Here is a 55,341-nt window from a genome sequence, read left to right as displayed (position 1 = left end):
CAAGACGCCGCCGCAATTGACAAGGAAGGGGCCCCGGAGAACGGCGTCGCCCCGGCCGGCGGGATCCGGCCGATCCGTTCAGGTCATTCCGGGGCCGCGCACTCGGGTCGGCGCTTCGCGCCGCCCGAGCACAGGCTCCGCGCCGAACCCGGACTCCAGCCGGGACTTTGGAGGTCGTCGCTGGATTCCGGGTTCGCGGCTTCGCCGCGCCCCGGACCGACAGCGAACCGAGCAGCCGGAACCGGTATCAGACCACCGTAGTCGTGCCGGTGTCGAGGCCGGTCGGGCTCGACGGGGCGAGCTTGGCCTCCAGGGCGGCGAGGCGGGCCTTGAGCACCTCGTTCTCCTCGCGGGCGAGGCGGGCCATCTCCTTGACCGCCTCGAACTCCTCGCGCTGCACGATGTCCATGTCGCGCAGGATGCGCTCGGCCTGGGCCTTGATCAGCGTCTCCGCCTCGCGGCGCACGCCCTGGGCGACGCCGGCCGCGTCGTTCATCATTCGGGCCATCTCGTCGAAGAACCGGCTGGTCGTCTGGGCCATCGTTATGTCGTCTCCGGAACGCATGATCGGCAATGGGAGTCGGTCGCGCCAGACAATGGCGATCGCGGTGCAGCGACGCAAGCGCCGCGCGGCCCGACCGGCGGCCCGCACACCCCGGCCGGCGCCCCCGCTTGACGGGCGGCGGCCGCCGCCCCATCACCCGAACCGCCGGGCGCACCCGCCTGTTCCGCCCCGGCGGACCGGTCCGCCCGCCGCCCGGTCCGCCAGCGGACCCGTTCCGTCCGCGGACCCGTTCCGCCCGAGAGACTGCCGATGCCCCTTGCCGTCCTGGAGTTCCCGCGGATCGACCCGGTGCTGGTCAGCCTCGGCCCGCTGGCGATCCGCTGGTACGCCCTCGCCTACATCGTCGGAATCCTGCTCGGCTGGGTCTATGCCCGGGCGCTGATCCGCAACGACCGGCTGTGGGGCGGACCGGCGCCCCTCACGGTCGTCGACTTCGACGACTTCGTCGTCTGGGTGACGCTCGGCATCATCCTGGGCGGCCGCACCGGCTACGTGCTGTTCTACAATTTCGACCTGTTCCTCGCCGACCCGCTGAAGATCGTGAAGCTGTGGGAGGGCGGCATGTCCTTCCACGGCGGCTTCCTCGGCTGCGTTGCCGCCGTGGTGCTGTTCGCCCGCTCGCGCGGCCTGTCGATCCCCACCGTCGGGGACCTCACCTGCGCCGTGGCGCCGATCGGCATCCTCCTCGGCCGCCTCGCCAACTTCATCAATGGCGAGCTGTGGGGCCGGCCGGCGCCGGACGTGCCCTGGGCCATGGTGTTCCCGGGCGCCGGCCCTTGGCCGCGGCATCCGAGCCAGCTCTACGAGGCGGGGCTGGAAGGGCTCGCGCTGTTCGTCGTGCTGGCGATCGCGGTGCGGGCTGGTGCCCTCAAGCGGCCCGGCCTCGTGGTCGGCCTGTTCGCCTGCTTCTATGCGGTGGCGCGCTCGTTCTGCGAGTTCTTCCGCGAGCCCGACCCGCAGCTCGGCTTCCTGTGGGGCGGCCTGACCATGGGGATGCTGCTGTCGATCCCGCTGTTCCTGGCCGGCGTCGGCTTCATCGTCGCGGCGCTGCGGCGGCCGCCGCTCGGGGGCGCCGCGCCGGCGACGCCCGCCGAGGCCGCGTGACTCCGGTGCCGTCCCCGCTCGCCGCCCTCCTGCGCGAGACGATCCGCACCGGCGGGCCCCTGCCCCTCGCCGACTGGATGGCGCTCTGCCTCGGCCATCCCGCGCACGGCTACTACGTCACCCGCGATCCGCTCGGCCGCGCCGGCGACTTCGTGACGGCCCCCGAGATCAGCCAGATGTTCGGCGAGCTCTTGGGGCTGTGGGCCGCCGCCGTCTGGCAGCAGATGGGGATGCCGGGCACGGTCCGGCTGGTCGAACTCGGCCCCGGCCGCGGCACCATGATGGCCGACATGCTGCGCGCGGCCCGGGTCGTCCCGGCGTTCCGCCCGGCCCTGTCGGTGCACCTGGTCGAGACCGGCCCGGTGCTCGCGGCGCTCCAGCGCGAGCGGCTGGCCGCCGCCGGCGTGCCGGTCGCCTGGCATCGCGACCTCTCCGAGGTGCCGGACGGCCCGGCGATCGTGCTCGCCAACGAATTCTTCGACGCCCTGCCGGTCCATCAGGCCGTGAAGACGCGCCACGGCTGGTGCGAGCGGACCGTGACGCTCGGCCCCGACGACACCTTCGCCTGGGCCACCGGCCCGGCCGACCCGGCGCTGGCCGCGCGGGTTCCGGAGTTCTGGCGGGTGGCCCCGTCCGGCTCGGTGTTCGAGTGGCGGGACGAGGCGCCGGTCACGGCGCTGGCCCGCCGGGTCGCCCGCGGCGGCGCCGCGCTGGTGATCGACTACGGCCATGTCGACCAGGGGCTCGGCGAGACCCTGCAGGCGCTCGCCGGCCACGCCTTCGCCGACCCGCTCGCCGCCCCCGGCGAGGCCGACCTCACCGCGCACGTGGATTTCGTCGCCTTCGGCCGGGCGGCGGCCGCCGCCGGAGCGGCCGTGCACGGCCCGGTGACCCAGGCGGCCTTCCTGAAGAGCCTCGGCATCGAGGCCCGGGCGGCGGCCCTGACCGCGAAGAACCCGGATCGCGCCGCCGAGATCGCCACGGCGCTCGCCCGCCTCACCGACACCCGCACGAAGACCGGGATGGGCACGCTGTTCAAGGCGATCGGCCTCGCCGATCCCGCCCTCGGCCCCCTGCCCGGACTGGAGACCGCGCCATGATGGTGACCGCCCGCTCGCTCTCGGCCCTGCCCGGCATCCGCCACGCCTTCTTCACCCGCGAGGGCGGCGTCTCCGAGGGGCTCTATGCGAGCCTCAACGCCGGCTTCGGCTCCGGCGACGACCAGGCCCGGGTCGCCGAGAACCGCGCCCGCATGGCGGCGGCGGTCGGCGTGCCGGCGGAGAACCTGCTCAGCGCCATCCAGATCCACTCGGCCGACGTGATCGTCGCCGAGACGCCGTGGACGGCCGCGCAGCGCCCGAAGCTCGACGCCATCGTCACCCGTACCCCGGGCCTCGCCGTCTGCGCCTCGACGGCCGACTGCGGGCCGGTGCTGTTCGCCGACCCGGAGGCCCGGGTGGTCGGGGCGGCGCATGCCGGCTGGCGCGGCGCGCTCGCCGGCGTGACGGATTCGACCATCGCGGCGATGGAGACGCTCGGCGCCGACCGCAGCCGGATCGTCGCCGCCATCGGCCCGATGATCCGCCAGCCGAGCTACGAGGTCGGCCCCGAGGTGAAGGCCCTGTTCGTCGCCCAGGACCCGGCCAACGCCCGCTTCTTCGCCCCCGGCCGGGAGGATCGCGAGATGCTGGACGTCGCCGGCTACATCGCGGCGCGGCTCGCCGCCGCCGGCCTGCGCCACATCGAGGACGTCGGCCTCTGCACCTATGCGGACGAGGCGCGCTTCTACTCCTATCGCCGCACCACCCACCGCGGCGAGCCCGACTACGGCCGCCACGTCAACGCCATCGCCCTGATGGGATGAGGCGGAGGCGGGATCGCAAGCGCCGAGGCTTGCCGACCCCGGGTCGTCCCGGTGCGGCGCGCCAGCGCGGGCGACGACCATCGAAAGGTTGTGCTGCCGCAGGCGCGCGCCGAGGACGAGCTTCGAAATCCCCCCGGCTGGACCCCCGCCGCAATTACGGTTAAGGATCCCTTACCGACCGAGGCGGGGGTACCGCCCGACCGGCCCGCTCGACCGGGCCACGGCAGCACGGGGCTCGATTTCGCATGCAGGGTCTACCGACGCGGCGCCTCGCGACGTCGCCGGCACGACAGGGTGGCCGCGGCCGGATCGGCGCGATCCTGCTGGCGCTCGGCTGCGCCGCCTGCACCCAGACCGCCGGGCAGACGCCCGGCCCGGTCGCCGCCGCCCGCACGCCGACCGTCGCCTTCGAGTCGATCGACGGCCCGCCGGAGAGCGTCTTCAACCATATGGTGCAGTCGCTGACGAGCGAGGCGCAGGCCCGCCAGCTCGCCGTCGTGTCGCGCCAGACGCCGGCGCACTACCGCGTGCGCGTCTACACGGCGACCATCGTGGCGCCGAAGAAGTCGGTGGTGAGCTGGGTGTGGGACGTCTACGACGCCGACCAGCGCCGCGTCTTCCGGTTGTCCGGCGAGGAACCGGTGAGCGGCGCCGGCAGCACCACCTGGGCGGCCGCCGACGAGCAGGTGATTCGCCGCATGGCGTCGAGCGGCATGGAGCGGCTGGCCGGCTTCATGGCGGCGCCGCGCACCGCGCCGGCGCCCGCCGCGGCGCCCTCCGGCACGCCGGCCCCTGCGCCGGACGCGACCCCGCCGGCCGACGGAAGCATGGCGGTCGCCGCCTACGACGCCAGCACGCCCTGAGCCGGCAAGCCCCGTCCGACCGCGCCGCGGCGCGTCTTTCCGGCGGTCGAATCTAGTCCGCGCGGACGTATCCGGACGAGTCCCGGGACGGGCAAAAACCCGCGGGACAACAAAACCGTCGTATTGCACCGGGCCCGACCGCCTTGTATTCAGGCGCCGCCGGACAGGTTAGTCGCTCGCGTGGGCGTTCGGGAGGTCGGGAATGCCTGGCAAGAATGGAGCGATCAAACTCGTCGCTGGCAACTCCAATCCGCGGCTCGCCGAGGCGATTGCCGCGTATCTGAAGACGCCGCTGACGCGCGCCGTCGTCCGCCGCTTCGCGGACATGGAGATCTTCGTCGAGATTCTGGAGAACGTGCGCGGCGCCGACGTGTTCGTCATCCAGGCGACCTCGTTCCCGACGAACGATCACCTGATGGAACTGCTGATCATCATGGATGCGCTCAAGCGCGCCTCGGCGCGGCGCATCACGGCGGTGATGCCGTATTTCGGCTACGCCCGGCAGGACCGCAAGCCCGGGCCCCGCACGCCGATCTCGGCCAAGCTGGTCGCCAACCTGATCACGCGCGCCGGCGCCGACCGCGTGCTGACCGTCGACCTGCACGCCGGCCAGTTGCAGGGCTTCTTCGACATCCCGACCGACAATCTCTACGCCTCGCCCGTGATGGTGCGCGACATCAAGGAGCGCTTCGAGCTCTCCAAGCTCGCGGTGGTGTCGCCCGACGTCGGCGGCGTGGTGCGGGCGCGCGGGCTCGCCAAGCGCATCAACGCGCCGCTGGCCATCATCGACAAGCGGCGCGAGCGCGCCGGCGAGTCCGAGGTGATGAACGTCATCGGCGACGTTGAGGGCCGCACCTGCATCCTGGTCGACGACATCGTCGATTCCGGCGGCACGCTGGTGAACGCCGCCGACGCGCTGCTGGAAGGCGGCGCCGAGCGCGTCTACGCCTATATCAGCCACGGCGTGCTGTCGGGCGGCGCGGTCGCGCGCATCACCGCGTCGCGCCTCAAGGAGCTGGTGATCACCGACTCGATCCAGCCGACCGAGGCGGTGCGGGTCGCCGAGAACATCCGGGTGCTCTCCATCGCCACCCTGCTGGGCGAGGCGATCGGCCGGACCGCGGCCGAAGAGTCGGTGTCGAGCCTGTTCGACTGAACCGGCGGCCTGGGTCATTCCGGGGCGGCGCGCAGCGCCGAACCCGGAATCCAGCCGAGAACTCGGACGCTGTCGCTGGATTCCGGGTTCGCGGCTTCGCCGCGCCCCGGAACGACGGGAACTGATCACCCGGAAACAGCATTGCTCTGCCGTGTCGCCCTGGGTCCCCGCCTTCGCGGGGACGAGCGGACCATCGACGCTCCTCGCCCGGCTTTCCGAATCGAGAACGAATTCCCGCACCGGTCGCCCGGCTCGCGCCTCCTGATCACGTCTTCTGATCACGTCCGACTCACGTGGGCGGCGGCGGCCGCCGCGGCCGGCCGAACTACACGTTCCGGCTCCGATTCCGATCCGTTCCACTTTTGATTCAAAGCACCGGTCCCGGGCGCGCGACGTGAGTCAAACTGTCGCGGTGGACGGCGCGGTTCCCTGTGGACCGGAGCGGTCCGGTCGTTGCGCGATTCAGCGGAATGAACGAACCCTTGGACGCGGCCGGGACGTCGTCTCCGCGCCGCGCCGGCGCCTCCGCGCGAGGCCCGGAACCGCCGTCCGGACGGACGATCGTGATCCGCACGAATTCATCTGTGGGACCCGATTCCGTCCGACCGGGGTGCGCTCTATAGTCGATGGACCGAGTGATTCGGTGTTCGTGGAAGTCCCGGCGCTGCAGGCTTTCCTGGCAGGTGCGGGCGCTTCGGGCACCCGGCGCGTGCCGTCGTGTGGCGTCCGCGTTCGTGCGTTCGCTCCCGCGTCCGGCACTTGAGGGGTAGAAGCGGCATGTCGCTGATGGAGATCGAGAGCCCGCGGAACGCCAACCCGGTCGACATCGTCGAGCGGGTGGCCGCCGTCAACGACTGGTCCTTCGCACGCTCCAGCGAGGACGAGGTCACGCTGGTGATGGCCGGCAAGTGGACCGACTATCAGGTCTCGTTCACCTGGATGAGCGAGATCGAGGCGCTGCATCTCGCCTGCGCGTTCGACCTGAAGGTGCCCGAGCGCCGGCGCGCCGAGCTGCTCGAGCTGGTCACGATGATCAACGAGCAGCTCTGGGTCGGCCATTTCGACCTGTGGGCCAACGACGGGCTGGTGATGTTCCGCCACGCGCTGGTGCTGGCCGGCGGCGTCGAGGCGTCGGGAGCGCAATGCGAGTCGCTGCTCGCCACCGCCACCGAGGCGTGCGAGCGCTACTATCAGGCCTTCCAGTTCGTCATGTGGGCCGGCAAGCCGCCCCGCGAGGCGATGGAGGCCGTGATGTTCGAGACCCTCGGCGAGGCCTGAGGGCCGGCCGCGATTCATACGGCCGTCATTCCGGGGCGCGGCCCGCAGGGTCGCGAGCCCGGAATCCATGTCCCCGGTGCCGATGGCGCGCGAGACAGGGCGTATGGGTCCCGGGCTCGGCGCATCGAAGTCGGCTTCTGCCGTCTTCGGCACGCGACAAGACGGACCCCGGGCAGGCCCGGGATCCGGCGCGCCGCCCCGGGGGACGACGGCAGCGGGTTCGCAGCCGCCGAATGCTGCTATAAGACCGGCCGACCCGGTTCCCTGACCCCAGCCTCGGCCTGTCGCGCATGAACATCCTGCTTCTCGGCTCCGGCGGACGCGAGCACGCGCTCGCCTGGAAGATCGCGGCGAGCCCGCTCGTCGACCGCCTGTGGTGCGCGCCCGGCAATGCCGGCATCGCCCAGGAGGCCGACTGCGTCGCCCTCGACCTCGCCGACCATGCCGCCGTGATCGGCTTCTGCCGCGACAACGCCGTCGATCTCGTGGTGGTCGGCCCCGAGGCGCCGCTGGTCGCCGGCCTGGTCGACGACCTGACCGCGGCGGGCCTCGAGGCGTTCGGGCCGAGCGCCGCCGCGGCCCGCCTCGAGGGCTCCAAGGGCTTCACCAAGGCGCTGTGCCGGGCGAACGGGATTCCGACCGCCGCCTACGAGGTGTTCACGGACGCCGCGCCCGCCAAGGCCTGGATCCGCGAAAAGGGCGCGCCGATCGTGGTCAAGGCCGACGGGCTCGCCGCCGGCAAGGGCGTGGTGGTCGCCCAGACGGTCGGCGAGGCGGAGGCGGCGGTCGACCGCATGCTCGCCGGCGAGCTCGGCGCCGCCGGCGCCAGCGTGGTGATCGAGGAGTTCCTGGCCGGCGAGGAGGCGTCGTTCTTCGTCCTCTGCGACGGCGAGACCGCGCTGCCCCTCGCCTCGGCCCAGGACCACAAGCGCGCCTTCGACCTCGACGTCGGCCCCAACACCGGCGGCATGGGGGCCTACTCGCCCGCCCCGGTGATGACCGACGCGATCACGGCCCGCACCATGGACGAGATCGTCCGGCCGACCCTGAAGGCGATGGCGGCGATGGGCTGCCCCTACAAGGGCGTGCTGTTCGCCGGCCTGATGATCACGGCCGAGGGGCCGAAGCTGATCGAGTACAATGTCCGGTTCGGCGATCCCGAATGCCAGGTGCTGATGCTGCGGCTGATGTCGGATCTGGTGCCGGCGCTGCTCGCCACCTGCGACGGCCAGCTGAAGGACTTTTCGCTCCACTGGCACGACGACGCGGCCATCACGGTGGTGCTGGCCGCCAAGGGGTATCCCGGGGCCTACGAGAAGGGCACTGTGATCGAGGGCCTGCGCGACGCCATGGCGGTCGACGACGTCGAGATCTTCCATGCCGGCACGGCCGAGCAGGACGGGCGGATCGTCGCCGTCGGCGGCCGGGTGCTGAACGTCTGCGCCACCGGCCGGACGCTGGCCGAGGCGCGCGCCCACGCCTACACGGCGATCGCCGAGATCCGCTGGCCCGGCGGCTTCTGCCGCAGCGACATCGGCGCCAAGGGCCTCGCCCGGCGCGGCTGAGCCGGGGCTTCGACAGCGCGGCGCCGGCTCCTATATACTGCCCGGGATTGCAGCCCGCGGGAGCCGGAGATGGGCGTCGTCATCGACGATCCACAGACCGAGGCGAAGATCCGGGAGCTCGCCGCACGCACCGGCGAGACCCCCGAGCAGGCCGTCGCCCATGCCGTCGACGCACGACTGGCGCAGCTGCCGGCGAGTCGGGACGAGAAGGGGCGGGACGGCGACGTCACGGCACGCCGGGAGCGGATCAGGGAGACCCTCGCCTATTTCGACTCGCTGCCGAAGATCAACGAGCACCTGACCCCCGACGAGATCATCGGCTACGACGAGAACGGGTTGCCGACCTGATGGTTGTGGATACGTCCGCGCTGATGGCCATCCTGCTCGGCGAGGCCGAGCGACCCGTTTTCGAGACGATCATCCTGAGCGCCCCGGCCGCCGTCATGTCCGTCGTCGGAGTGGTCGAGACGACGATCGCCTTGTGCGGGAAGCGCCGGGACGCGGAGGCTGCACGGCTGGACGGGCTTCTGGCGGACTTTGGAATCGAGGTTTCGAGTGTCGACCCGGTCCAGGGGGCCTGGGCTCGGCAGGCATTCGTCCGCTACGGCCGGGGGCGTCATCCAGCAGCGCTGAATTTCGGCGATTGCTTCTCCTACGCGCTCGCGAAGTCGCTCGACATCCCGCTCCTCTTCAAGGGCGACGACTTCTCCAGAACCGACATCGTCCCGGCCTGGCGCCCCTGACCACGATCCCCGCAGTGGAGTATCGCATGTCCGATCTCGCCGACCTCTATCCCGGCTTCGAGTCGCACTGGATCGACACCAGCGCCGGCAAGCTGTTCGCCCGCTCCGGCGGCAGCGGGCCGCCGCTCCTGATGCTGCACGGCTATCCGCAGTCGAACGTCATCTGGCACAAGGTGGCGCCGGCGCTGGCCAGGCATTTCCGCCTGATCCTGCCGGACCTGCCGGGCTACGGCTGGTCGGCGGCGCCGCGCTCGGGGCCGGATCACGCGCCCTACACCAAGCGCGCCATGGCGGCCGCCATGATCGACCTGATGGAGGCGCTCGGCCACGCCCGCTTCTCGCTCGTCGGCCACGACCGCGGCGGCCGCGTCGGCTACCGGCTCGCCCTCGACCATCCGGGGCGGCTGGAGAAGCTCGCCGTGATCGACATCGTCCCGACCTGGGCGATGTGGCACAAGATGGACCAGACGCTCGCCTACAAGGTCTGGCACTGGACCTATCTCGCCCTGCCGGCGCCGTTCCCGGAGACCATGATCGGCAAGGATCCGGTCTACTATCTCGACTGGAAGATCGCGAGCTGGAGCGGCACCAAGGATCTCACCCCGTTCGACCCGCGCGCGCTCGCCCACTACCGCGCCGCCTTCCAGGATCCCCTGCGCATCCACGCCACCTGCGAGGACTACCGGGCCGGCCACACCACCGACCTCGCCTTCGACGAGGCCGACCGCGCGGCGGGCAAGACGATCGACTGCCCGATGCTGGTGCTGTGGGGCGCCAAGGGCATCCCGAGCGAGAACGCGCCGCTCGTCACCTGGCGCGAATGGGCCGACGACGTGCGCGGCGGGCCGATCGACTCCGGCCACTTCCCCCAGGAGGAGAACCCGGCCGCCACCCAGCAGGCGCTGCTGGCGTTCCTGACGGGGGCGGCGTGAGCGGCCGCTTTGAAGCGCCGGACTCCCTGCCCCGTCATGGCCGGGCTCGTCCGATGGACACGACGGCCTCGTCGCCTCTCCCCGCGTGCGGGGAGAGGTCGGGGGGCGCGCCGCAGGCGCGAAGCCCGGGCGAGGGGGCGCCTCGTGGATACGGAAGCGCCCCCTCACCCGCCGCGCTCCGCGCGTCGACCTCTCCCCGCACGCGGGGAGAGGTGTACGGTGCTCCGCCATGAAATCCTTCGCGCTCGCGCTCGGGGCCGGCGGGGCGCGCGGGCTCGCCCATATCGCCGTGTTCGAGGCGCTGGACGAGCTCGGGGTCAAGCCGGTCGCCATCTCGGGCTCGTCGATCGGCGCCCTGATGGGCGCCGCCTACGCGGCCGGCATGAGCCCGCGGGCGCTGCGCCGGCACGTCATCGCCACGGTGCACGACCGCGCCGCCCTGATCGGCCGCCTGCTCGGCGCGCGCGCCGCCGGCTTCGCCTGGTCGAGCCTGCTGCGGGTGCCGTTCGGCCACAATCCGGTGCTGCTCGATCCCGACAAGTTCTGCGCCGCCTTCCTGCCCGAGGCGATCCCGGCCAGCTTCGCCGACCTGCGCATCCCGCTCCTGGTGGTCGCCGCCGACCTGTTCGGCCAGGACGAGGTGGTGTTCTCCGACGGGCCGCTGCGCCCGGCCATCGCCGCCTCGATGGCGATTCCCGGCCTGATGCGGCCGGTGGAGCACGACGGCCGCGTGCTGGTCGACGGCGCCGCCGTCGATCCCCTGCCCTTCACCCAGCTCGCCGGCCGCGCCGACGTGGTCGTCGCGGTCGACTGCTCCACGGCGCCGCGCGACAAGACCGCCGTGCCCGAGGCCTTCGACTCGGTTTCCGCCACCATCACGCTGATGGGCCATGCCCTGGTCGCCGAGAAGCTCAAGCGGGTCCGCCCCGACCTGCTGATCCGCCCCAATGTCGGGATCTTCCGCCTGCTCGACTTCCTGCAGGCCATCGCCATCATCCGGGCCGGCGAGGCCATCAAGGAGGAGATCAAGCGCGACCTCTCGGCGCTGCTGGAGGGGTGACGGCCGCCGCGCCCCTTGCGCAAATGTAGCAACGTTTCTACATTCCATCGCCAGACCGGACCGAGGAGGTGGCGATGCGCACCACCATGACGAGCCGCGAGTTCAACCAGAACACCAGCAAGGCCAAGAAGGCCGCCGAGAGGGGGCCGGTGTTCATCACCGATCGCGGACGGCCGGCCCTCGTGCTGCTGTCGATCGACGACTACGACCGGCTGCTCGGCCGGACCGAGCGTGTGATGAGCCTCGCGGAGGCTTTGGCCCAGTCCGGCGACGACGCCGGTTTCGACTTCGATCCGCCGAAGCTCCAAGGCTTCATGAAGCCCGTCGATTTCGATTGATGTATCTGCTCGACACCAACGTCGTGTCGGAGCTGAGGCGCCCGGACAAGGCTCATCCCTCGGTGGTGGCGTGGGCCGCGCAGGTCCCGACGCCGCAAGTCTTCCTGTCCGTCATTTCGATCCTGGAGATCGAGATCGGCGCTTCGAGGCTCGCGCGAAAGGACGCCGTCCAGGGCAGAGTGCTCCGCAGATGGATCGACGAGACGGTCATGCCACGCTTCGCCGACCGGATTCTGCCGATCGACACCCGGGTCGCGCAGCGATGCGCCGCCCTGCATGGTCCCGATCCGCGGCCCGAGCGGGATGCCTTCATCGCGGCAACGGCCCTGGTTCACGGGCTGATCGTCGTGACCCGCAACACCCGGGATTTCGAGCCGCTGGAGGTCGACGTGCTGAACCCGTGGCGCCTCGAAGGGGCTCCGTGACGCTCACCGCCGCTCCCGAAAGAACCCCCGCAACAGCGCCGCCGCCTCGGTCTCGCCGATGCCGGAATAGACCTCGGGGCGGTGGTGGCAGGTCGGCGAGGCGTAGTACCGCACGCCGCTCTCCACGGCCCCGCCCTTGGGGTCGGTGGCGCCATAGTACAATCGCCGGAGGCGGGCGAAGGAGATCGCCGCCGCGCACATCGGGCACGGCTCCAGCGTGACGTAGAGGTCGCAGTCGGGCAGCCGCTCGCTGCCGAGCGCCGCGCAGGCGGCCCGGATCGCCAGCAGCTCGGCATGGGCGGTCGGGTCGCGATCGCGGAGGGTGCGGTTGTGGCCGCGCGCCACCACGGCACCGTCGCGCACGATCACGCAGCCGATCGGCACCTCGCCGGCGTCCTGCGCCGCCCGTGCCTCGCCGAGCGCCAGATCCATGAAAGACGTCAAAGGCTCGTTCCGCCGCGCGAACTCTGCTATCAGGCTCGCTCCTTATCCAAGATCGAGACCATGCCGGACAAGCCCGAAGATACCGCGCACGACACCGCGCCCGCGCAGCGCCCCGCCCCGCCCGACGGCGAGCGCATCGCCAAGGTGATGGCGCGCGCCGGCCTGTGCTCGCGCCGCGACGCGGAGGCGTGGATCGAGGCCGGCCGCGTCGCCGTCAACGGCACGGTCATCTCTTCGCCCGCCCTCGACGTCACCGCGAAGGACCGCATCACGGTCGACGGCGAGCCCCTGCCGGCCGCCGAGCGCACCCGGCTGTTCCTCTACTACAAGCCGGTCGGGCTGGTGACGACGAGCTTCGACCCCGAGGGCCGCCCGACCATCTTCGACGCGCTGCCCGAGGATCTGCCGCGGCTGATCAGCGTCGGCCGCCTCGACATCGCCACCGAGGGCCTGCTGCTGCTCACCAACGACGGCGGCCTCGCCCGCCAGCTCGAGCTGCCGGCGACCGGCTGGCTGCGCCGCTACCGGGTGCGGGCGCACGGCTCGGTCGACCAGGCCCAGCTCGACCGGCTGAAGAACGGCCTCGAGGTCGAGGGCATCCAGTACGGCCCGATCGAGGCGACCCTCGACCGCGCCCAGGGCGCCAATGTCTGGCTCACCATCGGCATCCGCGAGGGCAAGAACCGCGAGGTGCGCAACGTCCTCGACACGCTCGGCCTGCAGGTGAACCGACTGATCCGCGTCTCCTACGGCCCGTTCCAGCTCGGCGAGCTGATGGACGGCGACATCGAGGAGGTGAAGACCCGGGTGCTGCGCGAGCAGCTCGGCGAGCGCCTCGCCCAGGAGGCCGGCTGCGACTTCTCCGGCCCGCTGACGCCGCGCGCGCCCACCGAGGAGCAGCGGCGCGAGCGCGCCGAGCGCGGCGCCCGCGGCACGCCCGCCGTTCGCGGCGCGCCGGCCGGCCGCGGCGCGCCGGTCCGCGGCGCCCGCGACATGCGCGACCGCGACGACCGGGGCAGCCGCGGCCGCTTCGACGCCGGCGGGGACAAGCCGCGCTTCCGCCGCCGCGACCGCGACGAGGTCCTGGAGCCGCCGGTCGGCCGGCCGCGCCGCGGCAACGCCTGGCGCTCGGAGGATTCGCCGCTGCGCACCCACTACAAGGGCGAGCGCAGCGAGACCGGCAAGCCGTCGCGCGAGGAACCGGCCGGGCCGAAGCGGGCCGGCCTGCTGACCGACCGCAAGGGCCGCCGCGTGCTGGTCGAGCGCTTCGGCGAGGCCAAGACGGAGGAGGCGATGCCGGCCAGAAAGCCGTTCCGCGGCAAGCCGGCCGGCGCCCGCGCCGCCGGCGGCCCGCGGGCCGCCGCCGGACGGCCGTACCGCGAGCGCAGCAGCGACGAGCGGCCGCGCCGCGACCGCGCCGAGGGCGACCGCCCCTATCGGGCGCGCCCCGAAGGCGACCGGCCGTTCCGTGAGCGGCCGGCCGGCGACCGTCCGTTCCGCAAGCGCCCCGAAGGGGACCGCCCGCAGGGGGACCGGCCGTTCCGCAAGCGGCCCGAAGGCGACCGGCCCCAGGGCGAGCGGCCGTTCCGCGCCCGCGCCGAGGGGGATCGTCCGTTCCGCAAGCGCCCCGAAGGTGACCGGCCGCAGGGCGACCGGCCGTTCCGGGCCCGCGCCGAGGGCGACCGGCCGTTCCGCGAGCGGCCGGCCGGCGATCGGCCCCAGGGCGAGCGTCCGTTCCGCGCCCGCGCCGAGGGCGATCGCCCGTTCCGCAAGCGGCCCGAAGGCGACCGGCCGCAGGGCGACCGGCCGTTCCGGGCCCGCACCGAGGGCGACCGGCCGTTCCGCAAGCGGCCCGAGGGTGATCGGCCCCAGGGCGACCGTCCGTTCCGCGCCCGCGCCGAGGGCGACCGCCCGTTCCGCAAGCGCTCCGAAGGCGATCGACCGCAGGGCGACCGGCCGTTCCGGGCCCGCACCGAGGGCGACCGGCCGTTCCGGCCCAAGCGGGCGGAGGGTGACCGGCCGTTCCGCGAGCGCCCCGCCGGCGACCGCAAGCCGGGCGGCTTCAAGTCCGGCGGCTTCAAGTCCGGCGGTCCGCGCAGCGACAAGCCGGGCGGCTTCAAGCCGGGCGGACCGCGCGGCGGCAAGTCGTTCGGGGGCAAGCCGGGCGGCAAGCCGTTCGGCGGCAAGCCGGGCGGACGACCGGGCGGACGCCCGCCGGGACCGCGCTCGTCCGGGCCGCGCTCCGGTCCGCGGGGCGGCTGATGCGGATCGTCGGGGGACGGCTGCGCGGGCGCACGCTCGCCGGACCGCGCTCGGCCGCGATCCGGCCGACCTCCGACCGCCTGCGCGAGTCGCTGTTCAACATCCTGGCGCACGCCTATGGCGACCCGGTCGGCGACGGCCGCGTCCTCGACCTGTTCGCCGGCACCGGCGCGCTCGGCCTGGAGGCGGTGTCGCGCGGCGCCTCCTTCACGCTGTTCGTCGACGACGGCGCCGAGGCGCGCGCCCTGATCCGCCAGAACGTGGAGAATCTCGGGCTCGGCGGGGTGACGAAGATCTACCGCCGCGACGCGCAGAAGCTCGGCCTCGCCTCGCCGATGCCGCCCTTCTCGCTGGTGTTCCTCGATCCGCCCTATGGCCGCGGCCTCGCCGTCCCGGCGCTCGCCGCGGCGCGCGCCGGCGGCTGGCTGAAGCCCGACGCGCTGGTGGTGGTGGAGGAGTCCGCCGATGCGCCCCTGCCGGCGCTCGACGGCTTTCAGGAGCTCGAGCGCCGCGTCTACGACGACACCGCGGTGACGTTCCTCAGGGCGGGGTGAGCGGGCCGCCGCCCGCCGGCGCCCGCGGAACGACGCAGCGGAGGATCACCAGCAGCGGGACCGCGAGAGCCGCCCAGGACACGGCCCACCAGACGCCGCCCTCGCCCACCAGGGCGGCGACGAGCCCCAGCAGGGTCGATGCGGCCAGCGCGATCGGCCACCGCCACTGTCGCCCGGCCCCGACCGTCCCCCGACTCATCTCCCGACCTCGACCCGCGCGGGTCCGGCCGCACGGTCCAGGCGCACCGCCGCGTCGCCCGGCACGCGCCGCCGCCCGGGCCACCAGAGATAGAGGCCGCTGGCGAGCACGACGATGGTCGCGACATCGAGGAGCGCCCAGAGGATCTTGAGCGGCAGGCCGCCATAATCGCCGAAATGCAGCGGCTGCGACATGAACAGCATCGTCGCGTACCAGGGCATGTCGCGCACCGCGACCACGCGCCCGGTCGCCGCATCGGCGAGCGCCGGCTTCAGGATGCGGCTGGTGATCGGCGTGTCGCCGGTCAGGAAGATCGCGACATGCGCGTCGGTCGAGAACGGCGTCCCCGGGAAGGCGACCGTGGTGACGGCCATGTCCGGAACCGCGTCGCGGACGTTGCGCAGCAGCGCATCGACCGAGGCGCGCTCCCCGTCGCTGCGAAGGGGCTTCGCCTGCGCCGCCATCTCGACGAGCTGACCGGCCTGCCAGGCGAGCTCGATCGGCGCGGCGAGCGTGTTGATCACGCCGGTCAGCGTGACCACGGCGAACCACGCCAGCGTCACGATGCCGAGGAGATTGTGCAGGTCGAGCCATTTCAGGCGGCGGCTGCCGTCCCGGCGGACGGTCCCGAAATCGAGACGGCGGGTGAACGGCCCGTAGAGCACGACGCCGGACACGATCGCGACGACCAGCAGGAGTCCCATGCCGCCGAGAAACAGCGTGCCCGGCACGCCGGCGAACAGGTCGACATGCAGCCGCAGCATCACGTACATGAAGCCTTCGTTCGGCTGGGCGGCATCGAGCGCCGCGCCGGTGCGGGTGTCGAACACGCGATAATGGAAGGACGACGGCTCCGTCGTCATGCTCGGCGCGGTCGGCACCTTCACGATCGGCCTGTCCCGGTCGAAGAACAGGTAGGGCACCACGTGGCCCGGCCGCGCCGCCAGCGCCTGCGCGATCATCGCGTCGACCGACGCGGGCGGCAGGTCGGGCGGCAGGTCGGGCGGAACGTCGGCGAGCGTCGGGTTCGGCCCGAGCTCGTCGTGGAAGACGAGCGGCAGCCCGGTCAGGCACAGGAGCAGCGCGAAGACCGTGCAGACCAGGCTGCTCCAGCGGTGAACCCACGCCCAGCGACGGACGCTGCGCGGCGTCATCGCGGCCGCTCCGGTCGGCGGCCGCACCGCTCCCGGCGCGTCCTCACCATCGGTAGCGCAGCCCGGCGAGGATCAGCCGGCGGTTCGCGAACTGGCAGTAGTAGTTCGACGAGCAGCTCGAATAGTACTCCTTGTCGAGCAGGTTGGTGACGTTGAGCGTGAGCTCCGCCCCCTTCAGCTCCGGCCTGAGATTCGTCAGATCGTATCGCAGTGCCGCGTCGACGACCGTGTAGCCGGGGTTCTCGATCGTGTTGGCGTCGTCGGCGAAGGTCGGGCCGACACGGCGGACGCCACCGCCCAGCGTGAGGCCGCTCAGCGCGCCCCACTTGATCGTGTAGTTCATCCAGATCGAGCCGAAATAGTCGGGCACCGCCTGCGGACGATTGCCGATCACGCTCGCGGTGGACGATTCCGTCACCCGCGTGTCGAGGAGCGTCAGCGCGCCGATCAGCTCGACACTGTCGGTCACGTTGCCGCGCGCCTCGAGCTCGACGCCCTGCGAGCGGATCTCGCCCTGCTGGACGTTGAAGCCGGACACCGCGGACGGCGTCAGCACGTTCTTCTGGCGGATGTCGAAGGCCGCGGCGGTCAGCAGGATCGGGAGCGCGGCGGGCTGATACTTGACGCCGGCCTCGTATTGCTCGCCCGTCGTCGGCACGAAGGGCGACCCGTCGACGCCGACGCCGACCACCGGCTCGAACGAGGTCGAGTAGCTCGCATAGGGCGCGATGCCGTTGTCGAACAGATACAGGAGACCGGCCCGGTAGGTCGTCTTGTCGGCCGACTGGTCGCTGGTGGTGGCGGCGAGGCGGTTGTCGGTGCTCTGCGAGGTCCAGTCGTGGCGGACGCCGAGGGTCGCCCGCCACCCGCCGAGGCTGATCTGGTCCTGGACGTAGACTCCGGTCTGGCTCAGCCTCTGGTCGCTGTCGATATAGGTCGCGAGCGACCCGACCGGCTGATAGTAGAGCGGATTGGTGACGTCGAGCGAGGTCGCCGCCCCGAGCTTGTAGATCCAGCTGCTGCTGCTGTTCTGATAGTCGACGCCGGTCAGGATCTTGTGCGTCACGGGCCCGGTGGCGACGTCGAACTGCAGGCGATTGTCGGTCGACACCCCGTCCACCGCCTCGATGGACCGCACCGCCCAGCGCGGCAGGATGCCGGTCGACGAGAGCGCACCGTTCATCTGCAGCGACTGCATGTCGATGTCGACATGCGAATAGCGCAGCGCCGAATGCAGGCTGACGACGTTGTTGAAGCGATGATCGAACTGATAGCCGATGCCGTACTGCTCGCGCTCGAAGGCGTCGAATCCCGGGTCGCCGACATTGAGCCTGGAGTTGAGGAACGGCCGGTACTGGGCTGGCGCCAGGAACGTCGGATAGAGCGAGTTGAAGTAGCCGCCCTTCGGATCGCGCTGATAGTAGCTCAGGATCGTCAGCCGGGTGTCGGCGTCCGGCGTCCAGGTCAGGGCCGGCGCGACGGCGATGCGCTTCTCGTCCACGTCGTCGTAGCGCGTGCCGGACGACCGGCCGATCGCCGTCATGCTGTAGAGCCAGTGCCCCTCCTTGTCGATCGCGCCCTGGCTCGTCACCCCCGACTGGATGCGCCCGTGCGAGCCGCCTTCGAGCCGGACCTCGTTGTAGGGCGTCGCGCTCGGCATCCGGCTGATCTGATTGACCAGACCGCCCGGGCTCGTCTGGCCGTAGAGCAGCGCCGACGGCCCTTTCAGCACCTCGACGCGGTCGAGCAGGAACGGGTCGATCGCCGTGTTGGCGAACGCCTGGCCGCGCGGCAGCTTCAGGCCGTCGAGGAAGCTGACGTAGTTGGTCGAGGTCCCGAAGCCGCCGAAGCCGCGGATGAACACGCTGTCGTAGCGCGCGTTGGTGTCGGCGTCGGACAGCACCCCCGACGTGTAGCGCAGCGCGTTGCCGACGGTCTGCGCGTTCTGGTCGTCGATCTGCCGGCGCGTCACCGTCGAGATCGACTGCGGCGTCTCGACGACCGGCGTGTCGGTCTTGGTCGCGGTCGTGGTGCTCTTGTCGAGGTAGCTGTCCCGCGTGCTGTCGCGGGTGGCGTCGGCGTTGACGACGATCGGCGAGAGCGTCGCCTCGGCGGCGGCGTCCTGGGCCTTCGCCTCCGCGAGGCCGGCCGTCGTCGCCGCCAGCGCCGCACACACAACGAATGCACGATCGATCGTCATCCCGCCCCCCGCCAGTGCCGTCGTTCCCGACAGCGACGACGAATAAACGGGACGGGACCGTCCTGTCCAGACGCATTGCCATCCTCGGCGCAAACATGTAATTGGAATAATTCGAGAAATGTTTCGGCAGACGGGACTTGACGAGCATGCTGCGTTCAGGGAACGAGCCCGAGCGAACGAGACGCGAACCGCGACATCGCGCGCAGGACCGATCCATGACTCAGAAGGCGCGGAACACCGGGCGGCCGTCGAAGGCCGCCGGCGAGGCGAAGTCGCTCCGCATCATCGAGACCGCGTCACGGCTGTTCGCGGAGCAGGGCTATGCCGCGACCTCGGTCGAGCAGGTCGTCGCCGCCTGCGGCGTCGGCAAGGACACGGTCTACCGCCGCTTTCCGTCCAAGCTGGCGCTCTTCGCCGGGGTGGTCGAGCACGCCCGCAGGCAGACGCAGGCGCACTTCCAGGCGACCATGGCGGCGCAGACCGGCGACGTGCTGGCGCGCCTGCGCGGCGCCGCGCGATGGCTCCTGACCGTCAATCTCGACCCGACGCTGATCGCCTTCCAGCGCATCGCCCTGAGCGAGGCGCTGGTGGTCGGCCAGGCCGTGGCCGACAATCCGCACGATCCGATCATGGACCGCCTGCTCGCGCTGATCGAGGAGGCGCAGGCGGCCGGGGTGCTCGGCCCCGGCGACGTCCGGTTCCTCGCCGCGCACCTGCTGAACTGCATCGCGATCGGGCCGACCGTCGATGCGATGCTGGGCAAGGCGACCTATGCCTCGACCCGCGCCCAGAACGCCTATTTCGAGAAGGCCTGGGCGCTGTTCCTGAACGGCGCCCGCCAGGGGCTGTGAGGACGCGGGTCGGGGCGGCTGTCGGGCCGCCCCGAACCGCGGCGTGACGGCGAGCCCCTACTCCACCTTCAGCCCGGCCGCCTGGATGGCGGGGGCCCAGCGGGCGATCTCGGACTTCACGAAGGTGGCGAGATAGTCGGGCCCGCGCCGCTCCGGCGGCACGATGGCGAGGCCGAGCTCGTCGAGGCGTTTCCTCACGGTCGGGTCGTCGAGCGTCTGGTTCACGGCGGCGACGAGCTTCCTGACGATCGGCTCGGGCGTGCCCTTGGGCAGGAAGACGGCGTTCCAGGTGTCGGCCTCGACGCCCGGCAGGCCGGCCTCGGCGGCGGTCGGCACCTCGGGCAGCAGCGGCGAGCGGACCGCCGAGAGCACGGCGAGCGCCTTGACGTTGTTCTGCTTCACCTGCGGCACCGCGGTCTGGATCGAGTCGCACATGTAGTCGGTGCGGCCGCCGATCACGTCCTGCATGGCGGGCGCCGCGCCGCGATACGGCACGTGCGTCACCGTCACGCCCATCGCCTGGTTGACCAGCAGGCACGGCACGTGGGTGGCCGAGCCGAGGCCGCCGGAGCCGAAGCTCATGGTCGCGTGGTTGGCCTTGGCGAAGGCGACGAAGCCCTTCAGGTCGGCGACCGGCAGGGTCGGCCGGGCGACCAGCAGGCGCGGCGACTCGGTGGTCAGCCCCACCGGCGCGAAGTCGGCCACCGGATCGTAGAGCGGCTTGGCATACAGGGTCGGGTGATAGGCGTGGGTGCCGACATTCCCCATCACGAAGATGTAGCCGTCCGGCGTGCCGCGGGCGATGCGCTGGGCGCCGAGCGCGCCGCCGCCGCCGCCGACATTCTCGACGATCACGGTCTGGCCGAGGATCTCGCCGAGCTTCTGGGCCTGCACGCGGGCGATCACGTCGATCGGCCCGCCGGCCAGGAACGGCACGATCAGGGTGACGGGCCGGGTCGGCCAGTCCTGCGCCGCCGCCGGCGAGCCGGTCCAGGCGAGCGCCAGCCCGGCGAGCGCCATCACGGCCGAGGGGAAGGATCGTCTCATGCGAAGCTCCGTTGCGAAGGTCGCGGTGCGTGGGTGTCGGGGCGAAGGGTCGCGAGGGATCAGAGCGCCGTGCTCCACGGGACCAGCTCCTCGCGATAGCCGGTGCCGCTGCGCGCGACATGGGCGAGCGCCGGGAACGGATAGTGGAAGCCCTGCACGAGCATGCGCTCGGCCACCAGCATGTCGTAGACCCTGCGGCGCGTCGCCTCGGCGGCGATCGGGTCGACGTCGAGCATGAAATGCCAGCCGGGATTGCGGGCGAACAGGACCGGCGCGTGGGTGACGTCGCCCTGGATGTAGACATGCTTGCCGCCGGAGGCGAGCACCAGCGAGGTGTGGCCGGGCGTGTGGCCCGGGGTGCCGACCGCGGTGAGCCCGGGCAGCACCTCCTTGTCCCAGTCGTAGGTGCGCAGGCGCTTCGCCACCTCGCCGCCGAGCACCCGGCGGACGTTCCTGGCGCCGTCCGGCACGCGCGGATTCGTCGCCCGGCTCGTCTCGGCCTCGTCGGTCCAGAAGGCGTGCTCGCGCGCCGGCGCCAGCACCTCGGCATTGGGGAACGCCACGCTGCCGTCGGCGCGCAGCAGCCCGTTGATGTGGTCGCCGTGATAGTGGGTCAGCACCACGGCGTCGATCTGCGCGGGCGCGATGCCGGCCGCGGCGAGGTTCTGCAGGAAGCGGCCGTTCAGCCCCTTGCTCGCCGTGAAAGCCGCCTCGCCCGTGCCGGTGTCGACCAGCACCAGCTTCGCCCCGGTGTTGATCACGATCGGATTGTAGGGGCCGGCATAGAAGGCCGGATCCATGTAGGCCGCGCTCAGCGCCGCCTGCACGTCGGCCTTGCTCGCGTTGAGCACGAAGCCGTCGCCGACCGGCATGCGGCTGACGCCGTCGTTGACCACCGTCACCTGCACGCTGCCGACGGTGTAGCGGTAGAAGCCGGGCGCCTGCTGCCCGGCCGGCGGCACGGCGGCGCCGGCGCGCGGCAGGCCGAGGCCGGCCGTCGCCGCCGCGGCGGCGGCGGCCGCGGATCCGAGCACGGCGCGACGGGTCGGCGCGAGCGGAGCGGTCATGCGGAACTCCCGGGGGATCGGACGCGCCGGAGCCGGCGCCGGTGGAGGGCGCGACTCTAGGGGCGGGTTGCGCATTTGTGAAATCGATCCTATCAATCGCCGGCATTCATCGGATGAATACGGTTCCGCCCCATGGCCCGCGCCGATTTCGACCTCAATCTGCTGCGCGTGCTCGACACGCTGCTCGCCGAGCGCAGCGTCACCCGCGCCGGCGAGGCGCTCGGCCGCTCGCAGCCGGCCGTCTCCAACGCGCTGGCGCGGCTGCGCGCGGCGCTCGGCGACGATCTCCTGGTGCGCGGGGCGGACGGCCTGGTTCCGACGCCGCGCGCCGAGGCGCTGCGCGGGCCGCTGCGCGACGTGATGGCGCTCGCCGCGGCGATCGTGGCGGAGGGCTGCGCCTTCGATCCGGCGCAGGCGACCGACGTGTTCCGCATCAGCACGCCGGACCGCCAGAGCGTCGCCATCGTGCCGGCGCTGCTCGACCGGCTGCAGCGCCTCGCGCCGCGGGCCGCCCTGCACGTGGCGACGGCGGACCGGCAGCACGCCGTCGACCTGCTGGACGACGGCCGCATCGACCTCGCGATCGGCTGGATCGACGGGGAGCCGCCGCATCTGCATCACGAGCACCTGCTCGACGAGACGCTGCACTGCGTGCTGCGGCGCGGCCATCCGCTGATGCGCCGCCGGGCCCGCTTCGACATCGACGGCGTGCTCGCCTATCCGCATGTCGTGGTCAGCGCCACCGGCGCCCGCACGGCGATCTTCGACGACCTGCTGGCCCGCCACGGATTGCAGCGGCACGCGCTCGTCACCGTGTCGAACTTCACGGCGGTGCCGCAGCTGCTCGCCGGCACCGACATGATCGGCGTGTTCACCCAGCTCGCCGCCGACGTGTTCCGCCGGTCCTTCGGCCTCGCCACCCGCCCGGTGCCGCTCGACGTCGGCGTTCTCGCCATCCGCATGGTCTGGCACGCCCGCCACGACCGCGACCGCGCCCACGCCTGGCTGCGCGATCAGATCCGCGCCGTCTACCGCGAGGTCGCGCGCTGAGGCGAAATCGACCGGCCCGAAGGCGCGGCGCGGCACCGCTTCCCTCTCCCCTCGCGGGAGAGGGTCGAGCCCGCCCGGCGCGCTTCACGTCCGCCCGAACAGGCGCTCGATGTCCGACAGCTTCAGCTCCACATAGGTGGGGCGGCCGTGGTTGCACTGGCCGGCATTGGGGGTCTGTTCCATCTCGCGCAGCAGCGCGTTCATCTCCTCCGGCTTGAGCCGGCGGCCGGAGCGGATCGAGCCGTGGCACGCCATGGTGGCGGCGACGTGCAGGAGGCGGCGCTCCAGCGGCAGGGTCGAATCCCATTCGGCGAGGTGCTCGGCGAGATCGCGCACCAGCGCGCCGACGTCGAGGCGGCCGAGCAGCCCGGGCGTCTCGCGCACCGCCACGGCACCCGGCCCGAACGCCTCCAGCACCAGGCCGAAGCCGGCGAGCTCCTCGGCGCGGGCGGCGAGGCGCTCCACGTCGGCCTCGTCGAGCTCGACCACGGCGGGGATCAGGAGGAGCTGGCGGGCGATGCCGCCGTCGGCCAGCGCCGCCTTCATGCGCTCGTAGACGATGCGCTCGTGGGCGGCGTGCTGGTCGACGATGACGATGCCGTCGCGGGTCTGCGCCACGATGTAGTTCTCGTGCAGCTGCGCCCGCGCGGCGCCGAGCGGCCGGTCGTCGGCGTCGCCCGCCGCCGCGTCGTCGTGACGAAACGCGGTCGCCCGTGCGTCCGCCGACGGCGGCCCGACGTCGAAGACGGCCTGCGCCGGCTCGGTGAAGCCGTCCGGCAGCGCCTGCTCGACGGTGTCCTGATCGGCCGCGTCGTGCCCGGCCGCGGCCGGCGGCCGCGCCGGCGAGCCGCGCCAGTCCCACCCGAGCCGGCGCGGCACCGTCCAGCCCGTCGCCGCGCCCGCCGGTCGTCCGCCCGCCTGAGGAGCGCCCGTCCGCGGCCGCAGCGCCGCCAGCGTGGCGCCGCCGCCCGTGCTGGCGGCGCGGCCGGCGCCGAGCGCCAGCGCGTCCATCAGGGCCCGCACGATGGTGGCGCGCACCAGCCCGGCGTCGCGGAACCGCACCTCCGCCTTGGCCGGATGGACGTTGACGTCGACCTCGCGCGGATCGACGTCGACGAACAGCGCGACGACCGGATGGCGGTCGCGCGCGAGATGGTCCGCATAGGCGCCGCGCACCGCGCCGAACAGGAGCTTGTCGCGCACCGGCCGGCCGTTGACGAACAGGTACTGCGACAGCGAGTTGGCCTTGTTGAAGGTCGGCAGCCCGGCGAAGCCGACCACCGAGAGCCCGTCGCGGCCGCCCCGCACCGGCACGGCGTTCTGCGCGAAGTCGGCACCGAGCACGTCGGCGAGGCGGGTGAGCCGGCCACTCGCCGCGCCGTCGTGGCCGAGCAGCGTCGCCTCGGCGGCCGGGAAGGTGACGGGCGCGCGCTCCTCGCCGGCGAGCGTGAAGGCGACGTCCGGCCGCGCCATCGCCAGCCGCCGCACCACGTCGCGGATCGCCTCGGTCTCGCTGCGCTCGGCCTTGAGGAACTTGAGCCGCGCCGGCGTCGCGTAGAAGAGATCCCGCACGTCGATGCGGGTGCCCTGGGCGAGGGCCGCCGGCTTCGGCTCGCCCTTGCGGCCGCCCTCGACGGCGAGCGCCCAGGCGTGCGGCTCCTCGGCGTGGCGCGTCGTGATGAGCAGCTTCGCCACCGCGCCGATCGACGGCAGCGCCTCGCCGCGGAAGCCCAGCGTGCGGATGTCGAGCAGGTCCTCGTCGTCGAGCTTGGAGGTGGCGTGGCGCTCGACCGCCAGCACGAGGTCGCCGCGCCCCATGCCGCAGCCGTCGTCCGTGACGGTGATGCGCCGCCGCCCGCCGCCCTCGGTGATCACGTCGATGCGGGTCGCGCCGGCGTCGAGCGCGTTCTCGACCAGCTCCTTGACGACGCTCGCCGGCCGCTCGACCACCTCGCCGGCGGCGATCCGGTTGACGACGGCCTCGGTGAGCTGCCGGACGGGCATGGAGCGACTCGGGGGTTCCTGAACCTGCGAATTATAGGGCGAACGGCTGTTCTGCGTCTTCCCTCTCCCCTCGCGGGAGAGGGTGGCTCGGACCGAAGGTCCGAGACGGGTGAGGGGGCGTCCCACAATCCCTGAATTCGCGGGAGGCCCCCTCACCCGCCTCGCTTCGCTCGGCACCCTCTCCCGCGAGGGGAGAGGGTCGGACCGCGTCCGGGACACGAGCCTTGCCCCCTACTCCTCCGCCCCGCCCCGCCGCATGCTTTTCACCGTGGAGCGGCGCTTCTTCGCCTCGACGCGGCGCTTCTTCGAGGCGAGCGTCGGGCGGGTCTTGATCCGCGGCGTCGGGCGGACCGCCGCCTCGCGGATCATCTCGAGCAGGCGCTCGCGGGCGTCCTCGCGGTTGCGCTCCTGGGTGCGGAAGCGCTGCGCCGTGATCACCACGACGCCGTCGTTGGTCAGCCGGCTGCCGGCGATGCGCATCAGCCGGATCGCCACGTCGTTGGGCAGCGAGGGCGAGCCGCGCACGTCGAAGCGCAGCTGCACGGCGGTCGCCACCTTGTTGACGTTCTGCCCGCCGGGGCCGCCGGCGCGCACGAAGCTCTCCTCCAGCTCCGCCTCGTCGATCTCGATATGGTCGGTGACCCGGATCATGCCGCCGTTGAAGGCGAGACCGCGGGCGCGGTCAAGAGACTTGGCGTCGTCAGACTTGGCGTCGTCGTCCCGGGGCGCGGCCGGAGGCCGCGAGCCCGGGACCCATACGCCCTGTCTCTCGTGAGCCACCGGTGCAGGGGCTATGGATTCCGGGCTCGCGGGCTTGCAGCCCGCGCCCCGGAACGACGGCCGCCCGCCCTACTGCGCCTTCACGGGCGGCGTCTGCGAGGGCGCCGGGGCGGCGGCGGTCGCGGCCTCGGGGCGGCCGGCGACGGTCGCCAGCATCTTGCCGGACAGCAGGCGCTTCGCCACGCGCCGGGCGTCGTCCAGCGTCACCGCCTCGATCAGCCCGTTGCGGCGGTCGATGTAGTCGATGCCGAGATCGTCGATCTGGATCAGCACCAGCTGGCTGGCGATCTTTCCCGAGGTGTCGAAGGACAGCGCGTAGGAGCCCTTGAGGAACGACTTCGCCTGGGCGAGCTCCTCGGCGGTCGGGCCCTCCTCCGCCATGCGGCGGATCTCGGCCTCGATCACCTCCATCGATTCCTTCACCCGGTCGGCCCGCGTCGCCGTCGAGACGAAGAACAGCGCCGCGCTCTTCAGCGGCACCAGCGACGAGGAGACGCCGTAGGCGAGGCCGCGGCTCTCGCGCACCTCGCGATAGAGCCGCGACGAGAACGAGCCGCCGCCGAGGATGTGGTTCACCACATAGGCCGGGATGAAGTCCGGATCGGCGCGGGCGATGCCGACGCCGCCGAGCATCAGGGTCGACTGCGGCACGTCGACCTCGACCTGCACGCGGCGGCCGAGATCCTGCGGGGTCGCCTGCGGCACCGGCGCGAGCTGCGCCTTGGCGGGCAGCGACCCGAACGCCTCGTCGACCAGGCGCGCGGCGGCCGCCGCGTCGATGTTGCCGACGATGCCGATCTTCAGGTTGTCGCGCGCCAGAACGCGGCCGACATAGCCCTTCAGGTCCGGGATGGTGATCGCCTGCACGTCCTCGAGGGTGCCGCGGTTCACCCGGCCGTAGGGGTGGCCGGCGAAGGCCGTCTCCCACCACTTGCGGCCGGCGAGCTCGTTCGGCTGCACGGCGTCGCGGCGCAGCGCCGCGAGGATGTCGGCGCGGATGCGCTCGACCGCCTCGGGATCGAAGCGCGGCGCGGTCAGCGCCATCTTCATCAGCGCGACCGCCTCGTCGCGGTTCTCGGTCAGGGTGCGCAGCGAGCCCATCAGGAAGTCCCGATAGGCCGACATCGAGAACTCGATCGCCTTCGACTCCAGCCGCTGCTGGAAGGCGCGGGCGTCGAGATCGCCGGCGCCCTCGTCGAGCAGCGAGGCGGCCAGATTGGCGAGGCCGGCGCGGTCGGCCGGATCCTGGGCGGCGCCGCCCCGGAAGGCGAACTGCACGGCGATCATCGGCACCGAGGGCTCGCGCACCAGCCAGGCCTCGATGCCCTTGGGCGTCACCACCCGTTCGATCGTGGTGGCCTGCGCGGCCGGCGCCAGGACGGCGACGACCAGCGCGACCGCGGCCGCGGCGACAGTCCGGATCAGATGGGTCACGAGCGCTTCTCCCCGGAGGCCGGCAGCGACTTGACGAGATACCCGGTCGCCGAGCGGCGCTTGTCGAGCCAGGTCTTGGCGGCCTGGCGGACCTGCTCGGCCGTCACGGCGCGCACGCGGTCGGGCCAGGACAGCACGTCGGCGACCGTCGAGCCGGTGGACAGCGCGGTGCCGTACCAGCGCGCCATGCTGGCCTGGTTGTCCTGGGCGTAGACGGCGTCGGCGATCATCCGGGTCTTGGCGCGCTCCAGCTCCTCGGCCGTGACGCCGTCGGCGACGACCTCGGCGATCACCGCGTCGATCGCGGTCTCGACCGCCGGCAGCGAGGAATCCGGCGCCGGCCGGGCGTAGACGCCGAGCCGGGTGGCGTCGACGGCCGAGCCCTGGTACCAGGCGCCCGCCGTGGTGGCGATGCGGTTCTCGGCGACCAGCCGCCGGTACAGCCGGCTGTTCGGGCCGCTGCCGAGGATCTGGGCGAGCACGTCGAGCGCCTCCGCCTCGCCGCGCTCGGCGGTGGCGTAGGAGGGCACCAGATAACTGCGATTCAGGCTGGGCTGGGCGACCCGCGGGTCGTCGAGCGTCACCTGGCGCACCGCGACCGGCGGCGGCTCCTGCGGCCGGTGCCGCGGGCCGATGTCGCTCCTGACCGGGATCCTGCCGTAGGTCTTCTCGGCCAGCGCCCGGACGGCCTCCGGCTCGACGTCGCCGGCGATCACCAGGACGGCGTTGTTGGGCCCGTAGAACTGCCTGTAGAAGGCGAGCGCGTCCTCGCGGTTCAGCGTCTCGATCTCGCTGCGCCAGCCGATCACCGGCCGGCCGTAGGGATGGTTGAGATAGAGGGCCGCCGCCACCTGCTCGCCGATGCGCGCGTCCGGGCTGTTGGCGACCCGCATGTTGTACTCCTCCAGCACCACGTCGCGCTCCGGCAGCACGTTGGCGTCGGTGAGCACCAGGCCGGTCATGCGGTCGGCCTCGAACTCCATCACGTCGCCGAGGAACTCGCGCGGCACGCGCTGGAAGTAGCCGGTGTAGTCGGTGGTCGTGAAGGCGTTCTCCTGGCCCCCGATGGTGGCGAGCATCTTGGAGAAGCGTCCGCTCGGGTTCTTCTCGGTGCCCTTGAACATCAGGTGCTCGAGGAAATGCGCGATGCCGGACTTGCCGGGCGGCTCGTCGGCGGAGCCGACCTTGTAATAGATCATGTGGGTGACGACCGGGGTGCGCCGGTCCGGCACCACCACCACCTCGAGCCCGTTGGCCAGCTTGAACTCGCTGACCTGGACGCCCTGGCTCCGGCCCGGCGGCGAGGCCGCCGGCTGCGGGGTCGTCGCCTGCGGGGTCGTCGCCTGCGGGGCGGCCGCGGGCGCCGGTGCCGCCTTCGCGGCAGCCGCCTTGGCGGCCGGCGCCTCGGCCCACGCGGGTCCCGCCGCGGGCAGCGGCGCCAGCACAGCGGCGAGCGCGATCGTCGCGGCGAGCGCCAGCGACGTCAGGACGGGTCGGGTCATGCTGGGGCCTCTCCTGGCGACGACGGCCGGCATTGTTCCGGAAACGCTCCGGCGGCTCAAATGACAAATCGGTCAGGTTCTTGCGGGTATCCGAGGCGGTTTCGCGGCGGCCCCGCGCGACACTCGGCCGCCCGAAAGGAAACGCGCACGGCAGCCGCCGTGCGCGTCGGGAACGGATCGGTTCGGAACCGCGCGGCGCTCAGCGCTGCTCGGCGTTGCCGGCCGCCTGGTCGTAGGACTTGGCCTTGGTCGGCCGCTCGATGGTCTTGGAGACGCCGTAGGGCTGATTCGGCGACGGCGTCAGGTAGCCGGGCGGCGGCTGCGTGAGCTCGGTGCGCTTCGGCTCCTTGTCGAAGGTGCCGTACTCCTCCTTCGGCTCGGCGCCGAGGAACGAGCGCCAGCTGAACAGGCCGCCGCTGTAGCCGAGCTCGGACGGCTTCACCTGGTTGGTCGCCTCCTCGCCGGACTTGATCGGCGCGCCGGAGGCCGACGCCGTGCGCGGCGCGCCCTTCCGGTTCAGCTCGGCCGGCGTCAGGGTGCGGGACTCCTCCTCGACGTCGATCGACTTGCGGGCGTGCTTCTTGGCCTCGCGCCGCGCCTTCACGTCCGGGTCGTCGGGCCAGGCCGGATCGCGCGCGGCGAGCGGCGCCGTCTCGGGCGGCGGCAGGTCGCGCGACGGCGGCACCACCAGGGGCGACCGCTCGCGATATTCGATGTGGTCTTCCTCGCCCGGCTTCCGAAGGCCGAGGCCGCGCATGATGCTGCGCATCACCTTGACGTCGGGCATCTCGTCGTCGTCCTCGGCGACGGCCGGGCCGCTGCCGATCACCAGGACGGCGGAGAGCGCCGCTGCGACGGCGGCGCACGTGCAAGTGCGCCGCAGAGAGCGCGTCGAAAATGCTCGCATGTCGTTCCCCCGTGCCGGCACGACGCCCGGTGTCACCCGCGCGTCGGCCACCCTCTCCTGTATATCACGGATCAGGGCGCTTTTGCGGCGTCCGGCGCCGCCACGGTCTCCCACAGCAGCAGGACGACGCCGGCGACGATCGCCACGTCGGCGACGTTGAAGACGTACCAGTTGAAGCGCCACGTGGCGGTGGCGAGATACAGCAGGACGAAGTCGAACACCGCCCCGAAGCTCGCCCGGTCGATGGCGTTGCCGATCGCCCCGCCGATGATCAGCCCGAGCGCCAGGGCGCTCGGGCGCCGCTCCACCCGGGTCAGCCAGATGGCGAGCAGCACCACGGCGATCACCTTGACGCCGAGCAGCGCCCACTGGCCGACCGCCCCGGACTGCGGGAACAGGCCGTAGCTGATGCCGGTGTTCCACACGACGACGAGGTCGAGGCCGGGAAAGACGTGCAGCGGCGCCCGCGACGGCAGGTCGAAGCCGTAGAGCAGCCACAGCTTCGACGCCTGGTCGAGCGCCACCGTCACGGCCGCCGCGGCGAGCCCCAGCCAGGTGAAGCGGCCGAGCGAGAGGAGGGTCCTGGACGCCATGGTCAGCCGCTTGCGCAGGGTGGGCAAAGGTGCGAAGCGCCGTGCCCACGCGGTGGCGCACCGACCGGAGCTCCGATGGTGGGCACGCTTCGCTTTGCCCACCCTACGCGCTGTCGGCGCCTCATTCCGCCGCCGGGGACAGGGCGTCCAGCTCGCGCAGGGCCTGGGCGTCGCGCGGGGTGACGTCCGGGTACTGCGGGTCGGCGCCGACCGTCGGCGTGATCTTCCACGAGCGGGCGCACTTCCGGCCCTCGGCGCGGCGCGGCAGCACGGCGACGCCGGGCACGTCGGGCAGGCGGAACGCCTCCTCGGGTCCCTTGCCCTCGAGTAACTGGGCCCCCGACGTGATGCAGATCTCGGCGAGGTCGAGATCGACCACGGCGCGGAACAGGTCGTCGTTGCCGACATAGACCAGCGGGTCGGCCTCCAGCGACGAGCCGATGCGCTTGGCCGCACGCTCCAGCTCCAGCGCCCCGGTGACGACGCGGCGCACCGCGCGCGCCTTGCGCCAGGTCTCGGCCAGCCCCTCGTTGCGCCAGCTCTCCGGCACGTCGGGGAAGGTCTCCAGATGCACCGAGCCGTCGGTTCCGGCATAGCGGGCGAGCCACGCCTCCTCGGCCGTGAAGCAGAGGATCGGGGCGAGCCACGTCACGGTGCAGCGGAAGACGTGGTCGAGCACGGTGAGGCAGGACTTGCGCGTCAGCGACGAGATCGGGTCGCAGTAGAGCGCGTCCTTGCGGACGTCGAAGTAGAAGGCCGAGAGATCCACGGTCATGAACTGGCTGAGGACCGCGAAGATGCGCTTGTAGTCGAAGTTGGCGTAGGCCTCGCGCACCGTCGCGTCGAGCTCGGCGAGCCGGTGCAGCATGTAGCGCTCGAGCGGCGGCATGCGCTCGACCTTCACGCGGTCCTCGTCGCGGAAATGCGCCAGGTTGCCGAGCATCCAGCGCAGCGTGTTGCGCAGCTTGCGATAGGTGTCGACCGTGGTCTTGATGATCTCCGGGCCGATGCGCTGGTCGTCCCAGTAGTCGCAGGAGCCGACCCACAGGCGCACGATGTCGGCGCCGTGCTGCTTGATCAGATCCTGCGGCGCCACCGTGTTGCCGAGCGACTTCGACATCTTGCGGCCCTGCTCGTCGAGCGTGAAGCCGTGCGTCACGACGACGTCGAAGGGCGCGCGGCCGCGGGTGCCGCACGACTCCAGCAGCGACGAATGGAACCAGCCGCGGTGCTGGTCCGAGCCTTCGAGATACATGACCTGATCACGACCGCCGTCCACCTTGCGGCGGATGCCGGCGAGCGTCGCGAAGTTCTCCGGATCCTCCAGCACGAAGGCGTGGGTGGAGCCACTGTCGAACCAGACGTCGAGAATGTCGTCGACCTTCTGCCAGCCTTCCGCGGCGCGCTCGCCGAGAAAGCGCTCCCGCGCCCCGGCGGCGTACCACGCGTCCGCGCCTTCCTGCTCGAAGGCCGCGACCACGCGGGCGTCGACAGCGTCGTCGCGCAGAATCTCGACCTCGCCGTGGCCCGTGTCGCGCACGAACACGGTGATCGGCACGCCCCAGGCGCGCTGGCGCGAGATCACCCAGTCGGGCCGGCTCTCGATCATGCCGGTGATGCGGTTCTGCCCCTGCGGCGGCACCCAGCGGGTCGCCCGGATCGCCTTGAGGGCGCGGGCGCGGAGCGTGTCAAATTGAGAGCCGATTGCTGCCTTAACTTCAGGTGCCACGTCCCTATGGATGGCGCTCACGAGACCGTCGAAAGCTGGAGGCGTTTTCCCAGCCGAGAGAATCGGCTGGTCCATGGCGATGAACCATTGCGGCGTGTTGCGGAAGATCACCGGCTTCTTGGAGCGCCACGAATGCGGATACTGGTGCTTCAGCTTTCCGCGCGCGACGAGGTTCCCGGCGTCCACCAGGGCCTTGATCACGGCCTCGTTGGCGTCGCCCTTCTCGCCCTTCTCGGTGATGACGCGCCGGCCTTCGAAGCCGGGCGCATCGGCCGTGTAGCGGCCGTCCGCATCCACCGTGTAGGGGATCCTGGTGGAGATGCCGCGCTCCGCGAGCCTGCGGCCGTACTCCATCCAGATCTCGAAGTCCTCGCGGCCGTGGCCCGGCGCGGTGTGGACGAAGCCGGTGCCGGTCGAGTCGTCGACATGCTCGCCGTCGAGCATCGGCACCGCGAAGTCGTAGCCGAGCCCCTTCAGCGGATGGTCGCAAGCCATAATAGCAAGATCGTCGGCCGGCACCGCCCGCACCTTCTCGAATGCGACGACGCGCGCCTGCTTGAACACGTCCTCGGCGAGCTTGTCGGCGAGGATCAGCAGATCGCCCGTCCTGGCCCAGTTGTCGGCGGGCGCGTCGGTGACCTTGTAGAGGCCGTAGCCGATCTTGTGGGAGAAGCTGATGGCGCGGTTGCCCGGCAGCGTCCACGGCGTTGTCGTCCAGATGACGACGGAGGCGTAAGCGAGCTGCCCAGCATCTGCGCTGGTTTCGCCGGCATAGCGACGGACCGGAAACTTCACCCACACCGTGTCGCTGGTGAAATCCTCGTATTCCACCTCGGCCTCGGCCAGCGCGGTGCGCTCGACCACCGACCACATCACCGGCTTGGAGCCGCGATAGAGCATGCCGTTGCGGGCGAACTTCATGATCTCGCGGGCGATCTGCGCCTCGGCCGCGAAGCTCATGGTGGTGTAGGGGTGGTCCCAGTCGCCGACCACGCCGAGCCGCTTGAACTCCTCGCGCTGCACCGACAGCCAGTGCTCGGCGTAGCGCCGGCACTCCTGCCGGAACGCGATCATGGCGGCCGGGTCGGAGAGGTCGGGCTTCGCCTTGCCCTTCTTGCGGTAGTTCTCCTCCTCGATCTTCCACTCGATCGGCAGGCCGTGGCAGTCCCAGCCCGGCACGTAGTTGGAGTCGAAGCCCAGCATCTGCTGCGAGCGCGTGACGAGATCCTTGAGGACCTTGTTGAGCGCGTGGCCGATATGGATGTGTCCGTTGGCGTAGGGCGGCCCGTCGTGCAGGACGAATTTCGCGCGTCCTTCCGAGGCGCTGCGCAGCCGGCCGTAGAGGCCGATCTTCGCCCAGTGGGCCAGGATCTCCGGCTCCTTCTGGGGCAGACCGGCCCGCATCGGGAAATCGGTCACCGGCAGAAAGAGGGTTTTCGAGTAGTCGCGGGTCGTCGTGGCGGCATCGGTCATGGCGCGCCGTTCTTAACAAGGCGCCGCCGGCCCGTGAAGGGCAAAGGGCCGCTTCACCCTCCCCTGGAGGGGAAACGGCGATGCCCTTCTGCGTGGCTTCCCCCCACCCCCGACCCCTCCCCGCCACGCCCTGCGGGCGCGGGGGGAGAGGAGTGGAGGCGCCTTGCGTGACAATCGGCGAAGCGCTGCAGCTCCCCTCCCCCCGCTCGCGTAGCGAGTGGCGGGGAGGGGTCGGGGGTGGGGGGTAAGCGGCAGATGCCGAGGATGCGGCCCCTACCCCCGCTTCACCACCGCCACGTCGGCGAGCTGGGGGAAGGCGTTGCCGGCGCCGGCGAGGATCTGGCGGGCGGCCTTCGAATCCTCGTTCATTCGATCGATCAGGTCCTCGACGGCGCGGAACTTCAGCTCCGGCCGCAGGAAGGCGTAGAAGGCGATGTCGATGGTCTTGCCGTAGAGGTCGCCCTTGAAGTCGAACAGGAACGCCTCGAGCAGCACCACGCCGGAGTCGAACATCGGCCGCCGGCCGAAATTGGCGACGCCGTCCCAGCGCTTGCCGTCGACCCCGACCCGCACCGCGTAGACGCCGTGGCGCAGCTTGCAGTTGGGGTCGAGCTTGAGATTGGCGGTCGGGTAGCCGAGGTCGCGGCCGCGGCTGTCGCCGTGCACCACCTCGCCCGACTGGAACCAGGGGTAGCCGAGCAGCCGCCAGGCGTGCTCCACCTCGCCGCGCGACAGCGCCGAGCGCACCGCGCCGGACGACACCCGCTCGCCGGCGTCGAGCAGCGGCGGCGCGACGTCGACCGTGAAGCCGAGCCGCTCGCCCTCCTTGCGGAGGAACTCGGTGGTGCCGGCCCGGCCCTTGCCGAACTGGAAGTCGAAGCCGACCGCGACGCCGGCGACCTTGTAGCGCTCGACCAGGACCTTCTGGACGAACTCGGCCGGGGTCAGCGCCGCGAGCGGCTTGTCGAAGCCCATCACGATGGCGCCGTCGAGCCCGGTGGCGGCGAACAGCCGCACCTTCTCGTCGACATTGGAGAGGCGGAACTCGGGCGCCTCGGGGCTGAACAGGGCGCGCGGATGCGGCTCGAACGTCATCGCCGCGGCCGGCCGGCCGAGCGCGTGGGCGCGCGCCTGGGCGGCCTGGATGACGGCGCGGTGGCCGCGATGGACGCCGTCGAAATTGCCGAGCGCCACCACGGCGCCGGTCAGCGCCTCGGGCGGCGGGGCGTCGAGGCGGTCGCGGACCAGACGGAACGAGGTCGCGGGAAACGAGATGTCGGTCATGGATGCGGCACGATCACGGGTTGCGGGCGGACGGGAGCGGCACGCGAGAGGCGGCCGCGCGGCACGGCGAAGGGCGGCGGAGACCAGGACTCCCGGGGGGCGCTGTCATGTTGCCAAACTGCGGTTAACGATTCTCGGCAACCGTTCCTAAACCACGAGGAAACTTGGTGCTTTCCGGTTCCGCCAAATTCGCCCGATGGGGCCTCGCGAAGCTCTCCGGGACGCTCGATTAACCGGATGTTCAAAAGGCGCTGCTAACGTCCGACCCCAGTGGGGAGAAACCTGGGTGTATCTCGGGCGGTGGGACCTGTCCACATTCCGCAGAACAGTGACAGGACGCTGCGTACTCCCGGTTTGTTGCGTAACGGAGTGAGGACATGGCGATCGACCTTTCGATGCCCGTGCTCGTCGTGGACGATTACAACACGATGATCCGGATCATCCGCAATCTGCTCAAGCAGATCGGTTTCGAGGATATCGACGATGCCGCCGACGGCTCGGCCGCGCTCGGCAAGATGCGCGAGAAGCGCTACGGCCTCGTCATCTCCGACTGGAACATGGAGCCGATGACCGGCTACGAGCTCCTCAAGGAGGTCCGGGCCGATCCGAGCCTGTCGAAGACCCCGTTCATCATGGTGACGGCGGAGTCCAAGACCGAGAACGTGATCGCCGCCAAGAAGGCGGGCGTGAACAACTACATCGTCAAGCCGTTCAACGCCCAGACCCTGCAGAGCAAGATCCAGGCGGTGTTCGCCGACTAGCCGTCTCGGGTGCCGCCGCCGGCGGCGCCCCGGCCGGACGGCCGGGGCCCGCGGTTCGGGCGGTGATTCATCCCAAGGGAGAAGCTCGCGATGGCGAGGGTCAAGACGCAGCAGCTCGAGAGCCTGATCGAGTGCCTGCACCAGAAGCGTCAGGAAGACGTGTCGCTCGCCGACGTGCTGTCGCTCGCCGAGATCACGGCGCAGTCGCTGCAGGTGTTCTTCGAGACGATGGACACGGCGGTGTATCGCGAGATGCACGAGATCGCCGGCTACATCGAGCGCATGCGCGGCGAGATCGGCGCCCTGCAGGTCGACGAGATCAAGAAGGACCGCATCCCGGCCGCCGGCCAGGAGCTCGGTGCCATCGTCAAGTCGACCGAGAGCGCCACCAACACCATCATGGAGTGCGCCGAGGCGCTGATGTGCGCCGACGCGAGCGACCCGAAGGCGTTCCAGGCGCTGGTGCAGGAGAAGATGGTGCTCATCTTCGAGGCCTGCTCGTTCCAGGACATCACCGGCCAGCGCATCGCCAAGGTGATCGAGACGCTGCAGAACATCGAGACGCGCGTCAGCCGCTTCGCCCGCGCGGTCGGCACCACCCCGCCGACCGACAAGGCGGCCTATGCCAGCGACCAGGAGAAGGCCCGCGCCGAGCGCGCCCAGCGCCTCCTGCTCAACGGCCCGCAGCTCGACGGCCAGGCCATCGACCAGAAGACGGTCGACGACCTGTTCAAGTAAGCCGCTTCAAGTAAGCCGCCGGCCCGACGGCGGCCTCACTCCGCTTCCGACCAAGCCTTCACGCCGGCCGGGCCCCCGCCCGGCCGTTTCGCATATCGGCCGTTCGGTGGTCGTTCCGGGGCAGCGCCATCGGGTCGGGCCTTCGGCCGGCCCCGCGCGACCCCGGAACGACGCGGGCCGATCGCCCGCAAGCCGTCTCACCAGGCCAGGCGGCGGGTCACCGCGGCGGGCAGCAGGCCGGCCTCGGTGAAGATCGCGGCGAGCGCGCCGTGATCGACGGTCTCGTGGCCGCCGAGCTCCCCGGCGTGGATGCCGGCGGTGACGAATAGGCAGTCGACGCCGAAGCCGGCCGCGCCCTTGAGGTCGGTGCGCACCGAATCGCCGATCGCCAGCACCCGGTCGAGCGGCACGGCGGCGCCGCGCAGCGCGGCGGCGCGGGCGAGCGCCCGCTCGTAGATCGGCCGGTACGGCTTGCCCGTGAACATCACGGCGCCGCCCATGCTCTCGTACAGATCCGCGATGGCGCCGGCGCAGTAGACCAGCTCGTGGCCGCGCTCCACCACCCGGTCGGGATTGGCGCACACCATGAACAGGTCGCGGGCCCGCATCGCCGCCATCAGCTCGCGATAGTCGTCCGGCGTCTCGGTCTCGTCGTCGAACAGGCCGGAGCAGACCGCGTAGTCGGCCCGCTCGACCGGCGCGAAGCGCAGCTCCAGGTGGTCGAACATCGAGTAGTCGCGCTCCGGCCCGATGTGCAGCACCGCCTGGTCGCGGCGCGCCTCGATCTCGGCGCGGGCGACGTCGCCCGAGGTGACGACGGCGTCGTAGGCGTCGCGCGGCACCTTCAGGGTGTCGAGGAACTGCACCACCACGTCGCCGTCGCGCGGCGCGTTGGTGAGGAGGACGACGCGGCCGCCGCCGGCCCGGAAGCGCTGCAGCGCGTCGACGGTCTCGGGGAACGGCGCGACGCCGTTGTGGATCACGCCCCACACGTCGCAGAACAGGACGTCGTAGCGGCTCGCGAGCGGCGCGAAATGGTCGGTCAGCGTCGGAAACGGGATGCTCATCGGGGTCCGTCGATCGGAAGGGAGCCGAGGTCCTATCCGATCACCGCCACCGCGTCACCCCCGCCCGGCACGACACCGTCCCGTGCCGGCCGCCCCGTCATTCCGGGGCGCACCGTAGGTGCGAACCCGGAATCCAGCGGCAACGACCGTGTTCGTGGCTGGATTCCGGGTCCGGCGCGGAGCCTGTGCTCGGGCGGCGCGAAGCGCCGTCCCGAGTGCGCCGTCCCGGAATGACCGAGTCGATCACCCGGAAACGGTCTCAGCCGCCGGTCGTCTTGCGGGCCAGCATGCCGCGGGCGATCTGGGCCAGCACGGTGCCGGGATGGCCGCGGGCGGCGCCGCCGGGACGCCGCTCGCCCGGGATGACGGGCGGCAGCAGGGCCGAGGTCGGCTGCCCGGGCAGCAGCGGCCCGCCGGCGGCGGGCGCAGGGGCGACGGTCGGCGGCGGCGGAATGACGGGCAGCTCCGTCTCGGCCGCCGGCGGCGGCGGCGCGGCGGAAGCCGGCTGGGCCGGAACCCGGGCAGAAGCCTGGGCGGACGCCGGCTGGGCGGGAGCCGCCGGCAGCGGCGCGGCAGCCGGAGCCGCGGCCTCGACCGGCGGCGCGGCCGGAGCGGGCGTCACGGGCGTCGCGGGCGCCGGCGCCGGGATCACCGTGGCGATGCCGGGCGGCGGAGCGACGGCGGGAGCCGACGACCCGGCGGACGGCGGCACAATGGCCGGGCGCAGCCCCAGGATGGCGGCGAGGCCGCTCGCCTGGGCGGCCGGCGCAACCGCCGGCACAGGCGCAGCCGCCGGCACAGGCGCAGCCGCCGGCACAGGCGCGGCCGCCGGAGCGGGGGCCGCGGCCGCCGGCATCGGGGCGGGTGCGGGCACAGGCGCAGGAGGCGCCAGCGACGCCGCGGCGGGCGCCGGCGCAGCCGGCCGCGTGTCGAGCACGCCGAGCTCGCCCAGCTTCTCGGCGCCGCCCTGCAGCACCTCCGGGCGGACCGGCCGCGGCGGCGAGAACAAGAAGCCCTGGCCGTATTTGAGGTCGTAGTCGAGCAGGTCGACGACGGTCGACTCGGTCTCGATCCGCTCGCCGATCAGCTCGATGCCGTAGCGGCCGAGCAGGCCGGCGAGGTCGGCCGGATGGATGTCGGTCGCCGCCGCGTGGCGGGAGAGCAGCAGCGACGCCGGCACCTTGACGAAGCGGAAGCCGCGGTCGGCGAGGTCGCGCGGCTCGAACCGCATGTCGACCACGTGGTCGAGCGAGAAGCGGAAGCCGCGCTCGGTGAGCGCCGCGAGGCTCTCGTTCTCCAGCGGGCCGAAAGAGCGGTAGGCGTCCTGCCGGAACTCGAACACGAAGGACGGGGCGAGGGCCCGGTTGGCGTCCGCGAACTCGTTGAACTGGGGAAAGAACTGCGGATCCACCAGGGTCGCGGCCGAGACGTTGCAGAACAGCCCGATGTCGCGGTTCTTGCCGATCAGCCGGCGGACGATCTGGACGCAGCGGAACAGCATCGCGTTGTCGAGCCGGGCGATCAGCCCGCCCGCCTCGGCGACGGGCAGGAAGTCGGCCGGCATCACGACCTCGCCCTCGCGGGTGCGCAGCCGTGCCACCGCCTCGTAGTAGCGGACCTTGCGCTGCGGCAGCATCACGATCGGCTGCAGCAGCAGGTCGACGCGGCCGCCGTCGATCGCGTCGCGCACCAGCGCGGTCGCGGTCTCGCGCGGCAGCCCGGCGAAGGCGCCGGCGCCCGACGCCGGCACCGTCTCGGCCGCACCAGCGACCACGGCCGGCGCGGCGATGGCGGCCGTCGGCGAGCCCTGCCCCGCCTCCGCCGGCGGCGCGCCGCCCGGCACCAGATAGGGACTGCCCGGCGCGCCGGAGCGCAGCAGCGTGTCGTGTGTCGCCACCGTCTCGGCGAGCTGGCTCAGCAGCGATCCGAGCTCGCCCAGCTCGTCGGAGAGCGGCTTGGCCGCCTCGCCGACCCGGTCGAGCACGCCATCGAGGCGGCTCTCCATGGTGGCGACGCGGCGCCCGAGATCGATCACCTGACGGGCGAGATCGGTGGTGCCGCGCGACAGATCGGCGATCGGACCGTCGGCGTCGCCGCGCTCGCGTGCCTTCAGGGCGACGGCGTTGTAGACGGCGAGGCCGGTGAACGCGACCAGCGTCACGATTGCCGACTCGGCCGCATTGGTGCCGACATAGAGGTACATGAGCGTGCCGAGCGAACCGGCGATCAACGCCATGCACAGGCCGACGAAAATGGCACCGACGCGGGCCATAACTAGCTCCGGGAACACAGATACGGATTGCGGGATATCAAGGTGATTCGCCGCGACGGCCCCCACTGTCGGCAACCGCGGTGAGGGGTGCAAGCGCGACGCGGCGAATTCTGTTGAATTCCAGTCATCCAGCCACAGAACGTCTTGCCGCGCGGGTTTATGGGACCCGCCTCGCGAAACAACGGAAAGGTCGAGACACCATGGTCACACTGAATGTCACGGGCATGACCTGCGACGGCTGCGTCAGAGCAGTCGAGCGCATCATCAAGGCGCAGGATCCGCAGGCGAACGTGACGATCGACCTCGGCAGCGGCCGCGTCGAGGCGGCCACGTCGGCGGCCCCGGCCGCGCTGTGCGAGGCGATCGAGGCGGCGGGCTTCGGCGCCACGCCGGCCTGACGACGACGCCGCAGGCCCGGCGACGGCAACGCGCGTCGCCGGGTGCGGGCGCCGTTCTCGCGTCATGCGCGCAGCGAGACGCTGCGCTGCTGGTTGCTGCCGGAGAACATCGACGCCGCGACGGTGTCGAACATCGCCTTCAGGCTCTGCGACAGCTCCGCCTGGCTGATCGATCCGTCGCCGTCGCCGTCGAGCGACGTGAGAATCGAGTCCGCCTCCGTGCTGGTGCCGCCGCTCTCGCCCGCGAAGCTCTCCAGCTCGCTCTGCGAGATCGTGCCGTCGCCGTCGCTGTCCAGCGCCGAGACGATGTCGGAGGCCGCATCGCCGGCGCCACCCGGCCCGCCCTGCGGCGGGGGCGGCGGCGGCGCGCCGGCCGCGGCGGCGAACTGATCCTCGCTCACGCTGCCGCTGCCGCTCTGGTCGAGCATCGAGAACAGCGTCTCGCCGAGGCTCTCCGAGCCGCCGAGCGACTCGACGTAACCGGACAGCTCCTCCGACGTGATGCTGCCGTCGCCGTCGCTGTCGATGCTGTCGAACATCTGCTGCAGCGGGTTGCTGCCGCTCGTCTCGCCGACCGCCGAGACCGACGAATCCGACTCGCTCGACGACGAATCGCCGGATGCGGACGACGACGCCTGCTGCAGCATCATCAGCATCATCATCACCTCGCCGCCGAGCCCGCTGCCCGAGCCGGACGAGTCGGAGGAGCTGTTCTCCTCCTCCTCGTTCGACGACGACGACGAGCCGCCGACGAGCGACAGCAGATCGAAGAACGACGACGCATCCGACGACGCGGTCGAGGACGACGACGAGCTCGTGCCGGACGAGCCGCTCGCGCTGCCCGACTGCAGGGCCTGCAGCAGCGACCAGAGGCTCGACGTGTCGGTCGCGCCGGCGATGGAAGTGGACATTCGATTCTCCCAGTGCGCACGACCGCACCGCCGGGCGACGCGGCATGCGCCGTCCCGGGCCCCGCGCCCGCCGTCCGCTCTCGCTTGTACGTGGCTTATACGGGCGAGACCGCCGGTTCCGGCAGATCGGCGACGGTGCGCCGGGACGCTGCGCCTGGACGGGAGAATTGACCTGGACGGGAGAATGCACCTGGACGGAATGATGCGCCCGGACGGGAGCGCGAGCCGCGCCGGCGCACGGGCCAGCGGGCGAGGCGACCGCCGCATCGGCGGAATGGCACCACGCAGGGCTCACGGCAGCGCCGGGCCGGCCGGCCTCACGCCGAGACCGAGAAGGGCGGGCGGCGATCGTCCGCGGCGGTGGCCGCCGCGGCGGCGTCGGCCGGCTCGGCCGAGGCCTGGCGCATCGCCGCGGCCATCCGGTCGCGGGTGATGAAGCCCTGGTCGGCGGCGTCGATCTTGTCGAACATCTGCTCGGCGAAGCTCGCCGCGCCGCCGCGCGCCTGGATGAAGGAGACGAACTCGGCGCGGCCGATGCGGCCGTCGTTGTCGGTGTCCATGGCACGGAAGATCAGGTCGACGCGGCTCTCCGGGCCGGCCCCGTTGGCGGGACCGCCGGCGCTGCCGGCCGGGGCCGCCGGGGCCTTCTCCACCGCGGTCTGCTGCACGGTGAGCAGGAACGCCATGGTCTCGCTGCTGATCGAGTACTTGCCGGCGCCGCCGGGCCCGTTGACGTCGCCGGCCGCTCCGGCCGCCGGGGCGAAGCCCGGGGCGTGCTCCGACGAGCCGGCCGGCCGCTGCAGCTCGCTGCGGATGCCGCTCTTGCGCTGAAGCAGGTTCAGCAGGGTCTCGGTATCCGCCACACCGGCGGAACTGATTCTCGCGCTGGACATCCACCCTCCTGGTCAGGACGGTCCTGGGTCCCATGCTCGGTGGTCTTTACCGGAGCTTCTGCCCGCACGACTCCGCCGTCGTGAAGGGAACTCGAGACAATCAGTGCTCCCGCTCAGTCCGCGGTACGAATCTGGCGTTTGGTGACTACAGCAATGGTTAACGAAGCTTTAACGGCGGCTCGGTCTCGGTCAGGCGCGGCGATCTGCATGGCGGCCATGCATCCGGTCCGCCGATCGGCCCGCGGGCCGCACCTCCTGCCGCCGTGTGCCGGCGAGCACCTCCCTGGTGGCGCGACCCCGGGGAGCGACGTCCGGGACCCCGCATGCGACGGCATCGCCGACCCGGCGACGCCCACGGAGCGACACGAACGGATGCGACGCCGGCCAGGGCGCCGCAGCAGACGAGTGACGCAGACGGCAGAGACGCGACGGAGAAACGCAACAGAGGAAACGCAACGAAGGAAACGCGGCAGGAAGAACGCGGCAGGAAGAACGCGACAGGGACAAAGCGACAGAGGAAACACGCGGCAGGACTTCGCCTCGAATCGCACCGCAGGACGCGAATCCCGAAATGCTTTCCGACTCGTAAATTATTACAACAAAGCGGCGAAAGTTGCAAATTTCACGCCAGCATCGCCCACCCGGGTGAGGAAAAAGCAGGCCGGGCGGGGGCGACGGGGCGGACGGCGGACCGGGTGCCGCGCCGGCGCGAAGAGGGCGTGGCTCTCTCCTCCGTCGTGCTCCGCGAAGGCAAGGGCTTTGCAGAATTCGTCATTCCGGGGCGCGCCACCCGGGTCGGCGCTTCGCGCCGCCCGAGTGCAGGCTCCGGCGCGAACCCGGAATCCAGCTTCGAACTCGGCATTCTGGGCTGGAGTCCGGGTCCGACGCTCCGCGTCGTCCCGGAATGACGGATTCTGCAAAGCCCTCGCCTGCGCGGACGAGGACGATCGAGAGGCTGGACTTTCGATCCTGTCTCGAGCGCCTGTGCGGTCGAGCCGGGCGACGACGGAGGAGAGGCTGTCCGCCCGGCGCCGCTACTCCACGTCCTCGATCTGCTCGGGGCCGCCGCCGAACGCCTTCTGGGCGAGCGTCGCCTCCATGAAGCGATCGAGGTCGCCGTCGAGCACGCCGCCGGTGTCGGAGGTCTGCACGCCGGTGCGCAGGTCCTTCACCATCTGGTACGGCTGCAGCACGTAGGAGCGGATCTGGTGGCCCCAGCCGATGTCGGTCTTGGCCTCGAACTCGGCCGCGGCCGCGGCCTCGCGCTTCTTCAGCTCGATCTCGTAGAGGCGGGCGCGCAGCATGTTCCAGGCGGTCGCCCGGTTCTTGTGCTGCGAGCGCTCGGCCTGGCAGACCACCGCGAGGCCGGTCGGGATGTGGGTGAGCCGCACCGCCGATTCGGTCTTGTTGACGTGCTGGCCGCCGGCACCGCCCGACCGCATGGTGTCGGTGCGCACGTCCGATTCCTTGACGTCGATGACGATGCGGTCGTCGATGACCGGATAGACGTCGACGCTGGCGAACGAGGTGTGGCGGCGCGCGTTCGAATCGAACGGCGAGATGCGCACCAACCGGTGCACGCCGCGCTCGGTCTTCAGCCAGCCATAGGCGTTGTGGCCCTTGATGATGATCGTGGACGACTTGATGCCGGCTTCCTCGCCCTCGGTCTCTTCCAGGTACTCGATCTTGTAGCCGTGCTGCTCGGCCCACCGCGTGTACATGCGCAGCAGCATGGCGGCCCAGTCCTGGCTCTCGGTGCCGCCGGCGCCGGCATGCACCTCGAGATAGGTGTCGTTGGGATCGGCCTCGCCGGAGAGCAGCGCCTCGAGCTGGCGGCGGTCGACCTCGGCCTTGAGGCCCTTGAGGGCGGCCTCGGCCTCGCCGACCACGCCGGAATCGCTCTCGGCCTCGCCGAGCTCGATCAGCATGACCTGATCGTCGAGCTCCTGCTCGATGCGACCGATCGCGGTGAGGCTGTCCTCCAGGCTGGTGCGCTCCTGCATCAGGCGCTGCGCCTGCTGCGGGTCGTTCCAGAGGTCGGGATCCTCGGCGAGCTTGTTCAGCTCCGCCAGGCGCGCGCGGGCCCGGTCGAAGTCAAAGATGCCTCCTCAGCAGCCCGACCGACTGCTTGATCTCTTCCACCACGGACTGGGTTTCCGCGCGCATGAACCGCCACCTTCCGGGCCGCGCCGGCCGGGCCGCTCGGCCCGCCGCACACGGCGTTCGGCGGACCGGACGGGCCGCCGCGACTGTCGTCGTGACCGTCGCCGCCGAACCGGGCGGCGCCGACCACTGTCGCTGCCGCATGTAGCGGCCCGGACCGGCGGACGCAACCCGCAGGGCCGGCCGCCCCCGGCGCGGCGACGTCGGGTCGCGGCGGCGTAGGGGCCGCGGCGGCGACGCGCGACCCGCCGGTCAGTCGAGCAGCATGACGGCCGTCCACAGGCCGCCGCTGACCAGAAAGACCGACAGGCGCGGGGTGGCCAGCAGGGCCGAGGCGGTCAGCGCGGTCGCCAGCGCCGCCAGCCAGCCGGCGAGAAGGACGATCAGCCGTGCCCAGACGAATCCCATGGCGTGCTCCTCGTGATGCGTCCCCGACAGGCCCGGGGCCGACCGTGCCCGGCGGCCGCGCCGGACGCAAGACCGGGTTGCCGCCCCATGGGCGCCGGCTCGCGGTCCGAAGCCGCTCCTCCGTCGGGCTCCGCGAACGTCGTGCTCCGCCAACGTCGTCCTCCGCGAAGCCGGAGCATCATACGAGCGGCGGCAATCTCCGACCTCCTCGGTCCGTCATGGCCGGGCTCGTTGTTCGGACCGGGGACATCACTGACGGGTGTTCGGGGACACGGCTGACACCATGGTGGGGTCCGGCGCTCCGCGCCGGCCGGAACGACCGGATTATGCAAGGCCCTCGCCCGACGGACGACACGATGGAGAGGCTGGACTCGGTCTTGTCTCGGCGCCCATGGGCCGCCGGCCGATCGATGCCCCCGTGCCCGTGCCCCCCCTGCTGGCCTCCCCTGCTCGTGTCCCCCTGCCCGGGCCAGAATGTCGTATGAATCACTATTCATTCGATTCAGATCCGCGGCACCGTTCGATTGTGTCGCATCGCAACCAAAAATTAATCAATAAAATCTTATGCAATTCCTTGTCACGGGTGCGCCGCAATATCATGTTCTGGTTCGAGGCAATGATAAACAGGAACACCGAATCAGGGCTTCACCCCCCACACCGCGATCAGGAGCGCTTGAACCAATGAATCTCATCGACACCCCGGCTGCCGCCGCCCGTCCCCGCAAGGCCTCGCTGCTCGGCCGCGCCCTCGCCGGCGTCGGCTCGGTCATCGACGTGCTGCGCGAGGCGCAGGAGATGCGGGCCGACTTCCAGCGCCGCTTCCCCAATATCGGTCGCTGACCCGGCGGCGGTTCCAGTGTCCGCCGCGCGACAGAAAAGCCCCGGCCCGGCCGGGGCTTTTCCATTTCTCCGTGTCGGCGGAAGTTGCTCCGGGCGGCGCGCCACCGCGCCCCGGCCGGCGCCGTTCAGGGCGCGGTTAAGCAGATATTGCACCATTTGTGAATTTGTATCACTTCTGCATGCGCGAAGGCGCCCTTTTTAAATCCCGGCCGGTGACCGATATCAGGTTCACGACACGGCGATGAACCGCCGATCACCAGTTGCCGAGGACTGAACGATGATCCGCACATCCACCCCCGACTTCGCACTCGACCCGCACTCGGCCGCCCACGGCACCGTTTCCCGGGCGTTCGACGTGGTCAAGACGATCGTTCTGGAAGTCGGCCGCACGCTGCGCGAGGCCAACCGGATGCGCCGCGAGGCCGAGGCCCGCTACCCCTTCGTGCAGTTCTGACCGTTCGCCTCCGACCGCGCGCAAGCGACCGCGCGTAAAGCGGCCGCTCTCGGGTCGGAGCTCGGGACCGCCGGCGCATTTCAGGCCGGCCCGTCCACCCCCGCGAGACAAGAAGCCCCCGTCCCCCGCGGGGGCTTTTTGCTGTGCGATGCACGCGCCCGCGGTCCGGCCAGCGCCGCCGCGCCCGCGGAGCGACAGGCCCCCGCCCCGCTCAGTACAGCCCGCCCGTGCCGGTGCGCACCGCGCGGTCGACCTCCGGGGTCACGCCGATCGGCTGGCCGTCGGGGCCGAGCGTGCCGGCATAGGCGGTCGATTCGGCCGGCGCCGTGCCGGGCTTGTAGGCCTCGAGGATGGCCTTGGCGGTGCCGGGGCCGGCCCGGGTGCCGGTCTGGGCGTCGATGCGGATCAGCTTGATGCCGGGCGGCACCCGGAACGGCACCGGCGCCTTGTCGGCGAGCGCCACCTTGAGGAAGTCGCGCACGATCGGCGCCGCCATGTGGCCGCCCGAGGCGCCGCGGCCGATGTGGCGCGGCTTGTCGTAGCCGAGATAGACGCCGACCGCGATCTCCGGCGTGAAGCCGACGAACCACACGTCCTTCTCGTCGTTGGTGGTGCCGGTCTTGCCGGCCACCGGCTTGCCGACCGAGGCGACGACGTTGCCGGTGCCGCGCAGCACCACGCCCTCCATGATCGAGGTGATCTGGTAGGCCGTCATCGGGTCGAGCACCTGCTCGCGGCGGTCGATCAGGCCGGGCTCGGGCTGGTTGCTCCAGCCGTCGGCGTCGCAGCCGCGGCACTCGCGCTGGTCATGCTTGTAGATGGTCTTGCCGGTGCGGTCCTGGATGCGGTCGATCAGGGTCGGGGTGATGCGCCGGCCGCCATTGGCGACCATCGAGTAGGCCGTCACCATCCGCATCACGGTCGTCTCGCCGGCGCCGAGCGCGTAGGACAGATAGGGCGGCATGTGGTCGTAGACGCCGAACCGCTTCGTGTACTCGGCGACCAGCGGCATGCCGATGTCCTGGGCGAGCCGCACCGTCATCACGTTGCGCGAGTGCTCGATGCCGAAGCGCAGCGTCTGCGGGCCGTAATACTTGCCGGTCGAGTAGTTCTCCGGCCGCCACACGCCGATGCCGGGGCCCTGGTCGATCTCGATCGGGGCGTCGACCACGATGGTGGAGGGCGTGTAGCCGTTGTCGAGCGCGGCGGCGTAGACCAGCGGCTTGATCGACGAGCCGGGCTGGCGCATCGCCTGGGTGGCGCGGTCGAACTGGCTCTGGTCGAACGAGAAGCCGCCGACCAGCGCGAGCACGCGGCCGGTCACCGGGTCCATCACCACCATGGCGCCGGAGATCTCGGGGATCTGGCGCAGCCGGAACTGGCCGTCCTTGCCGGCCACCGGCTCGACATAGACGACGTCGCCCGGATCGAGCACCTGCGAGGCCTTGCTCACCGCCTTGCCGCGGGTCGGGCCGCTGGTCGCCTTGGCCCATTTCAGCCCGTCGAGCGGCAGGATGCCGACCGCCCGGTCGCGCGACACCGCCCCGCCCGGCTCGCGCGCCGGCTGCAGGCCGATGCGGGCCGACTGGTCGGAGGTCTCCAGCACCACGGCGAGCCGCCATGGCGCCACGTCGCTCAGCGCCCGCACGTCGGCGAGCCGCGGGCCCCAGTCGCCCGAGACGTCGATCTTGGCCACCGGGCCGCGCCAGCCCTGGCCCTCGTCGAAGCGCACGAGGCCGTCGGTGAAGGCCTTGCGGGCCATCACCTGCAGCTTGGGATCGAGCGTGGTGCGGATCGACAGGCCGCCCTCGTAGAGGCGCTTCTCGCCGAACTTCTCGAGAATCTCGCGGCGCACCTCCTCGGCGAAGTACTCGCCGGCGAAGATGTGGGCGCCGGTCGGGCGCGGCGTGACGTTGAGCGGCTCCTTCTTGGCGGCCTCGCCCTCGGCGGCCGGCACGTAGCCGTTCTCGACCATGCGGTCGATCACCCAGTTGCGGCGCTCGAGGGCGCGCTCGCGCTGGCGGAACGGATGCAGCTGCGAGGGCGCCTTGGGCAGCGCCGCCAGATAGGCCGCCTCGGCGACCGACAGCTCGTTGACCGACTTGTCGAAGTAGAGGAGCGAGGCGGCCGCGACCCCGTAGGCCGAGAAGCCGAGATAGATCTCGTTGAGGTAGAGCTCGAGGATGCGGTCCTTCGAGTAGGTCCGCTCGATCTTCAGCGCCAGCAGCGCCTCCTTGATCTTACGGTCGAACGACACCTCGTTGGTGAGCAGGAAGTTCTTGGCGACCTGCTGGGTGATGGTCGAGGCGCCCTGCGGGCGGCGGCTGGAGCCGAGATTCTGCAGGTACAGCACGCCGGCCCGCGCGATGCCGGTGAAGTCGAGGCCGCCGTGCTCGTAGAAGTTCTTGTCCTCGGCCGACAGGAAGGCGCTGACCACCCGCTTGGGGATCGCCTGGATCGGCAGATAGAGTCGTCGCTCGCGGGCGTATTCGGCGAGCAGCGCGCCGTCCACGGCGTGCACCCGGGTCATCACCGGCGGCTCGTATTCCTGCAGCTGGGTGTAGTCGGGCAGATCCTCGGAGAAGTGCCAGATCAGGCCGGCGGCGGCCGCGATCCCGACCAGGAACAGGATGGTCCCGATCGTGAACAGGAAGCCGAAGAACCGCAGCATCAATCGCATCGCCCTATCCCCGCCTCGGCGCTGCCCGTCCCCCGGACCGGCCGGACCGGCGGCCCGTGTGCCGCCGCTCCCGCGTCCCGGGACCGGGTGTCCCCGCGAGCCCGGCCCGCAGCCGCGCCCCTGCGCCCCCGCCGCCCGGCCTTCTCGCCCGGGCGGAGTCCGCCCGTCGTGCCGTCGCGCCGGTCCGTAGGTCGCCCGGTTTTATGGTCAAACTGAGGCTTGGGCCACCGCGAAGCGGACGAAACCGGGCCGAATCGCCGGCCGCCGCGGGCCCGGACCGGTCCCGCCGGCACGGGTCCGGGCCGCCCGTCGAGCCTTGACGAGCGGACGCCCGGGGAGGCCTACTCGGCCGGGCGACGCCCTCCCCCGGGCCGCGTCCGCCACCGCGGGACGCGTCGACCCGTCGACCGGCCCGAAATCCACCATGCTCCGCAGCGCGCGCGCCGATCGAGCGGAGCCGACGTCAGGCGTGCCGGCATGACATCTCCCGGCGATCAGCATCGAGCGCCGGCGGGCGGCGGCGGTCCCGCGGGCGGGCGGACGCCGCAGGGGCGCCCCCGGCTCGGCACCGCGGGCCGGTTCGGCATCGGCGCCGCGATCGGCGCCGGCCTGGTGGCCCGCTCGGCGGTGCGCGGCGGGGCCGACTTCATCCTGGCGCTCAACGCCGGCCGGGTGCGGGTGATGGGCGCGCCGTCGGCCGTGTGCATGCTGCCGATTCACGAGAGCAACGCCTTCGTCGCGGCCTTCGCCCGGACCGAGATCCTCGGGCGCGTCGACGTTCCGGTGCTGTTCGGCGCGTCGACCTTCGATCCGCGCACCGACGTCGAGGCCCTGGTCGGGCAGATCGCCGCCTGGGGCTTTTCCGGGGTGATCAACTTCCCGAGCGTCATCCTGCTCGATCCCGAGGCGCGGGCCGGGATGGAACGGCTCGGGCTCGGCTGGCGGCGCGAGGTCGCGCTGATCGAGGCCGCCCGGCGGGCCGGTCTGCTCGCCGCCGCCTATGTCCGGACCGTCGAGCAGGGCGCCGACATGGCGGCCGCCGGCAGCGATCTCGTCTGCGTCAACTTCGGCTGGACGACCGGCGGCGTCGCCGGCGAGCCCGCCACCCAGGACACCGCCGGCGCCGCCGCCGAGGCCGCCGCGGTGTTCCGGACGGCGCGCCGGCTGCGGCCGAAGATCCTCTGCTTCGTCGAGGGCGGGCCGATCGCGACCCCGCAGGGCGCCGCCGAGGTCTGCCGGGCCAGCCGGGCCGACGGCTACATCGCCAGCTCGACGGTCGACCGCATCCCGCTGGAGACGGCCGTGTCCGACACCGCGGCGGCGTTCAAGGCGGTCGCCGGCCTGACCCGCAAGGTCGAGGCGCTCGAGAACGAGCTGCTCGGCGACGGACGGCGCTTCGGCCTGATCGGCTGCTCGGCCGCGATGGCCCACCTGGTGCGGATGATCGAGCGCCTCGCCGACAGCGACCTCACGGTGCTGATCCGCGGCGAGAGCGGCACCGGCAAGGAGCTCGTCGCGCAGGCCCTGCACCGGGCGAGCCGCCGCTGCGACCGTCCGCTGGTCGCCGTCAACTGTGCCGCGATCCCGCGCGATCTCCTGGAGAGCGAGCTGTTCGGCTACGAGCGCGGCGCCTTCACGGGCGCCAGCCGGTCGCGCCTCGGCCGCTTCGAGGAGGCCAATGGCGGCACCCTGTTCCTCGACGAGATCGGCGATCTCGATCTCCCGCTCCAGGGGAAGCTGCTGCGGATCCTGGAAAGCGGCGTCGTCGAGCGGCTCGGCAGCAACCAGCCGCACCGCCTCGACGTCCGGGTGCTGTGCGCCACCCATCGCGACCTGCGCGCCGCGAGCGCCGAGGGCCGCTTCCGCGAGGATCTGTTCTTCCGGCTCGCCCAGCTCGAGATCCGGGTGCCGAGCCTGGCCGAGCGGATCGAGGACATCCCGCTGCTGGCCCGGCAGTTCCTGTCGGCCTTCGCGGCCCGTCACGGCGGCCCGCCGAAGGTGATCGACAACGCCGCCTACCAGCGGCTGATGAGCCACCGCTGGGCCGGCAACGTGCGCGAGCTGCGCAACGTCGTCCAGCAGGCCGCCATCCTGGGCGACCGCGAGGTGATCGGCGCCGCCGACCTGATCCCGCTCCTCGACGCGCCGGCAGCGGCGGCGCCGGGCCGCGCCGCCGCCCGGCCGGCGACGCCGGCGCCGGCGCCCAGCACGGCCGAGACGGAGCGGGACTGGATCGTCGAGGCGCTCCGCCGCAACCGCTTCCGCCGCGACGCCACGGCGCGCGACCTCGGCCTGTCCCGCAAGACGCTCTACAACAAGATGCGGCACTACGGGATCGCGTGAGGCCGGCGCGTCACCGGCCGGCGGGCTGCGCCGGCGCGTCGCGCGAGGCGGCGGCCCGGTCGACGGCCCAGTCGACGACCCCGTCCGCGGCGGCGAGCAGCGGGGCGATGCGGGCCCCGTGGTCCGGATGCCGGAAGGCGAGGATCTCGGTGGCGGGCGCCGCCGCGCGCACCGCCCGGACCGCGTCCAGCGCGGCGGCGGCGCGGCGCTCGCCCTCCGCCGGGTCGCCGGCGGCGGCGACCGGGTAGACCAGCACGCGGCGCAGGCCGGCCGCCACCGCCTGGCGTCCCTGCTCGCCGGTGGTCACCACGGCCAGGACGTCGAGGCCGCGCCGGCCGGCCTCGGCCAGCACGGCCAGCTCCGCCGCGTAGTCGACGCCGGCATGGCCGAGCGCCCGCGCGAGCCCGCCCGCGACGGTCGCCACGGTCGGCAGGTTGACGACGGCGCGGATGCCGGCGTCCCGCAGCGCCGTCAGGAGCACCGGCGCCGGCCGGAACGGATCGGCGGCGAAGATCGCCGCGTGGATCCCGGGATCGTCCGGAAACGCCCCGGCGAGCGCCAGGGTCGCGCCGTTGGCGTCGCCGATCGGCAGGCAGCCGACGAGGTCGGCCGCGCCGGCCCGGAGCCCGGCGAAATGCGGGCAGACGATCAGCAGGCCGTCCCGCCGCGCCGGGATGCGGTCGACGATGTGCCCGGTCGCCGCCGGCTGCGCCGCGACGAGGTCGCCGCATGCATCGCCGATCTCATGGGTCATTTCGGGTAATTCTGGGTACATCCGGAGCGCTTCCCCCGATTTACTCGTCGACGCGTCCCGATTTCATCGGCGTGGTGCGGGTTGCCCCATGGCACGGCACTTGCCGTTTTCTTGATCAGGCGGCGCGACCACGCCGTCGCGACACGGGAGGATGCCACGATGCCGTCGCCGTCCAACGCGGGTCACAGCGCAGCATACGTCGCCGGGACCTTCGACACCAAGGAGCGCGAGCTCGCCTTCGTCGCCGACTGCCTGCGGCGCGCCGGGATTCGCACCGTCACGGTCGACCTCGCCACGTCCGGAGCGGCGACGTCGGCGGACGTCCCGGCCGCGGCGGTCGCGGCCCATCACCCCGGCGGCGCCGCCGCCGTGTTCACCGGCGACCGCGGCTCGGCGATCGCGGCGATGACCGAGGCGTTCCGCCGCTTCGTCGCCACCCGGACCGATCTCGCCGGGCTCGTCTCGGCCGGCGGCTCGGGCGGCACCGCGCTGGTCACCCCGGCGATGCGCGACCTGCCGGTCGGCACGCCCAAGGTGATGGTCTCGACCATGGCCTCGGGCGACGTCCGCCCCTATGTCGGCCCGTCGGACATCTGCATGATGTACTCGGTCACCGACGTCTCCGGCATCAACCGGATCTCCGAGCAGATCCTGTCGAACGCGGCCCACGCGCTGGCCGGGATGATCGCCCACCACCGGCCGCCGAGCGCCGCGGCGAAGCCGGCGATCGGCCTGACCATGTTCGGCGTCACCACGCCCTGCGTCCAGGCGGTCGCCGCGGCGCTCGCCGACCACTACGACTGCCTCGTCTTCCACGCCACCGGCACGGGCGGCCAGTCGATGGAGAAGCTGGTCGACTCGCGGCTGCTCGCCGGGGTGATCGACATCACCACCACGGAGGTCTGCGACCTCCTGATGGGCGGCGTGCTCGCCTGCACCGAGGACCGGTTCGGCGCGGTGATCCGCACCGGGCTGCCCTACGTCGTCTCCTGCGGCGCCCTCGACATGGTGAACTTCGGCGCGCCCGAGACGGTGCCGGAGCACTATCGCGGCCGCCTCTTCTATCCGCACAACCCGCAAGTCACGCTGATGCGCACGACGCCGGAGGAGAACGCCCGGATGGGCGTGTGGATCGGCGAGCGGCTGAACCGCATGGAGGGCCCGGTCCGGCTGCTGATTCCGGAGGGCGGCGTCTCGGCGCTCGACCGCCCCGGCCAGCTGTTCCACGACCCCGAGGCCGACCGCGCCCTGTTCGAGGCGCTGGAGCGGACCGTCGTCCAGACCGCCGGCCGGCGCGTGATCCGGCGGCCCGAGCACATCAACGACCCGGGCTTCGTCGCCGCGCTGGTCGCCGCCTATCGCGAGATCGCCTGACCCAGACCGAGGGAGTCCAGACCATGCCGAAATTCACCCGCGACGCGCTCCTGGAGAAGTTCCGCGCCATGATCGCCGCCCGCCAGCCGATCGTCGGCGGCGGCGCCGGGACCGGCCTGTCGGCCAAGTGCGAGGAGGCCGGCGGGATCGATCTGATCGTCATCTACAACTCCGGCCGCTACCGCATGGCCGGGCGCGGCTCGCTCGCCGGCCTGCTGGCCTACGGCAACGCCAACGACATCGTGGTCGAGATGGCCTCCGAGGTGCTGCCGGTGGTCGAGCGCACCCCGGTGCTGGCCGGCGTCAACGGCACCGATCCGTTCATGCTGCTGGAGCCGTTCCTGCGCCGGCTCGACGGCCTCGGCTTCTCGGGCGTGCAGAACTTCCCGACCGTCGGCCTGATCGACGGCGTCTTCCGCGCCAACCTGGAGGAGACCGGCATGGGCTACGGCCTGGAGGTCGACATGATCGCCAAGGCGCACGAGCTCGGCCTGCTGACCACGCCCTATGTCTTCGATCCCGGGCAGGCCGAGGCGATGGCCAGGGCCGGGGCCGACATCATCGTCTGCCACCTGGGCCTGACCACCGGCGGCGCGATCGGCTCGAAGACGTCGCGCAAGCTCGCCGACTGCCCGGCGCTGATCAACGAGTGGACCGAGGCCGCGCTCCGCGTCCGCAAGGACGTGATCGTGCTCTGCCACGGCGGCCCGATCTCGGAGCCGGACGACGCCACCTACATCCTGGAGCACTGCCCGAACTGCCACGGCTTCTACGGCGCCTCCAGCATGGAGCGCCTGCCGACCGAACGGGCCCTCACCGAGCAGACCCGGCGCTTCAAGACGATCCGCCGCGGCTGACCGCGCCACGGGACGCGGCGCCGCTCCCGCATTCCGCCCGGCGGGCGCCCTGCAGGCCACGCGCCACCCCCGGCGCCGCAGCCCGCACGCAGCGCAGCGGAATGCGGGACTCCGGAACGAGGCGCCCGAGCGACCGGACCCGGCCTCACGGCGGAGACGGAGCGCGGGCGCGCGGATCGGCGCCGAACCGGTTGTCGCCGCGCCGGCCGGGCACCAGCCCGATCACCACCAGCAGGACCCGGCCCGCGACGTGCCACCGGTCGACATGGCTCACGGTCGCCAGGACCTGCACGGCCGGCAGGGCGAGCAGCCACCAGGCCGACAGGCCGAGGTCGTGCAGCCGCTTGCCCGCGACGGCCACGAGCGGCCAGCCGGCGACGGCGACGAGCAGGAGCTTGGGAAGCAGCAGGGCGAAGTCCAGCTCGTCGCGAGACCAGGTGGGCCGGCGCGGCCGGAGCAAGGCGAGGCCGAGGTCCTCCAGGCGCGGGCCGATCAGCAGCACCAGGAGCAGCGTCAGCAGCAGGCCGAGCCAGTACTCCTGCCGCCCGATGCGGCCGCGGACGTCCAGAAAGAACCACCCGAAGATCGACGACACGGCCTCCCCCCGGTTCTGCATCCGCCCCGCTGCTGCATCCGCCCGTCGCGCGCCCGGCGGGTCGTACCGACGGCCCGTGACATCGCCCCGTCATCCCGAGGGGCTCGCCGAAGGCGAGCCTCGCAGGATGCGGCCATCCAGGTCGGCTTGCCGACCTGGACTTGTATCCACGCTGATCTCGGGCAAGCCCGAGATCGGGGCCGGAGGCCGTTGGTCTCACGCGCAGCGATCGAAACCCGTCCGGGTTAGGATCGGGTTACGCCGACCGGATGGGACTCGCCCCATCCTGCGACACCAGGGATCCCGGACGCGGCGCCGCTCCCGCTCCGCGCCGCGCCCGGGGCCGGAGCGGCCGTAGCCCGCATGAAGCGCGAGCGGAATGCGGGGGTCCGGAACGAGGCGGCCGGATCATCCTGTTTTCAGGTGATGAGTTCGCCGTCATTCCGGGGCGCGGCGAAGCCGCGAACCCGGAATCCAGCGACAACCTCCGAGGTCTCGGCTGGAGCAAGCCGTAGCCCGGGTCGAGTGGAACGAAACCCGGGGCTCGCCGCCGCTCCCGCCGGCACGCCGGACAGCAGGCGAAGCCGCTTGCAGCCCCGATGGACCGCGGGCGACGTCCCGGGGCGGGCCGCGCTGCAGAACCCGGGTTTCGTTTCACTCGACCCGGGCTACGAACTGCTTCGCCATGCTGTTAAGGCGGTCGCGTGCTAGCTCGAGGTCCGAAGCCTCTCCTCCGTCGTGCTCCGCGAAGGCGGAGCACCCAGTACGCCGCAGGCTCTCGATCGAAACAACGGAGTTCGACCGATACCGGGTCGGCTGCCGGCGCGAGGGCTTTGCAGAATTGCTCCGTCATCCCGGGGCGGCCCGCAGGGCCGAGCCCGGGACCCATATCCCCTGTCCGTCGTGAGCCACCGGCACCGGGTCTATGGATCCCGGGCTCGCGGACCGGCGGTCCGCGCCCCGCGATGACGGGGGCCGGTGCGGACGAACGACGGTCGCAACGGACAGGAGGAGACCATGACGACGCTCGACCAGAAGATGCCTCCTTGCCCAAGGCCCGGCAGGCGAAGGTCGAGGCCCGTGCCGCCGAGGTCGTGGCGGAGGACATGGCGCTGCGGGAGCTCCGCGAGGCGCACGCCAACACCCAGGCCAAGCTCGCCCGGACGCTCGGCCTCGGTCGGGGCAGCGTGTCCAGGCTGGAGCAGCGCAGCGACATGCTGATCTCCACGCTGCGCGACGACGTCGCCGCGATCGGCGGCACCCTGCGCCTGATGGTGGACTTCGAGGACCGCCCACCGGTCGAGATCGAGAGTAAGCGTCGTTTTCAGGCCACGGCTTTGAGGGCTTGCGGCGGGGCGTAGGCCCAGGGCAGCAGGTCGTCGATGCGGCTGTTGGGGTGGCCGTCG

At 71.9% G+C, this 55,341-nt stretch carries 50 protein-coding genes and 1 pseudogene; 27 read left to right on the top strand and 24 right to left on the bottom strand.

Annotated elements, in window-relative coordinates:
• Positions 1-247: 247 nt before the first annotated feature.
• Positions 248-541 (bottom strand): accessory factor UbiK family protein, encoded by a 294-nt coding sequence (locus J2S22_RS27150; protein ID WP_272779980.1) that lies wholly within the window; start codon positions 539-541, stop codon positions 248-250.
• Between the two features lie 273 nt (positions 542-814).
• Here J2S22_RS27150 and lgt point away from each other — a divergent pair, with 273 nt between their 5' ends.
• From lgt to J2S22_RS27085, 13 genes are all read left to right on the top strand, one after another.
• Entirely contained in the window at positions 815-1,669 is an 855-nt protein-coding gene (gene lgt / locus J2S22_RS27145; RefSeq protein WP_272779979.1) for a prolipoprotein diacylglyceryl transferase, read from the top strand.
• The gene (locus J2S22_RS27140; RefSeq protein WP_272779978.1) at positions 1,666-2,769 is read left to right on the top strand and encodes a class I SAM-dependent methyltransferase; all 1,104 of its coding nucleotides are present in this window, start codon (positions 1,666-1,668) and stop codon (positions 2,767-2,769) included. The genes lgt and J2S22_RS27140 overlap by 4 nt, the downstream gene beginning before the upstream one ends.
• Complete coding sequence (gene pgeF / locus J2S22_RS27135; RefSeq protein ID WP_272779977.1) at positions 2,766-3,533, top strand: peptidoglycan editing factor PgeF; 768 nt, start codon at positions 2,766-2,768, stop codon at positions 3,531-3,533. The genes J2S22_RS27140 and pgeF overlap by 4 nt, the downstream gene beginning before the upstream one ends.
• A 245-nt stretch (positions 3,534-3,778) precedes the next feature.
• The gene (locus J2S22_RS27130; RefSeq protein WP_272779976.1) at positions 3,779-4,396 is read left to right on the top strand and encodes a hypothetical protein; all 618 of its coding nucleotides are present in this window, start codon (positions 3,779-3,781) and stop codon (positions 4,394-4,396) included.
• 202 nt (positions 4,397-4,598) lie between these two features.
• Positions 4,599-5,552, top strand: a complete 954-nt coding sequence (locus tag J2S22_RS27125; RefSeq protein WP_272779975.1) for a ribose-phosphate pyrophosphokinase — start codon at positions 4,599-4,601, stop codon at positions 5,550-5,552.
• Positions 5,553-6,329: 777 nt separating this feature from the next.
• The gene (locus J2S22_RS27120) at positions 6,330-6,830 is read left to right on the top strand and encodes a type III secretion system chaperone family protein (protein WP_272779974.1); all 501 of its coding nucleotides are present in this window, start codon (positions 6,330-6,332) and stop codon (positions 6,828-6,830) included.
• 290 nt (positions 6,831-7,120) lie between these two features.
• Entirely contained in the window at positions 7,121-8,395 is a 1,275-nt protein-coding gene (gene purD / locus J2S22_RS27115; protein ID WP_272779973.1) for a phosphoribosylamine--glycine ligase, read from the top strand.
• Between the two features lie 69 nt (positions 8,396-8,464).
• The gene (locus J2S22_RS27110) at positions 8,465-8,743 is read left to right on the top strand and encodes a type II toxin-antitoxin system VapB family antitoxin (RefSeq protein ID WP_272779972.1); all 279 of its coding nucleotides are present in this window, start codon (positions 8,465-8,467) and stop codon (positions 8,741-8,743) included.
• A complete protein-coding gene (locus tag J2S22_RS27105; protein WP_272779971.1) occupies positions 8,743-9,138 on the top strand; it encodes a type II toxin-antitoxin system VapC family toxin in 396 nt (131 codons plus the stop codon). The genes J2S22_RS27110 and J2S22_RS27105 overlap by 1 nt, the downstream gene beginning before the upstream one ends.
• A 26-nt stretch (positions 9,139-9,164) precedes the next feature.
• Positions 9,165-10,070 carry an alpha/beta fold hydrolase gene (locus J2S22_RS27100; protein ID WP_272779970.1) on the top strand — a complete coding sequence of 302 codons (906 nt, stop codon included), beginning with the start codon at positions 9,165-9,167 and terminating at the stop codon, positions 10,068-10,070.
• Between the two features lie 229 nt (positions 10,071-10,299).
• Positions 10,300-11,130 (top strand): patatin-like phospholipase family protein, encoded by an 831-nt coding sequence (locus J2S22_RS27095; protein WP_272780677.1) that lies wholly within the window; start codon positions 10,300-10,302, stop codon positions 11,128-11,130.
• Between the two features lie 74 nt (positions 11,131-11,204).
• On the top strand, positions 11,205-11,468 hold the full coding sequence (locus J2S22_RS27090; RefSeq protein WP_272780676.1) for a type II toxin-antitoxin system Phd/YefM family antitoxin: 264 nt from the start codon (positions 11,205-11,207) through the stop codon (positions 11,466-11,468).
• Positions 11,468-11,893, top strand: a complete 426-nt coding sequence (locus J2S22_RS27085) for a type II toxin-antitoxin system VapC family toxin (protein ID WP_272780675.1) — start codon at positions 11,468-11,470, stop codon at positions 11,891-11,893. The genes J2S22_RS27090 and J2S22_RS27085 overlap by 1 nt, the downstream gene beginning before the upstream one ends.
• Positions 11,894-11,896: 3 nt before the next feature.
• On the opposite strand, the gene J2S22_RS27080 is transcribed toward J2S22_RS27085, so the two are convergent.
• On the bottom strand, positions 11,897-12,325 hold the full coding sequence (locus J2S22_RS27080; RefSeq protein ID WP_272780678.1) for a nucleoside deaminase: 429 nt from the start codon (positions 12,323-12,325) through the stop codon (positions 11,897-11,899).
• Positions 12,326-12,397: 72 nt separating this feature from the next.
• Between J2S22_RS27080 and J2S22_RS27075 the strand changes: the two genes are divergently transcribed.
• Together J2S22_RS27075 and rsmD are read left to right on the top strand one after the other, a co-directional pair.
• The gene (locus J2S22_RS27075; protein WP_272780674.1) at positions 12,398-14,599 is read left to right on the top strand and encodes a pseudouridine synthase; all 2,202 of its coding nucleotides are present in this window, start codon (positions 12,398-12,400) and stop codon (positions 14,597-14,599) included.
• Positions 14,599-15,153 (top strand): 16S rRNA (guanine(966)-N(2))-methyltransferase RsmD, encoded by a 555-nt coding sequence (rsmD, locus tag J2S22_RS27070; protein ID WP_272780673.1) that lies wholly within the window; start codon positions 14,599-14,601, stop codon positions 15,151-15,153. Before J2S22_RS27075 ends, rsmD begins: the two co-directional genes overlap by 1 nt.
• Here the strand turns inward: rsmD and J2S22_RS27065 are convergent.
• From J2S22_RS27065 to J2S22_RS27055, 3 genes are read right to left on the bottom strand one after another with little or no spacing between them, the layout of a single operon-like run.
• Complete coding sequence (locus J2S22_RS27065) at positions 15,140-15,352, bottom strand: hypothetical protein (RefSeq protein ID WP_272780672.1); 213 nt, start codon at positions 15,350-15,352, stop codon at positions 15,140-15,142. The two genes, rsmD and J2S22_RS27065, sit on opposite strands and share 14 nt — an antisense overlap.
• Positions 15,349-16,506, bottom strand: coding sequence for a PepSY-associated TM helix domain-containing protein (locus tag J2S22_RS27060; RefSeq protein ID WP_272780671.1), 1,158 nt, complete (start codon positions 16,504-16,506; stop codon positions 15,349-15,351). Before J2S22_RS27060 ends, J2S22_RS27065 begins: the two co-directional genes overlap by 4 nt.
• Before the next feature lie 43 nt (positions 16,507-16,549).
• Positions 16,550-18,706, bottom strand: a complete 2,157-nt coding sequence (locus J2S22_RS27055) for a TonB-dependent siderophore receptor (RefSeq protein WP_272780670.1) — start codon at positions 18,704-18,706, stop codon at positions 16,550-16,552.
• A gap of 215 nt (positions 18,707-18,921) precedes the next feature.
• Between J2S22_RS27055 and J2S22_RS27050 the strand changes: the two genes are divergently transcribed.
• Positions 18,922-19,557: a TetR/AcrR family transcriptional regulator gene (locus J2S22_RS27050; protein WP_272780669.1), complete on the top strand. Its 636-nt coding sequence runs from the start codon at positions 18,922-18,924 to the stop codon at positions 19,555-19,557.
• A 57-nt stretch (positions 19,558-19,614) separates the two neighbouring features.
• On the opposite strand, the gene J2S22_RS27045 is transcribed toward J2S22_RS27050, so the two are convergent.
• On the bottom strand, positions 19,615-20,604 hold the full coding sequence (locus J2S22_RS27045) for a Bug family tripartite tricarboxylate transporter substrate binding protein (RefSeq protein WP_272780668.1): 990 nt from the start codon (positions 20,602-20,604) through the stop codon (positions 19,615-19,617).
• Between the two features lie 59 nt (positions 20,605-20,663).
• A complete protein-coding gene (locus J2S22_RS27040; RefSeq protein WP_272780667.1) occupies positions 20,664-21,671 on the bottom strand; it encodes an MBL fold metallo-hydrolase in 1,008 nt (335 codons plus the stop codon).
• A gap of 132 nt (positions 21,672-21,803) precedes the next feature.
• Between J2S22_RS27040 and J2S22_RS27035 the strand changes: the two genes are divergently transcribed.
• Positions 21,804-22,721: a LysR family transcriptional regulator gene (locus J2S22_RS27035; protein ID WP_272780666.1), complete on the top strand. Its 918-nt coding sequence runs from the start codon at positions 21,804-21,806 to the stop codon at positions 22,719-22,721.
• An 84-nt stretch (positions 22,722-22,805) separates the two neighbouring features.
• On the opposite strand, the gene mutL is transcribed toward J2S22_RS27035, so the two are convergent.
• The 8 genes from mutL to J2S22_RS26995 all read right to left on the bottom strand — a co-directional run bounded on the left by mutL (position 22,806) and on the right by J2S22_RS26995 (position 34,427).
• A complete protein-coding gene (gene mutL, locus J2S22_RS27030) occupies positions 22,806-24,725 on the bottom strand; it encodes a DNA mismatch repair endonuclease MutL (RefSeq protein WP_272780665.1) in 1,920 nt (639 codons plus the stop codon).
• A 231-nt stretch (positions 24,726-24,956) separates the two neighbouring features.
• Entirely contained in the window at positions 24,957-25,376 is a 420-nt protein-coding gene (gene arfB / locus J2S22_RS27025; protein ID WP_272780174.1) for an alternative ribosome rescue aminoacyl-tRNA hydrolase ArfB, read from the bottom strand.
• A gap of 198 nt (positions 25,377-25,574) precedes the next feature.
• Positions 25,575-26,939 carry a M16 family metallopeptidase gene (locus tag J2S22_RS27020; RefSeq protein WP_272780175.1) on the bottom strand — a complete coding sequence of 455 codons (1,365 nt, stop codon included), beginning with the start codon at positions 26,937-26,939 and terminating at the stop codon, positions 25,575-25,577.
• Entirely contained in the window at positions 26,936-28,441 is a 1,506-nt protein-coding gene (locus J2S22_RS27015) for a M16 family metallopeptidase (RefSeq protein WP_272780176.1), read from the bottom strand. The genes J2S22_RS27020 and J2S22_RS27015 overlap by 4 nt, the downstream gene beginning before the upstream one ends.
• A gap of 199 nt (positions 28,442-28,640) precedes the next feature.
• Positions 28,641-29,348 (bottom strand): hypothetical protein, encoded by a 708-nt coding sequence (locus J2S22_RS27010; protein ID WP_272780177.1) that lies wholly within the window; start codon positions 29,346-29,348, stop codon positions 28,641-28,643.
• A 71-nt stretch (positions 29,349-29,419) separates the two neighbouring features.
• A complete protein-coding gene (gene lspA / locus J2S22_RS27005; RefSeq protein WP_272780178.1) occupies positions 29,420-29,941 on the bottom strand; it encodes a signal peptidase II in 522 nt (173 codons plus the stop codon).
• 121 nt (positions 29,942-30,062) lie between these two features.
• On the bottom strand, positions 30,063-33,143 hold the full coding sequence (gene ileS, locus J2S22_RS27000; protein ID WP_272780179.1) for an isoleucine--tRNA ligase: 3,081 nt from the start codon (positions 33,141-33,143) through the stop codon (positions 30,063-30,065).
• A gap of 273 nt (positions 33,144-33,416) precedes the next feature.
• Entirely contained in the window at positions 33,417-34,427 is a 1,011-nt protein-coding gene (locus J2S22_RS26995; RefSeq protein ID WP_272780180.1) for a bifunctional riboflavin kinase/FAD synthetase, read from the bottom strand.
• Positions 34,428-34,804: 377 nt separating this feature from the next.
• Here J2S22_RS26995 and J2S22_RS26990 point away from each other — a divergent pair, with 377 nt between their 5' ends.
• Both J2S22_RS26990 and J2S22_RS26985 read left to right on the top strand, forming a co-directional pair.
• Positions 34,805-35,188 carry a response regulator gene (locus J2S22_RS26990; RefSeq protein WP_111359976.1) on the top strand — a complete coding sequence of 128 codons (384 nt, stop codon included), beginning with the start codon at positions 34,805-34,807 and terminating at the stop codon, positions 35,186-35,188.
• Between the two features lie 90 nt (positions 35,189-35,278).
• The gene (locus tag J2S22_RS26985; RefSeq protein WP_272780181.1) at positions 35,279-35,926 is read left to right on the top strand and encodes a protein phosphatase CheZ; all 648 of its coding nucleotides are present in this window, start codon (positions 35,279-35,281) and stop codon (positions 35,924-35,926) included.
• 197 nt (positions 35,927-36,123) lie between these two features.
• On the opposite strand, the gene J2S22_RS26980 is transcribed toward J2S22_RS26985, so the two are convergent.
• Together J2S22_RS26980 and J2S22_RS26975 are read right to left on the bottom strand one after the other, a co-directional pair.
• Positions 36,124-36,993, bottom strand: coding sequence for a TIGR01459 family HAD-type hydrolase (locus tag J2S22_RS26980; RefSeq protein WP_272780182.1), 870 nt, complete (start codon positions 36,991-36,993; stop codon positions 36,124-36,126).
• A 259-nt stretch (positions 36,994-37,252) separates the two neighbouring features.
• The gene (locus tag J2S22_RS26975) at positions 37,253-39,265 is read right to left on the bottom strand and encodes an EAL domain-containing protein (RefSeq protein ID WP_272780183.1); all 2,013 of its coding nucleotides are present in this window, start codon (positions 39,263-39,265) and stop codon (positions 37,253-37,255) included.
• Positions 39,266-39,465: 200 nt separating this feature from the next.
• Here J2S22_RS26975 and J2S22_RS26970 point away from each other — a divergent pair, with 200 nt between their 5' ends.
• Positions 39,466-39,663 (top strand): heavy-metal-associated domain-containing protein, encoded by a 198-nt coding sequence (locus tag J2S22_RS26970; protein WP_272780184.1) that lies wholly within the window; start codon positions 39,466-39,468, stop codon positions 39,661-39,663.
• A gap of 62 nt (positions 39,664-39,725) precedes the next feature.
• Here J2S22_RS26970 and J2S22_RS26965 read toward each other — a convergent pair whose 3' ends face one another.
• Together J2S22_RS26965 and J2S22_RS26960 are read right to left on the bottom strand one after the other, a co-directional pair.
• A complete protein-coding gene (locus J2S22_RS26965) occupies positions 39,726-40,574 on the bottom strand; it encodes an EF-hand domain-containing protein (RefSeq protein WP_272780185.1) in 849 nt (282 codons plus the stop codon).
• A gap of 317 nt (positions 40,575-40,891) precedes the next feature.
• Positions 40,892-41,467 carry an EF-hand domain-containing protein gene (locus tag J2S22_RS26960; protein WP_272780186.1) on the bottom strand — a complete coding sequence of 192 codons (576 nt, stop codon included), beginning with the start codon at positions 41,465-41,467 and terminating at the stop codon, positions 40,892-40,894.
• Between the two features lie 719 nt (positions 41,468-42,186).
• Here J2S22_RS26960 and J2S22_RS26955 point away from each other — a divergent pair.
• Entirely contained in the window at positions 42,187-42,375 is a 189-nt protein-coding gene (locus J2S22_RS26955; RefSeq protein ID WP_272780187.1) for a hypothetical protein, read from the top strand.
• A gap of 126 nt (positions 42,376-42,501) precedes the next feature.
• On the opposite strand, the gene prfB is transcribed toward J2S22_RS26955, so the two are convergent.
• Positions 42,502-43,633 (bottom strand): peptide chain release factor 2 gene (prfB, locus tag J2S22_RS26950; protein ID WP_272780188.1). Its coding sequence is split into 2 segments (ribosomal slippage): positions 42,502-43,563 and positions 43,565-43,633, totalling 1,131 coding nucleotides; the frame shifts between segments, so codons are not numbered across the junction.
• Between the two features lie 249 nt (positions 43,634-43,882).
• Positions 43,883-44,038 carry a hypothetical protein gene (locus J2S22_RS26945; RefSeq protein ID WP_272780189.1) on the bottom strand — a complete coding sequence of 52 codons (156 nt, stop codon included), beginning with the start codon at positions 44,036-44,038 and terminating at the stop codon, positions 43,883-43,885.
• Positions 44,039-44,719: 681 nt separating this feature from the next.
• Between J2S22_RS26945 and J2S22_RS26940 the strand changes: the two genes are divergently transcribed.
• Positions 44,720-44,878 carry a hypothetical protein gene (locus J2S22_RS26940; protein WP_272780190.1) on the top strand — a complete coding sequence of 53 codons (159 nt, stop codon included), beginning with the start codon at positions 44,720-44,722 and terminating at the stop codon, positions 44,876-44,878.
• Positions 44,879-45,155: 277 nt separating this feature from the next.
• Entirely contained in the window at positions 45,156-45,332 is a 177-nt protein-coding gene (locus J2S22_RS26935; RefSeq protein WP_272780191.1) for a hypothetical protein, read from the top strand.
• Between the two features lie 211 nt (positions 45,333-45,543).
• Here the strand turns inward: J2S22_RS26935 and J2S22_RS26930 are convergent, their stop codons facing one another.
• Positions 45,544-48,012, bottom strand: a complete 2,469-nt coding sequence (locus J2S22_RS26930; RefSeq protein ID WP_272780192.1) for a penicillin-binding protein 1A — start codon at positions 48,010-48,012, stop codon at positions 45,544-45,546.
• A gap of 477 nt (positions 48,013-48,489) precedes the next feature.
• Here J2S22_RS26930 and J2S22_RS26925 point away from each other — a divergent pair, with 477 nt between their 5' ends.
• Complete coding sequence (locus tag J2S22_RS26925) at positions 48,490-50,355, top strand: phosphoenolpyruvate hydrolase family protein (protein WP_272780193.1); 1,866 nt, start codon at positions 48,490-48,492, stop codon at positions 50,353-50,355.
• Between the two features lie 10 nt (positions 50,356-50,365).
• Here J2S22_RS26925 and J2S22_RS26920 read toward each other — a convergent pair whose 3' ends face one another.
• Complete coding sequence (locus J2S22_RS26920; protein WP_272780194.1) at positions 50,366-51,109, bottom strand: phosphoenolpyruvate hydrolase family protein; 744 nt, start codon at positions 51,107-51,109, stop codon at positions 50,366-50,368.
• A gap of 138 nt (positions 51,110-51,247) precedes the next feature.
• Here J2S22_RS26920 and J2S22_RS26915 point away from each other — a divergent pair.
• Both J2S22_RS26915 and J2S22_RS26910 read left to right on the top strand, forming a co-directional pair.
• A pseudogene (locus tag J2S22_RS26915) lies at positions 51,248-52,483 on the top strand (Tm-1-like ATP-binding domain-containing protein); the annotation flags it as partial.
• 23 nt (positions 52,484-52,506) lie between these two features.
• The gene (locus tag J2S22_RS26910; RefSeq protein ID WP_272780195.1) at positions 52,507-53,340 is read left to right on the top strand and encodes a phosphoenolpyruvate hydrolase family protein; all 834 of its coding nucleotides are present in this window, start codon (positions 52,507-52,509) and stop codon (positions 53,338-53,340) included.
• A 145-nt stretch (positions 53,341-53,485) separates the two neighbouring features.
• Here J2S22_RS26910 and J2S22_RS26905 read toward each other — a convergent pair whose 3' ends face one another.
• The gene (locus J2S22_RS26905) at positions 53,486-53,935 is read right to left on the bottom strand and encodes a DUF805 domain-containing protein (protein ID WP_272780196.1); all 450 of its coding nucleotides are present in this window, start codon (positions 53,933-53,935) and stop codon (positions 53,486-53,488) included.
• Positions 53,936-54,981: 1,046 nt separating this feature from the next.
• On the opposite strand from J2S22_RS26905, the gene J2S22_RS26900 reads away from it, so the two are divergent.
• A complete protein-coding gene (locus J2S22_RS26900) occupies positions 54,982-55,296 on the top strand; it encodes a helix-turn-helix domain-containing protein (RefSeq protein ID WP_272780197.1) in 315 nt (104 codons plus the stop codon).
• The last annotated feature ends 45 nt before the right edge of the window (positions 55,297-55,341 follow it).

It is taken from the genome of Rhodoplanes tepidamans (genome assembly GCF_030813915.1).
Taxonomy (GTDB): Bacteria; Pseudomonadota; Alphaproteobacteria; order Rhizobiales; family Xanthobacteraceae; genus Rhodoplanes; species Rhodoplanes tepidamans.
Note: the sequence above shows the minus strand (reverse complement) of the source record. Positions and strands in the feature narration are given on the sequence as shown.

What these genes read in the sequence shown, in the direction of transcription:
- J2S22_RS27150 (WP_272779980.1), bottom strand. Translation starts at nt 541, where the DNA reads ATGGCCCAGACGACCAGCCGGTTCTTCGACGAGATGGCCCGAATGATG.
- lgt (WP_272779979.1), top strand. Translation starts at nt 815, where the DNA reads ATGCCCCTTGCCGTCCTGGAGTTCCCGCGGATCGACCCGGTGCTGGTC.
- pgeF (WP_272779977.1), top strand. Translation starts at nt 2,766, where the DNA reads ATGATGGTGACCGCCCGCTCGCTCTCGGCCCTGCCCGGCATCCGCCAC.
- J2S22_RS27130 (WP_272779976.1), top strand. Translation starts at nt 3,779, where the DNA reads ATGCAGGGTCTACCGACGCGGCGCCTCGCGACGTCGCCGGCACGACAG.
- J2S22_RS27125 (WP_272779975.1), top strand. Translation starts at nt 4,599, where the DNA reads ATGCCTGGCAAGAATGGAGCGATCAAACTCGTCGCTGGCAACTCCAAT.
- J2S22_RS27120 (WP_272779974.1), top strand. Translation starts at nt 6,330, where the DNA reads ATGTCGCTGATGGAGATCGAGAGCCCGCGGAACGCCAACCCGGTCGAC.
- purD (WP_272779973.1), top strand. Translation starts at nt 7,121, where the DNA reads ATGAACATCCTGCTTCTCGGCTCCGGCGGACGCGAGCACGCGCTCGCC.
- J2S22_RS27110 (WP_272779972.1), top strand. Translation starts at nt 8,465, where the DNA reads ATGGGCGTCGTCATCGACGATCCACAGACCGAGGCGAAGATCCGGGAG.
- J2S22_RS27105 (WP_272779971.1), top strand. Translation starts at nt 8,743, where the DNA reads ATGGTTGTGGATACGTCCGCGCTGATGGCCATCCTGCTCGGCGAGGCC.
- J2S22_RS27100 (WP_272779970.1), top strand. Translation starts at nt 9,165, where the DNA reads ATGTCCGATCTCGCCGACCTCTATCCCGGCTTCGAGTCGCACTGGATC.
- J2S22_RS27095 (WP_272780677.1), top strand. Translation starts at nt 10,300, where the DNA reads ATGAAATCCTTCGCGCTCGCGCTCGGGGCCGGCGGGGCGCGCGGGCTC.
- J2S22_RS27090 (WP_272780676.1), top strand. Translation starts at nt 11,205, where the DNA reads ATGCGCACCACCATGACGAGCCGCGAGTTCAACCAGAACACCAGCAAG.
- J2S22_RS27085 (WP_272780675.1), top strand. Translation starts at nt 11,468, where the DNA reads ATGTATCTGCTCGACACCAACGTCGTGTCGGAGCTGAGGCGCCCGGAC.
- J2S22_RS27080 (WP_272780678.1), bottom strand. Translation starts at nt 12,325, where the DNA reads ATGGATCTGGCGCTCGGCGAGGCACGGGCGGCGCAGGACGCCGGCGAG.
- J2S22_RS27075 (WP_272780674.1), top strand. Translation starts at nt 12,398, where the DNA reads ATGCCGGACAAGCCCGAAGATACCGCGCACGACACCGCGCCCGCGCAG.
- rsmD (WP_272780673.1), top strand. Translation starts at nt 14,599, where the DNA reads ATGCGGATCGTCGGGGGACGGCTGCGCGGGCGCACGCTCGCCGGACCG.
- J2S22_RS27065 (WP_272780672.1), bottom strand. Translation starts at nt 15,352, where the DNA reads ATGAGTCGGGGGACGGTCGGGGCCGGGCGACAGTGGCGGTGGCCGATC.
- J2S22_RS27060 (WP_272780671.1), bottom strand. Translation starts at nt 16,506, where the DNA reads ATGACGCCGCGCAGCGTCCGTCGCTGGGCGTGGGTTCACCGCTGGAGC.
- J2S22_RS27055 (WP_272780670.1), bottom strand. Translation starts at nt 18,706, where the DNA reads ATGACGATCGATCGTGCATTCGTTGTGTGTGCGGCGCTGGCGGCGACG.
- J2S22_RS27050 (WP_272780669.1), top strand. Translation starts at nt 18,922, where the DNA reads ATGACTCAGAAGGCGCGGAACACCGGGCGGCCGTCGAAGGCCGCCGGC.
- J2S22_RS27045 (WP_272780668.1), bottom strand. Translation starts at nt 20,604, where the DNA reads ATGAGACGATCCTTCCCCTCGGCCGTGATGGCGCTCGCCGGGCTGGCG.
- J2S22_RS27040 (WP_272780667.1), bottom strand. Translation starts at nt 21,671, where the DNA reads ATGACCGCTCCGCTCGCGCCGACCCGTCGCGCCGTGCTCGGATCCGCG.
- J2S22_RS27035 (WP_272780666.1), top strand. Translation starts at nt 21,804, where the DNA reads ATGGCCCGCGCCGATTTCGACCTCAATCTGCTGCGCGTGCTCGACACG.
- mutL (WP_272780665.1), bottom strand. Translation starts at nt 24,725, where the DNA reads ATGCCCGTCCGGCAGCTCACCGAGGCCGTCGTCAACCGGATCGCCGCC.
- arfB (WP_272780174.1), bottom strand. Translation starts at nt 25,376, where the DNA reads ATGATCCGGGTCACCGACCATATCGAGATCGACGAGGCGGAGCTGGAG.
- J2S22_RS27015 (WP_272780176.1), bottom strand. Translation starts at nt 28,441, where the DNA reads ATGACCCGACCCGTCCTGACGTCGCTGGCGCTCGCCGCGACGATCGCG.
- J2S22_RS27010 (WP_272780177.1), bottom strand. Translation starts at nt 29,348, where the DNA reads ATGCGAGCATTTTCGACGCGCTCTCTGCGGCGCACTTGCACGTGCGCC.
- lspA (WP_272780178.1), bottom strand. Translation starts at nt 29,941, where the DNA reads ATGGCGTCCAGGACCCTCCTCTCGCTCGGCCGCTTCACCTGGCTGGGG.
- ileS (WP_272780179.1), bottom strand. Translation starts at nt 33,143, where the DNA reads ATGACCGATGCCGCCACGACGACCCGCGACTACTCGAAAACCCTCTTT.
- J2S22_RS26995 (WP_272780180.1), bottom strand. Translation starts at nt 34,427, where the DNA reads ATGACCGACATCTCGTTTCCCGCGACCTCGTTCCGTCTGGTCCGCGAC.
- J2S22_RS26990 (WP_111359976.1), top strand. Translation starts at nt 34,805, where the DNA reads ATGGCGATCGACCTTTCGATGCCCGTGCTCGTCGTGGACGATTACAAC.
- J2S22_RS26985 (WP_272780181.1), top strand. Translation starts at nt 35,279, where the DNA reads ATGGCGAGGGTCAAGACGCAGCAGCTCGAGAGCCTGATCGAGTGCCTG.
- J2S22_RS26980 (WP_272780182.1), bottom strand. Translation starts at nt 36,993, where the DNA reads ATGAGCATCCCGTTTCCGACGCTGACCGACCATTTCGCGCCGCTCGCG.
- J2S22_RS26975 (WP_272780183.1), bottom strand. Translation starts at nt 39,265, where the DNA reads ATGGCCCGCGTCGGTGCCATTTTCGTCGGCCTGTGCATGGCGTTGATC.
- J2S22_RS26970 (WP_272780184.1), top strand. Translation starts at nt 39,466, where the DNA reads ATGGTCACACTGAATGTCACGGGCATGACCTGCGACGGCTGCGTCAGA.
- J2S22_RS26965 (WP_272780185.1), bottom strand. Translation starts at nt 40,574, where the DNA reads ATGTCCACTTCCATCGCCGGCGCGACCGACACGTCGAGCCTCTGGTCG.
- J2S22_RS26960 (WP_272780186.1), bottom strand. Translation starts at nt 41,467, where the DNA reads ATGTCCAGCGCGAGAATCAGTTCCGCCGGTGTGGCGGATACCGAGACC.
- J2S22_RS26945 (WP_272780189.1), bottom strand. Translation starts at nt 44,038, where the DNA reads ATGGGATTCGTCTGGGCACGGCTGATCGTCCTTCTCGCCGGCTGGCTG.
- J2S22_RS26940 (WP_272780190.1), top strand. Translation starts at nt 44,720, where the DNA reads ATGAATCTCATCGACACCCCGGCTGCCGCCGCCCGTCCCCGCAAGGCC.
- J2S22_RS26935 (WP_272780191.1), top strand. Translation starts at nt 45,156, where the DNA reads ATGATCCGCACATCCACCCCCGACTTCGCACTCGACCCGCACTCGGCC.
- J2S22_RS26930 (WP_272780192.1), bottom strand. Translation starts at nt 48,012, where the DNA reads ATGCGATTGATGCTGCGGTTCTTCGGCTTCCTGTTCACGATCGGGACC.
- J2S22_RS26925 (WP_272780193.1), top strand. Translation starts at nt 48,490, where the DNA reads ATGACATCTCCCGGCGATCAGCATCGAGCGCCGGCGGGCGGCGGCGGT.
- J2S22_RS26920 (WP_272780194.1), bottom strand. Translation starts at nt 51,109, where the DNA reads ATGACCCATGAGATCGGCGATGCATGCGGCGACCTCGTCGCGGCGCAG.
- J2S22_RS26910 (WP_272780195.1), top strand. Translation starts at nt 52,507, where the DNA reads ATGCCGAAATTCACCCGCGACGCGCTCCTGGAGAAGTTCCGCGCCATG.